The organism is Mucilaginibacter terrenus, assembly GCF_003432065.1.
In the GTDB taxonomy this organism is placed as follows: domain Bacteria; phylum Bacteroidota; class Bacteroidia; order Sphingobacteriales; family Sphingobacteriaceae; genus Mucilaginibacter; species Mucilaginibacter terrenus.
The window spans coordinates 1-57671 of record NZ_QWDE01000003.1 but is presented as its reverse complement, the minus strand read 5'-3'; the positions used below and the strand labels follow the sequence as shown (position 1 = coordinate 57671).

Annotated in this window: 57 protein-coding genes (1 of these 57 running past the window's edge); 29 read left to right on the top strand and 28 right to left on the bottom strand. The window is 43.7% G+C overall.

Going from position 1 to position 57671, the window contains the following annotated elements:
* Positions 1-2477 carry the 3' portion of an FG-GAP repeat domain-containing protein gene (locus DYU05_RS15605; RefSeq protein ID WP_117384081.1) on the top strand. Its footprint begins 853 nt before the window's first position, so only the last 2477 of its 3330 coding nucleotides appear in the window; its start codon lies beyond the left edge, outside the window; the stop codon is at positions 2475-2477.
* Position 2478: 1 nt separating this feature from the next.
* On the opposite strand, the gene DYU05_RS15600 is transcribed toward DYU05_RS15605, so the two are convergent.
* Positions 2479-3414, bottom strand: coding sequence for a hypothetical protein (locus DYU05_RS15600; RefSeq protein WP_117384080.1), 936 nt, complete (start codon positions 3412-3414; stop codon positions 2479-2481).
* A gap of 196 nt (positions 3415-3610) precedes the next feature.
* On the opposite strand from DYU05_RS15600, the gene DYU05_RS15595 reads away from it, so the two are divergent.
* Both DYU05_RS15595 and DYU05_RS15590 read left to right on the top strand, forming a co-directional pair.
* Positions 3611-4939, top strand: coding sequence for a vanadium-dependent haloperoxidase (locus tag DYU05_RS15595; protein ID WP_117384079.1), 1329 nt, complete (start codon positions 3611-3613; stop codon positions 4937-4939).
* Positions 4940-4948: 9 nt separating this feature from the next.
* Positions 4949-6985, top strand: coding sequence for a glycosyl hydrolase family 95 catalytic domain-containing protein (locus tag DYU05_RS15590; protein WP_117384078.1), 2037 nt, complete (start codon positions 4949-4951; stop codon positions 6983-6985).
* Positions 6986-7216: 231 nt separating this feature from the next.
* On the opposite strand, the gene DYU05_RS15585 is transcribed toward DYU05_RS15590, so the two are convergent.
* The 3 genes from DYU05_RS15585 to rlmF all read right to left on the bottom strand — a co-directional run bounded on the left by DYU05_RS15585 (position 7217) and on the right by rlmF (position 10022).
* Positions 7217-8041: a glycerophosphodiester phosphodiesterase family protein gene (locus DYU05_RS15585; RefSeq protein WP_117384077.1), complete on the bottom strand. Its 825-nt coding sequence runs from the start codon at positions 8039-8041 to the stop codon at positions 7217-7219.
* A gap of 160 nt (positions 8042-8201) precedes the next feature.
* Positions 8202-8939: an FkbM family methyltransferase gene (locus DYU05_RS15580; RefSeq protein WP_117384076.1), complete on the bottom strand. Its 738-nt coding sequence runs from the start codon at positions 8937-8939 to the stop codon at positions 8202-8204.
* 171 nt (positions 8940-9110) lie between these two features.
* On the bottom strand, positions 9111-10022 hold the full coding sequence (rlmF, locus tag DYU05_RS15575; RefSeq protein WP_117384075.1) for a 23S rRNA (adenine(1618)-N(6))-methyltransferase RlmF: 912 nt from the start codon (positions 10020-10022) through the stop codon (positions 9111-9113).
* 282 nt (positions 10023-10304) lie between these two features.
* Between rlmF and DYU05_RS15570 the strand changes: the two genes are divergently transcribed.
* A complete protein-coding gene (locus tag DYU05_RS15570; protein WP_205771906.1) occupies positions 10305-10979 on the top strand; it encodes an ApaLI family restriction endonuclease in 675 nt (224 codons plus the stop codon).
* Positions 10980-12197, top strand: a complete 1218-nt coding sequence (locus DYU05_RS15565; RefSeq protein ID WP_117384073.1) for a DNA-methyltransferase — start codon at positions 10980-10982, stop codon at positions 12195-12197.
* Between the two features lie 168 nt (positions 12198-12365).
* On the opposite strand, the gene treA is transcribed toward DYU05_RS15565, so the two are convergent.
* A complete protein-coding gene (gene treA, locus DYU05_RS15560; protein ID WP_117384072.1) occupies positions 12366-13940 on the bottom strand; it encodes an alpha,alpha-trehalase TreA in 1575 nt (524 codons plus the stop codon).
* 94 nt (positions 13941-14034) lie between these two features.
* On the bottom strand, positions 14035-14679 hold the full coding sequence (locus tag DYU05_RS15555) for a sphingomyelin synthase family protein (RefSeq protein ID WP_235854035.1): 645 nt from the start codon (positions 14677-14679) through the stop codon (positions 14035-14037).
* A 172-nt stretch (positions 14680-14851) separates the two neighbouring features.
* On the opposite strand from DYU05_RS15555, the gene eat reads away from it, so the two are divergent.
* The 6 genes from eat to DYU05_RS15525 all read left to right on the top strand — a co-directional run bounded on the left by eat (position 14852) and on the right by DYU05_RS15525 (position 20021).
* Positions 14852-16192 (top strand): ethanolamine permease, encoded by a 1341-nt coding sequence (gene eat / locus DYU05_RS15550; RefSeq protein WP_117384071.1) that lies wholly within the window; start codon positions 14852-14854, stop codon positions 16190-16192.
* Between the two features lie 19 nt (positions 16193-16211).
* Positions 16212-17597, top strand: a complete 1386-nt coding sequence (locus tag DYU05_RS15545) for an ethanolamine ammonia-lyase subunit EutB (RefSeq protein WP_117384070.1) — start codon at positions 16212-16214, stop codon at positions 17595-17597.
* Positions 17585-18337 carry an ethanolamine ammonia-lyase subunit EutC gene (gene eutC / locus DYU05_RS15540; RefSeq protein ID WP_117384069.1) on the top strand — a complete coding sequence of 251 codons (753 nt, stop codon included), beginning with the start codon at positions 17585-17587 and terminating at the stop codon, positions 18335-18337. Before DYU05_RS15545 ends, eutC begins: the two co-directional genes overlap by 13 nt.
* Before the next feature lie 54 nt (positions 18338-18391).
* Complete coding sequence (locus DYU05_RS15535) at positions 18392-18877, top strand: hypothetical protein (RefSeq protein WP_117384068.1); 486 nt, start codon at positions 18392-18394, stop codon at positions 18875-18877.
* A gap of 49 nt (positions 18878-18926) precedes the next feature.
* Complete coding sequence (locus DYU05_RS15530) at positions 18927-19475, top strand: Crp/Fnr family transcriptional regulator (RefSeq protein WP_235854034.1); 549 nt, start codon at positions 18927-18929, stop codon at positions 19473-19475.
* A 105-nt stretch (positions 19476-19580) separates the two neighbouring features.
* Positions 19581-20021, top strand: a complete 441-nt coding sequence (locus tag DYU05_RS15525) for a carboxymuconolactone decarboxylase family protein (RefSeq protein WP_117384066.1) — start codon at positions 19581-19583, stop codon at positions 20019-20021.
* Between the two features lie 154 nt (positions 20022-20175).
* Here DYU05_RS15525 and DYU05_RS15520 read toward each other — a convergent pair whose 3' ends face one another.
* Entirely contained in the window at positions 20176-20958 is a 783-nt protein-coding gene (locus tag DYU05_RS15520; RefSeq protein WP_117384065.1) for an alpha/beta fold hydrolase, read from the bottom strand.
* Positions 20959-21086: 128 nt separating this feature from the next.
* Here DYU05_RS15520 and DYU05_RS15515 point away from each other — a divergent pair, with 128 nt between their 5' ends.
* The 4 genes from DYU05_RS15515 (at position 21087) to DYU05_RS15500 (ending at position 24009) form a co-directional block, all read left to right on the top strand.
* Positions 21087-22292 (top strand): GAF domain-containing sensor histidine kinase, encoded by a 1206-nt coding sequence (locus tag DYU05_RS15515; RefSeq protein ID WP_117384064.1) that lies wholly within the window; start codon positions 21087-21089, stop codon positions 22290-22292.
* Between the two features lie 96 nt (positions 22293-22388).
* Complete coding sequence (locus DYU05_RS15510) at positions 22389-23300, top strand: DnaJ C-terminal domain-containing protein (RefSeq protein ID WP_117384063.1); 912 nt, start codon at positions 22389-22391, stop codon at positions 23298-23300.
* Between the two features lie 8 nt (positions 23301-23308).
* Entirely contained in the window at positions 23309-23605 is a 297-nt protein-coding gene (locus DYU05_RS15505; protein ID WP_117384062.1) for a chaperone modulator CbpM, read from the top strand.
* Positions 23606-23694: 89 nt separating this feature from the next.
* Positions 23695-24009 carry a hypothetical protein gene (locus DYU05_RS15500; RefSeq protein ID WP_117384061.1) on the top strand — a complete coding sequence of 105 codons (315 nt, stop codon included), beginning with the start codon at positions 23695-23697 and terminating at the stop codon, positions 24007-24009.
* Between the two features lie 252 nt (positions 24010-24261).
* Here the strand turns inward: DYU05_RS15500 and DYU05_RS15495 are convergent, their stop codons facing one another.
* The 5 genes from DYU05_RS15495 to kaiC form a co-directional block, all read right to left on the bottom strand.
* On the bottom strand, positions 24262-25020 hold the full coding sequence (locus tag DYU05_RS15495) for an enoyl-CoA hydratase/isomerase family protein (RefSeq protein WP_117384060.1): 759 nt from the start codon (positions 25018-25020) through the stop codon (positions 24262-24264).
* Positions 25021-25087: 67 nt separating this feature from the next.
* Entirely contained in the window at positions 25088-26761 is a 1674-nt protein-coding gene (locus tag DYU05_RS15490; RefSeq protein WP_117384059.1) for a PAS domain-containing sensor histidine kinase, read from the bottom strand.
* A gap of 2 nt (positions 26762-26763) precedes the next feature.
* Positions 26764-27090: a circadian clock KaiB family protein gene (locus tag DYU05_RS15485; protein ID WP_117384058.1), complete on the bottom strand. Its 327-nt coding sequence runs from the start codon at positions 27088-27090 to the stop codon at positions 26764-26766.
* Between the two features lie 18 nt (positions 27091-27108).
* Positions 27109-27402, bottom strand: coding sequence for a circadian clock KaiB family protein (locus DYU05_RS15480; protein ID WP_117384057.1), 294 nt, complete (start codon positions 27400-27402; stop codon positions 27109-27111).
* Between the two features lie 4 nt (positions 27403-27406).
* Positions 27407-29146: a circadian clock protein KaiC gene (gene kaiC / locus DYU05_RS15475; RefSeq protein WP_117384056.1), complete on the bottom strand. Its 1740-nt coding sequence runs from the start codon at positions 29144-29146 to the stop codon at positions 27407-27409.
* Between the two features lie 575 nt (positions 29147-29721).
* Here kaiC and DYU05_RS15470 point away from each other — a divergent pair.
* Both DYU05_RS15470 and DYU05_RS15465 read left to right on the top strand, forming a co-directional pair.
* Positions 29722-30111, top strand: coding sequence for a response regulator (locus tag DYU05_RS15470; protein ID WP_205771905.1), 390 nt, complete (start codon positions 29722-29724; stop codon positions 30109-30111).
* Positions 30112-30122: 11 nt separating this feature from the next.
* The gene (locus DYU05_RS15465) at positions 30123-30587 is read left to right on the top strand and encodes a hypothetical protein (protein WP_117384054.1); all 465 of its coding nucleotides are present in this window, start codon (positions 30123-30125) and stop codon (positions 30585-30587) included.
* On the opposite strand, the gene DYU05_RS15460 is transcribed toward DYU05_RS15465, so the two are convergent.
* Positions 30584-31018 carry a DUF983 domain-containing protein gene (locus DYU05_RS15460; RefSeq protein WP_117384053.1) on the bottom strand — a complete coding sequence of 145 codons (435 nt, stop codon included), beginning with the start codon at positions 31016-31018 and terminating at the stop codon, positions 30584-30586. The two genes, DYU05_RS15465 and DYU05_RS15460, sit on opposite strands and share 4 nt — an antisense overlap.
* Positions 31005-31889, bottom strand: coding sequence for a helix-turn-helix transcriptional regulator (locus tag DYU05_RS15455; RefSeq protein WP_117384052.1), 885 nt, complete (start codon positions 31887-31889; stop codon positions 31005-31007). Before DYU05_RS15455 ends, DYU05_RS15460 begins: the two co-directional genes overlap by 14 nt.
* Before the next feature lie 121 nt (positions 31890-32010).
* On the opposite strand from DYU05_RS15455, the gene DYU05_RS15450 reads away from it, so the two are divergent.
* Both DYU05_RS15450 and DYU05_RS15445 read left to right on the top strand, forming a co-directional pair.
* The gene (locus DYU05_RS15450; RefSeq protein WP_133300247.1) at positions 32011-32643 is read left to right on the top strand and encodes an HAD family hydrolase; all 633 of its coding nucleotides are present in this window, start codon (positions 32011-32013) and stop codon (positions 32641-32643) included.
* Positions 32644-32682: 39 nt separating this feature from the next.
* Entirely contained in the window at positions 32683-33072 is a 390-nt protein-coding gene (locus DYU05_RS15445; RefSeq protein WP_117384050.1) for a hypothetical protein, read from the top strand.
* Between the two features lie 62 nt (positions 33073-33134).
* Here the strand turns inward: DYU05_RS15445 and DYU05_RS15440 are convergent, their stop codons facing one another.
* The 3 genes from DYU05_RS15440 to DYU05_RS15430 form a co-directional block, all read right to left on the bottom strand.
* On the bottom strand, positions 33135-33614 hold the full coding sequence (locus tag DYU05_RS15440) for a ferritin-like domain-containing protein (RefSeq protein WP_117384049.1): 480 nt from the start codon (positions 33612-33614) through the stop codon (positions 33135-33137).
* Between the two features lie 165 nt (positions 33615-33779).
* Positions 33780-34556, bottom strand: a complete 777-nt coding sequence (locus DYU05_RS15435; protein ID WP_117384048.1) for a DNA-formamidopyrimidine glycosylase family protein — start codon at positions 34554-34556, stop codon at positions 33780-33782.
* Positions 34557-34608: 52 nt separating this feature from the next.
* Positions 34609-36243, bottom strand: a complete 1635-nt coding sequence (locus tag DYU05_RS15430; RefSeq protein WP_117384047.1) for a gliding motility protein RemB — start codon at positions 36241-36243, stop codon at positions 34609-34611.
* A gap of 168 nt (positions 36244-36411) precedes the next feature.
* On the opposite strand from DYU05_RS15430, the gene DYU05_RS15425 reads away from it, so the two are divergent.
* Positions 36412-39432 (top strand): glycosyltransferase family 117 protein, encoded by a 3021-nt coding sequence (locus DYU05_RS15425; RefSeq protein WP_117384046.1) that lies wholly within the window; start codon positions 36412-36414, stop codon positions 39430-39432.
* Positions 39433-39678: 246 nt separating this feature from the next.
* On the opposite strand, the gene DYU05_RS15415 is transcribed toward DYU05_RS15425, so the two are convergent.
* A complete protein-coding gene (locus DYU05_RS15415) occupies positions 39679-40173 on the bottom strand; it encodes a hypothetical protein (protein ID WP_117384044.1) in 495 nt (164 codons plus the stop codon).
* 270 nt (positions 40174-40443) lie between these two features.
* Here DYU05_RS15415 and DYU05_RS15410 point away from each other — a divergent pair, with 270 nt between their 5' ends.
* The 7 genes from DYU05_RS15410 (at position 40444) to DYU05_RS15380 (ending at position 46594) form a co-directional block, all read left to right on the top strand.
* Positions 40444-41694: a DUF2130 domain-containing protein gene (locus DYU05_RS15410; RefSeq protein WP_117384043.1), complete on the top strand. Its 1251-nt coding sequence runs from the start codon at positions 40444-40446 to the stop codon at positions 41692-41694.
* Positions 41695-41843: 149 nt separating this feature from the next.
* Positions 41844-42134, top strand: coding sequence for a hypothetical protein (locus tag DYU05_RS15405; RefSeq protein WP_117384042.1), 291 nt, complete (start codon positions 41844-41846; stop codon positions 42132-42134).
* 11 nt (positions 42135-42145) lie between these two features.
* Positions 42146-42508, top strand: coding sequence for a single-stranded DNA-binding protein (locus DYU05_RS15400; protein WP_165852091.1), 363 nt, complete (start codon positions 42146-42148; stop codon positions 42506-42508).
* Positions 42509-42622: 114 nt separating this feature from the next.
* Positions 42623-43687, top strand: a complete 1065-nt coding sequence (locus DYU05_RS15395; protein ID WP_117384040.1) for a M20 family metallo-hydrolase — start codon at positions 42623-42625, stop codon at positions 43685-43687.
* Between the two features lie 481 nt (positions 43688-44168).
* A complete protein-coding gene (gene argH, locus DYU05_RS15390) occupies positions 44169-45527 on the top strand; it encodes an argininosuccinate lyase (protein WP_117384039.1) in 1359 nt (452 codons plus the stop codon).
* A gap of 100 nt (positions 45528-45627) precedes the next feature.
* The gene (locus tag DYU05_RS15385) at positions 45628-45831 is read left to right on the top strand and encodes a YwbE family protein (protein WP_117384038.1); all 204 of its coding nucleotides are present in this window, start codon (positions 45628-45630) and stop codon (positions 45829-45831) included.
* 73 nt (positions 45832-45904) lie between these two features.
* On the top strand, positions 45905-46594 hold the full coding sequence (locus DYU05_RS15380; RefSeq protein ID WP_117384037.1) for a DUF1345 domain-containing protein: 690 nt from the start codon (positions 45905-45907) through the stop codon (positions 46592-46594).
* A gap of 56 nt (positions 46595-46650) precedes the next feature.
* On the opposite strand, the gene DYU05_RS15375 is transcribed toward DYU05_RS15380, so the two are convergent.
* The 4 genes from DYU05_RS15375 to DYU05_RS15360 all read right to left on the bottom strand — a co-directional run bounded on the left by DYU05_RS15375 (position 46651) and on the right by DYU05_RS15360 (position 50718).
* Positions 46651-47991: an MFS transporter gene (locus tag DYU05_RS15375; protein WP_117384036.1), complete on the bottom strand. Its 1341-nt coding sequence runs from the start codon at positions 47989-47991 to the stop codon at positions 46651-46653.
* 289 nt (positions 47992-48280) lie between these two features.
* Positions 48281-48997, bottom strand: coding sequence for a hypothetical protein (locus DYU05_RS15370; RefSeq protein ID WP_117384035.1), 717 nt, complete (start codon positions 48995-48997; stop codon positions 48281-48283).
* 25 nt (positions 48998-49022) lie between these two features.
* The gene (locus DYU05_RS15365) at positions 49023-50282 is read right to left on the bottom strand and encodes a Y-family DNA polymerase (RefSeq protein ID WP_117384034.1); all 1260 of its coding nucleotides are present in this window, start codon (positions 50280-50282) and stop codon (positions 49023-49025) included.
* Positions 50266-50718 carry a LexA family protein gene (locus tag DYU05_RS15360; RefSeq protein ID WP_165852090.1) on the bottom strand — a complete coding sequence of 151 codons (453 nt, stop codon included), beginning with the start codon at positions 50716-50718 and terminating at the stop codon, positions 50266-50268. The genes DYU05_RS15365 and DYU05_RS15360 overlap by 17 nt, the downstream gene beginning before the upstream one ends.
* A 94-nt stretch (positions 50719-50812) precedes the next feature.
* On the opposite strand from DYU05_RS15360, the gene DYU05_RS15355 reads away from it, so the two are divergent.
* Positions 50813-51337, top strand: coding sequence for a hypothetical protein (locus tag DYU05_RS15355; RefSeq protein ID WP_133300246.1), 525 nt, complete (start codon positions 50813-50815; stop codon positions 51335-51337).
* Between the two features lie 54 nt (positions 51338-51391).
* On the top strand, positions 51392-52009 hold the full coding sequence (locus DYU05_RS15350) for a hypothetical protein (RefSeq protein ID WP_117384031.1): 618 nt from the start codon (positions 51392-51394) through the stop codon (positions 52007-52009).
* A 76-nt stretch (positions 52010-52085) separates the two neighbouring features.
* Here the strand turns inward: DYU05_RS15350 and DYU05_RS15345 are convergent, their stop codons facing one another.
* From DYU05_RS15345 to DYU05_RS21165, 6 genes are all read right to left on the bottom strand, one after another.
* A complete protein-coding gene (locus DYU05_RS15345; protein ID WP_117384030.1) occupies positions 52086-52577 on the bottom strand; it encodes a hypothetical protein in 492 nt (163 codons plus the stop codon).
* Complete coding sequence (locus DYU05_RS15340; protein ID WP_165852089.1) at positions 52577-53023, bottom strand: lysozyme; 447 nt, start codon at positions 53021-53023, stop codon at positions 52577-52579. Before DYU05_RS15340 ends, DYU05_RS15345 begins: the two co-directional genes overlap by 1 nt.
* A 34-nt stretch (positions 53024-53057) precedes the next feature.
* A complete protein-coding gene (locus tag DYU05_RS15335; RefSeq protein WP_117384028.1) occupies positions 53058-54557 on the bottom strand; it encodes a hypothetical protein in 1500 nt (499 codons plus the stop codon).
* Positions 54558-54561: 4 nt separating this feature from the next.
* A complete protein-coding gene (locus DYU05_RS15330; protein ID WP_117384027.1) occupies positions 54562-55317 on the bottom strand; it encodes a hypothetical protein in 756 nt (251 codons plus the stop codon).
* A complete protein-coding gene (locus tag DYU05_RS15325) occupies positions 55318-55893 on the bottom strand; it encodes a DUF6712 family protein (protein ID WP_117384026.1) in 576 nt (191 codons plus the stop codon).
* Positions 55893-57671, bottom strand: a 1779-nt coding sequence (locus DYU05_RS21165; protein ID WP_205771904.1) for a hypothetical protein, incomplete at its 5' end; no start/stop codon positions are given. The genes DYU05_RS21165 and DYU05_RS15325, both read right to left, overlap by 1 nt.

Here is a 57671-nt window from a genome sequence, read left to right as displayed (position 1 = left end):
GCACCTTTAAAGAAGAGATGAAGAGCGCGTTTGGGCACGCCAGTTTATTCTCGATGGGGAATACCTTGGCAGATGTTAATAAAGACGGGCATCTGGATGTGATAAGTACCGACATGCTGCCGGAGGATATGAAGGTGCTAAAATCTACCATTAACGATGAGCCGTTAGACATTTATAACCAGGAAGTAAGTGCCGGGTATTATTACCAATATTCTAAAAACTGCCTGCAGCTAAATGTTGGCAATGGTACTAAGTTCGTAGACTTAAGCTTGTACTCGGGGGTATCTGCTACGGATTGGACATGGTCGCCGCTTGTGCAGGATTTTGATATGGACGGCCATAAGGACATGTTTTTTAGCAACGGCATAAAAAAACGTTTAAACGACATGGATTACCTTAAGTACCTGGGTGATCCCAACGTAGTAAAAGATTTTAAGACCAGTCGTTTCTTTGACAGAGAAAAGATAAACCTGATGCCCAATGGGCAGGTACATAACTACCTGTATCACGGCAGCGATAAATTGAAATTTACCGATATATCTGAAGGTAATAACATGCGCGATACTTCAATATCGTCCGGCGCAGTAGCGATAGATCTGGACAATGACGGAGACCTGGATATGGTGACCAATAATATGGATGTTCCGGCATTTATTTATCAGAACATGACTATGGAAAACGCAAAGGACAAAAAGCCAGCGTATCTTAACGTCAGCGTTCACTTTACCGAACAAAACCAGGATGGTATCGGCACCAAACTTTTCCTGCGAACCGCTAAAGGTATAGATCACCAGGAGATACAAACCAGTACCGCATACGAAAGCACACAGGGCGATAATGTCACTTTTACCTTTGCACCGGGCGACAAACCTGTTGAAATGCTTATTGTGTGGCCCAATAACAATCATCAGGTAATTAAAAGCTTTAACCTGAATAAAAAAGTAACTATCAGGTACAATACCACCTCGGTTTTTCCTCCCTCAGATATCGCTTCCGTAACAGATAGTTTTATAAAAGGTAATGCACAGTTCACCTTTAAACCGGTGAAAGCAGCCACAGTAGCTATGGTTGCCCCCTTTGAGACGCCTGATTTCAACTATTATGGCCTGATACCTCATGCTTACCTGCCACATACACCCGCTGTTGCAGTGGCAGACGTAAATAACGATGGCTACGATGATATTTATACCGGCAGTATAGCAGGAGAGGAGAAGTATATTTTAAGCGGCAATAAAACAGGCGGCTTTACTAAGGTAATGGTTGATGCCTTCAACGCACACAAAGCTTACGGCGATACTCAGGCAGAATGGACAGACGTGAACGGCGATGGCTTGCCAGACCTGGTAGTGCTTAGCGCTAACCACCCCTTTGCCGAAGCGGGCAAACGTATGCAGCCCCGTTTATACATCAACCGGGGGAACTTTAAATTTGAGTATAAGGCACTTCCGTTAGTAGAGCAGCTAGTATCAAAAATATTTGTCTACGACTTTAATGGCGATGGAAGGCAGGACCTGTTGCTTACATCTGCAGTACCTTTTTATAATTACAACATGCCCGCACAATCGGCTGTGTTGTTAAGTAAAGGAGACGGAAGCTTTACACCTGCAGGAAAGAATGACTATCCGGAACTTACACGTATCCCTTATATAACTAGTATTACAGCTGCTGACGTGGATAAGAACGGTAGCCAGGACATTGTGGTATCTTCTGAGTGGAACCCTGTTCAAATATTCTTAAATAAGAACAAAAAGCTGGTGAAGTTCTCATCTGCTTTGCTGGATGGTATGAAGGGGTGGTGGCAAAGTGCTGCTATTGCAGATATTGACGGCGATGGCAAGATGGATTTCATTGGTGGTAACTGGGGCGCCAACAGCAAGTACAATGTAACTCCAGATCACCCGGTATATGCTTACAACGATGATGTGGACGCCGATGGCAGAAATGATTTGCTTATATCTTACTTCTATAAGGAAAAGTACTATCCTTTCCGACCGAAGAACGATCTGGAACAGGAACTGCCATACTTGAAAAAAGAATTTCTAAGCTTTCAAAAAATGGCTGATAAAACCACAGATGAGGTATTTAAGGACAAGCTCACTGAGAATTCGAAACTCATTGCTAACCAGTTTAGTAGTGTTTTTATTAGCGATGTAATGCATGCTAAAACTGCTGCAGAGTTGCCCTATATGTATCAGCAGGCACCCATTCGCTCTATCACTTCTTTAGATAAAACCGGAGAAGTGTTATTAAACGGTAACTTCTGGGGCGTAGTGCCTTACGAAGGTAAGTACGATGCCCTAGGTTTGGTGACAGCGCATTACAATAAGGCTGATAAGCAGTTTTCACAGCCGGAGTATTGGGTCAATCCACTGTTTAACTTTGAGGAATGCACAGCTCCGCAAAAGATCAAAACCAGCAAGGGTGAAGCTTTTATAACGGTAACTTACGAAGGCAGAATGGTTATAATAAGCAAGTAGCTTAAAATATTGGCCAATAAACCTTTGTAACCCACTTAGCAGTGTCTTTTTCCATTAAGCGGTTGTTCATCATCACTTCGTAAGGCATTGCTGGTGATATTAATCCATGATCTTTCTGGTAACGTTTTAGCTGTGTAAAAGCATTGTTTATCGCTCCGCGACCACCTTTTGTTTCGGTCTCTAATAAGTTACCGCCAACCACCATTTTATTGATTACTGATTTTTGGTCAGGCTGTACTTCTTTATTTATTGGTACGGCAACCATTGTATGGTACTCTTTCTCGTCAACCTGATTGATATTAAGCATCGGTTTGTTGGACTCATTCGCACCTGCTGCGCTGATCTGCTTGTGCAATCCATCTATTAAGTTGTAAATAACAGCCATGTCCGGGTAGGTTGTTGTAGATGTACTTGTTGCTAGCATAGTGCCATCTTTAACCTTGCTTAGCTTAATTTTTAAGCCGTAAACATTAACATCAGTTTGGATAAACTTTTTAAAGGATTTAAGTATCTTCTCTAACTCAGTATTCTCCTTTTTAATCCTAAAATATTCTGAAATACGGGTAATAGGATTCAAACTGCTCTGCTTAGCAGCCTTCCAGGTAATGTTTGTTGCACCTTCGCCGGAAGCCTGGTAGCTCACCTTACACTTTAGCACATCATTACCAGTGTTTACGTCGCAATCAACATAGCCGGCAGCGGCATTGGTAATGGTTATCCTGTTGCCGTTAAATTCATAAACAGAGTCTCCTGCCACTACTTTTCCCGGCCACCACTTTGGCCATTGGTGCTGATCAACCAAAAAACGGGCAACGTTAACGTCCGTGGCATCAACACTTACTACCGAAGTGGCAGTTATATACTGAGGTATGATAAAATAAATACTAACGACAATAATTAACAGCGTACCAAATACCAGCAGTGCGGGTCTTTTCATAAAAGGTTTTATAAAGCCTGAACGCAGTAGCGCGTTCTTAAATGTTGTGCAAAATAAATATTAGTTTGTGTTAAATTCAAACTGTTTTTAGCAGGCAGATGTGGTAAAAAACCTATCTTAGCATACAGAAATAAAGAAAGCCAATATAAGCGCAAAGCCTCCCGAAGCAGCGTATTTTCTTAAACTGATTTAGACTATGAACCGTTTCCTGTTGATTTTTGCAGTTGCTGTATTTTGTTTTTCTTCCTGCAAAAAAGCCGATTATCAAAAGATCACTCACAATCCGGAGCTTTACCGTACTACCGTAAAAAAGCTTAATGATATAGTTCTCGAAAATAACTTTCCACCGGTAATAGCGTCCCGAAATTACGCTTACGCCAATATAGCTGCTTATGAAGTGATAGCAGCTGGCGACCCTAAACATTACAGATCACTGGCTGGCCAAATAAAGCATCTTACCACAGTACCAAAACCAGATAAGGATAAAGAAATTGATTTTCAGTTTGCTTCGCTACTCTCTTTTTGCGTAGTGGGAAATGCCGTTACTTTCCCCGAAGGAAGTATGGAAACTTACGTTGATGAGCTAAAGAAAAAAGCGGAAGATGCTGGCATGCCGTCTGATGCATTCGATAATTCGGTGGAATATTCAAACGTAGTAGCCAAGCATATTCTGGCCTGGAGCAAAAAGGACAATTATGCCCAAACCCGTAGCGCCAGCAAGTATACGGTTACCCGTAAAGACGGGCGCTGGATACCCACCCCGCCGATGTATGCTCAGGCGTTAGAACCGCATTGGGGAGAGATACGACCACTTGTGCTTGATTCTGCTGCACAGATACCCTCGCCCGAGCCGCCACCGTATAACATGGCTGATAAGAACAGCTCTTTTTATAAAGCTGTAATTGAGGTGAAAACCATGGGAGATAGCCTAACGGAGGAACAAAAGCACATGGCTGATTTTTGGGATGATAACGCATTTAAGTTGAATGTAATAGGTCACGCGTCTTTTGCCACTAAGAAATTTTCGCCCGGAGGGCACTGGATGAACATTGCAGGTATTGGTTCGCAGATAAAGAAAGCCGATTTTGGTACCACGGTAGCTGCCTACACCGAAACATCTATTGCCCTGTTTGATGCTTTTATAAACTGCTGGTATGTAAAATACAAGGCAAATAGCGTACGTCCCGAGACGGTAATAACAAGAGTGCTGGATCCAGAATGGCGGCCCTATATCCAAACACCTCCATTCCCGGAGTATATTAGTGGGCACGCTGTTATATCAGCTGCTGCAGCCGAAGTATTGACACGTACTTTTGGCGATAATATTATTTACAGCGATTCTTCAGAGTCGGAGTTTGGTATTGCACCGCGTACTTTTAAATCATTCAGGGATGCTGCGGAGGAAGCTGCTATGTCGCGTGTTTATGGCGGTATTCACTATAGAAACGCTTGTATAGTAGGCACTATGCAGGGCCGTAAAATAGGTGACCTGGTGACAGAAAAACTTAAGCTTAAGATCAAATAAGATATATAGATGAAAAGAACCCTTTTCCTGCTAACGGTTGCAATGGTTTCAATTGTAAACACGTTTGCACAAAATGTTAGTCCATGGATTATAAAGGCCGATAAGATAGATCCTGCTAATTACTACGGCATTACAGTAGCTAACGGGATGATAGGTATTGTATCATCACCGGAGCCGTTCAAGGTTAAAAACGTGGTACTCGCTGGGGCTTATGATTTATATGGACGGGGTAGGGTAAGCAACTTCCTTAATAGCTTTAACCTGCTGAACATGTACCTGGAAGTTGACGGCAGGCGGCTTGATGCAAAAATGGTAAGCAACTTTAGGCAGGAACTGGATATGCAGCATGCCGCCATGACCACTAGTTTTGACTACGGCGATAAAGCAACCATTAAGTACACCTACTACTCACTGCGGCAACTACCTTTTACGGTATTGATGGATGTTGCGGTAACCGCTAAAAAGCCCATCAACATTACTGCAGCCAGCGTTATGGAAGCTCCTGACGCGTTAAAACAGGTAGAGAATTATTATAACGAGATAGATCGTCCGCATGTTACCATTAGCCTGCTTACATCAACGGCTAAAAGCCCGACCGGTAAGCTGCAGTTGTGTGCGTCGACATCCTTCCTGTTTAACGAACCGCATGGACAGGAACCAAGAGTGATCCATGAGATGTGGGATAATAACATGCACCTGATGAAGTTTAGCCACCAGATAGGAGCAGGGCAGACTTACTCTTACGGAGTTACCGGCTCTTCAATCACATCTGCACACCATCCTGATCCGCTGAACGAAGCTGAGCGCTTGACCATATTTGCTTTGCTGGAAGGTAAAGAACGATTGATCAAGTTCCATAATAAAGCTTGGGATGAGCTATGGAAAAGTGATATTCAGATTGAGGGGGATGATCAGGCACAGCAGGACGTGCATAGTATGCTGTACCACCTGTATTCGTTCTCTCGCGAGGGAACAGCCTTGTCGCCGTCGCCGATGGGTTTGTCGGGCCTGGGCTATAATGGACATGTGTTTTGGGATACCGACCTATGGATGTTCCCTGCAATGCTGGTGCTGCATCCGGAGATTGCCAAGTCAATGGTGGAATATCGTTTTGAGCGACTGGAGAGTGCCCGTAAGAACGCCTTCTCGCATGGTTACAAGGGCGCGATGTTCCCTTGGGAGAGTGCAGACAGCGGGGTAGAGGAGACGCCCGTATGGGCATTAAGCGGTCCGTTTGAGCACCATATTAGTGCCGACGTGGCTAATGCGGCCTGGGCTTACTACTGTGTCACTCAGGATAAGCAATGGTTACGTGAAAAAGGCTGGCCTTTACTATCTGCCACTGCAGATTTTTGGGCGAGCCGGGTAGAACGCAACGGTGCTGGCCATTACGACATTAAGAACGTAGTTGCTGCTGATGAATGGGCCGAGAACATAGACAATAACGCTTTTACAAATGCTGCTGCCAAAGCAAACCTGATGAATGCTACCGCAGCTGCCGGTATATTAGGCGTAAAGGCTGATGCGGACTGGGCACATGTGGCGCAAAACATTCCTATTCTTAAGATGAGTAACGGTGTAACGCAAGAGCATGCGCAGTATAAAGGCGAAGGCATTAAACAGGCAGACGTAAACTTGCTGGCTTATCCTTTAAAAGCCATTACCGATCCTGCGCAAATTAAGAAAGACCTGGAGTACTACGAAAGCCGTGTGCCTAACGAAGGTACTCCTGCTATGACGCAAGGGGTATTCGCACTGTTATATGCAAGGCTGGGCAATGGAGAGAAAGCTTACCATTGGTTTAAGGACGCATACGAACCTAACCTTAACCCGCCATTCCGGGTTATAGCGGAGACCAAGGGCGGTACCAACCCGTACTTTGCTACAGGTGCAGGCGGCATTATACAAGCTATGCTGATGGGCTTCGGCGGACTGGATATAACACCGCAGGGCATCACACAGATCAAGAGCAAGCTACCATCCAATTGGAAATCGTTAAAGATCACCGGTGTGGGTGTAAATAAAGCTACGTATACGGTAAAGTAGTTATCTACACCTTGTGTAACTGTATCACAATAAGGTGTTACACCTGTTACAGTTTTTTGGTGCTAAAAACACTTAAATAGCTGTATGTCTTTTAGTTGACGAAAATCCATGTTACAGTTTTTGAAACCATGATACAGTTTTTTCGAAAAAAACAGACCGTGATACAGTTTTAAGTAGTCGATGTGAGACACTATTAAGGTATTGCCGCATTCAAATAAGTTCTTGCGCGTTTTAACGCAAGCCTAGTTCTTTCAGATGTGCAATAAGCGCCGCCGGGTGGTCAGTTTGCAGTCCGGTAAAACCCAGTGGTAAGGCTTTATCCCAGTGCTTGTCCTCGTCGGCACTTTGTATATCCGGCCAGGCAGGTAATTTACTTTCTGAGAGATATTTTAAAATGTCAGCATTATAGCTTTTCCAGTTCCCATCCAGCAGGTCGGGATGATATCGGTCTACAAAGGTTTTAACGGCATTTGCGTCTTTGGCGTTACCGGGCAGGCTGAGCATCAGCGGCATTGTGGGTGCAACTGTTCTCCAGTCTTTAAACTGGCTTGCACTGTTTATGTAAACAATCACCTGCTTTTCCATACCATACTTACGCAAAACCTTGTAAGTAGCTGCAGCGGATGCATCTTTAAAATCAAGGTAGATGTAAATCTTGTTTTTACACGCTTTCAGGATCTCCTCAAATGTTGGTACACGATAAATGTTGGTGTCGGTGGAGTCTTTACTGCGTATTGCCAGGTCCTTTACCTGATCTAATGTAAGGTCTTTAATGTTTCCCGGTTTACCTGTCATGCGGGTAATGCTGCCATCGTGCATGCTAACCAGGGCGCTGTCGTTTGTGGTACGCAGGTCTATCTCCACGTAATCAACGCCGTTCCTGATCGCCTCCTGGTACGCAGCTAATGTATTCTCGGGGTACTTAACGTGATCGCCGCGATGAGCAATTACGGTGAAGCGGTGCCTCGGTTTTGGTAAGGGATTTGGCTGCGCATTTGCATGTAGTGCGTTAACTAAATAGATAAGAAAAGTAACGCCGACCTTTATAGCATTCATAGCAGCCAAATTAGGTGACCATGGTTAATTGAGCTTTGAGCTACCGTTAAGTTTAATGCAAATTTAGGTTTAAGTAACGCTGCATTAAACTTGAGAAGTTGGCAGAGTAGATATGTTCTTAGCGCTTAATAAAAGGTGCGATTCTTAAGTAAATAGCGACTTATAACAGCGCGTTATTGACAAACAGCGCATCTCCCTGTATTATTTCACCATCGGGGTTTACCCAGCCCTTTGAAGTATTTACCAACCTAAAATTGCATTCCGTAAGAATCTTAAACAAGTCAAAGAAAGTGGAAGAGCCCTCGTACATTGGCTTGTAGGATATTTCGGTATATACCAGTTTAGTCCTTTTAAGTGTGTTTAATCCCGACATCAATACTAAATGTTCTACGCCCTGAACATCAATTTTAAGAAGGTCTATAACGTTTAAGTTGTTCCGGTTGGCAATCGTATCCAGTGTTTCAGTTTCAACAGTAATTAATGTAGGCTTGGTTAGGTATTGATCATTATGATATTCGTCTTTTATCTTGAGTATCGAACTTAAAACATCTGCATCCTTTGAGTAATAAAAGTCGACACTTCCAGACTTATCAGATACTGCAACACTTTCAACCACAAAACGGGACTTATCCGGAAACTTTTCGTTTAAAATTGCCTTAAGGTCGGTAAGGGGTTCAACTAAAACAGCTTTATTAATTTGGTAATAGTTAGCAACTGACTTCATGAAATTCCCCTTTGATGCACCTACGTCCATTACGTTAATAGGTTTATCGGCGGGTAAGAACGCTGTTATCACAACAGGAACCTCGGATCTATTGTAGGGTATTTTAAGCAGGCGGTAAAGTAAATACTTACCTTCCTGCTTAATTGAATTGGGGATAAATTTTTTAATGTTCATTAAACGGGGCTATAGCCTAAAGTTAAAACGTTTGCCTTATCAATCTTTAACAAAAAAGAATTGGTTTGTTCGTTCCCGGTTTTCTTGTACAATGGCATACTTTCGACCGATGCCATATATTTTGCAGGTCGCTGGTCACAAACTGTAAATGAACAGAGACAAATTATCTGTTTAAAAGCGCCACACCAATATACGGCTGGTTTTTTGCCCTTGCGACATGTTGATGGTTTTTACCTCTGCAGCACCTAAATAGTCTAGCGATTTGTAGCAGCCGGGAAGTGTAGTTTTCTGGGAGATAAGTGACGAGAACCATTTGCATGATTTAGAAAATTCCTTGCTCTCGCTCATCATCTTGTTCAGGAAGCGCGGTTCGCCACCCTCGCACCAAAGCTCGTTATTACGGCCCCCAAAATTTAAGCCGGCACCGGCATCCTGTCCAAGTTTCTCCCATTTACGCTGCGATTTTGCCTGCACCTCTTTAGAAGACGAATGGAAGGGTGGATTGCACATGGTGATGTCGAACTTTTCGCCGGGTTGTATAATGCCATCAAAAATATGAGCGTACGATGTTTGCTTGCGAATATCAATAGCCTTGTTAAGGCCGTTAGCGTCCACTATTTTTTTGGCTGATGCTGCGGCAATGTAATCGGCTTCGCTGCCAACAAAGCTCCAGCCATAAGCCTTGTGGCCGATAAGCGGGTAGATGCAATTTGCACCAACGCCAATATCCAGCACTCTAACACTATTGCCTGTTGGTATTGTGCCTTGGTTATCTTCGGCTAAAACATCGGCTATGTAGTGAATATAATCGGCGCGGCCCGGAATAGGAGGACATAAAAACCCTTCGGGAATATCCCATGAAGCAATGCCATAGCTTTGTTTCAACAACGCCTGGTTAATGGTTTTTACCGCTTCGGGATTGGTAAAGTTAACAGTAGGCTCACCTTGCTCGTTCTCGATAATAAAATTACGCAACGCAGGGAGGGCTTTAACCAGTTCTTTAAAGTCGTACCTGCCACGATGAAGGTTGCGCGGGTGCAGATTAGTTTTTTCGGTATTGTTATTTGATAGCTGATCTGCCATTATGTTTTATTATTAGCGCCGCTGCGGACAATTTAGTTTGCACGCGCTATGTTAAAGCGGTGCCCGACAAAGGTATAAACTTATTGTCAACAGCGAATTCCGCAATTTAGCAGGCCTAACACCATGCTGATGCGAGTTTACAACTCGTATCATATTTGAGTATAATTCAAAACGAAGTACTTACAACTACTATTTTCGCAGCACGTCAGGCACGAGCTTACAAGCTCGTGCCTGCAGGAGGGACATGAGTAAATTTTAGTAGTTTTGCTTAAAGGGATGATCATGATTGACGAATTAAAAAATAAGATCAAAGAGTTAGCTGAGAACTATTCGATTAACCTCAAAGAACAAATAGAGTGCAGAAAAGAAGAAATGAAAAATGATGATAACTCTCATTATTTGATTTACAGAGTGCTAGGTATAACAACTGAGGAAGGTCAGTTGATCGATATTTATCAAAATACTGGGCGATTTCTTTATAAATATGCAGGGTCGTTTTTAGAGGAAGCAGCTACTTTGTGTTTTAATTTTAAATTCCCTAAAGGAATTAAGACTAAAGTTCAAAACACAATGGGACAACGTCCAAAGACATTTGAAATAGACGTTCTAAATAATAATGACGCATTAGAGATAAAATGGCGAGATGCAACAACAGATGGTGATCATATAACTAAAGAACATACTAGGGTACAAGTAATTAAGAGTCATGGATATAAGCCAATTAGAGTAATGTTTTATTATCCACAACGCGGACAAGCGATAAAAATTCAAGAAACATTGAAAACTTTATACGCTGGTGTTGATGGGGAATATTATGGTGGTGAGGAAGCATGGAAATACTTGCAAGATTACACAGGAGTTGACTTGAAAGCTATTTTAACCGAAATTGCAAATGAAAGGGTGCCTATTGTTAGTATTGAACTAGATAAAGTTGCAACAGAAATAAAAGCAGACTAAATGACAATCAAAAAAAACAGTCTAGTTCAAGGAAACTGCATTTATAAATTAAGGGATATAAAAGCTAATCAAGTTGACTTAGTTTACTTCGATCCACCTTTTTTTACACAGAAGAAGCATTCTTTGTCAAACAGAGAGACATCAAAAGTTTACGAGTTTTTCGATAAGTTTGAATCAATAGAAGACTACCTACTACTAATGGAAAGTACTTTGGTAGAGTGTAAAAGAGTTTTAAAAAATACAGGTAGTATCTTTTTACATTGTGATAAAACGGCATCACATTATCTTAGACTGGTCTTGGATAAGGTTTTTGGGCGAAATCAATTCCAAAGTGAAATTGTCTGGTCGTATAAGCGTTGGTCTAACGCAAAAAAGGGATTGTTGAATTCTCATCAAATCATTTTTTTTTATTCTAAAACTGCAGACTTCAAATTCAACGTTCATTACACAAATTATTCTTTGACCACTAATCTCGATCAAATCTTACACGAAAGAGAGAGGGATGATAATGGTAAATCTATTTATAAGAAGGATGAAAGCGGTAAGCCTGTTATTGGAAAAGAAAAGCGAGGAGTTCCATTAAGTGATGTTTGGGAAATTCCGTATTTAAATCCAAAAGCAAAAGAAAGAACTGGGTATCCTACTCAAAAGCCTGTCTTGTTATTGCAACAGGTAATCAATATTGTGACAGATGAAGGCGACTTAGTTTTAGACCCATTTTGCGGAAGCGGAACTACGTGTGTGGCAGCTAAGTCCTTAAAACGAGACTATATAGGCATTGATATATCAAATGATGCAATTCATTTAGCACAATCACGCTTAGAAGAAATGATTATCACAGAATCTAACTTATTAAATAAGGGAACTGGTGAATACTCTGAGAAGACGAAAAGAGAATTAGCAATTCTTCAAAACGTGAATGCTTTTCCTGTACAGAGAAATTCAGGTATAGATGGATTTCTCAAAGATTATATTGACGGTATGCCTGTTCCGGTGAAAATTCAAGGCGAATATGAGACTCTCGAAGATGCAATTGAGAAGTTAGAAAAAACATCAATTGGAAAGAATTATTTAATGAAAATTGTAATTCAGACCCGTGAAGGGGAAATGAGCCGACTTTTTGATTTCGAAACCAATGTAAAGATAATTCCGTCAATGGAACTTCAGGTAAAAAGAATGATTGAAATTTCAAAAAATGGTTCAAGGATGTTGGTATAGGATTATTACAACACAATAATTCCATACTGGTGCGAGCTTGCAATATCATCGAATCTATAATGGTTATTTAATTAGCTACTTATATCTATTGTACCAGCCACATTTAGCAATCTTCGAACTTACACCGTCAGTGCAACAAGTTCACCATTAAAAACTGTTCGCCTCCCCTCACTCCCCCTTTTTTTCCTCAAAATCGTACCTGTTCATCAGCTTTAGCAATACGCCGTTGGTCCAGCCGAAGCCGTCCTGAAGTGGGTATTCGCCGCCGCCTGCTGTAAGGCTGGTATCAACCACGTTGTATTTTTCCAGCAGTTTGCCGGTTTGTTTAAACACACGTACGTTCAGGTTCATCCAGCGGGTGGCAATGTCTTTAGCAAGCGCATGATAGTTGTAGTTCTCCAGCCCGTCTATAGCCATGTACTGTAATGGCGCCCAGCCGTTAGGGGCATCCCATTGCTGGCCGCTAAAGTTTAGGGTAGTTACCAGTCCGCCGGGTTTTAAAAAGTTTGCTTTTAGTCCGTCGGCTATTTGCTTCGCTTGTGCCTGAGTGGCAATCTTAAACTCCAGCGGGAAAACCGCAGCCAGGGTAGGTATGGTGCTTAGCGTGTTGGTGGTCCAGTTATAGTCGCCAAACCAACCGGCTTTTGCATCCCAGCAGTACTTTAGTATCGCCTTTTTGCGGGCAAGTGCCTTTGCAGTGTACAGCCTGTACAGGGCACCGTTACCTTTTACCTGGTAAGCGCGGGCAATGGTAAGCTCCATATTGTACATGAGGCAGTTAAGGTCTACTGGTACCAGGTCGGTTGTGTGTATAGTGCTCAGCTTGGCCGATCCATCAAACCAACGGCTGCTAAAGTCCCAGCCGGACGCGGCGGCAGCGCGGATGTGGTGGTAAAATACCGGGAGTGGCTGTTTGGTCTCTTTTGATGCGTCTACGTCCTTCATGTACGATTCTTCGCGCGGCTCGTCGCTTTCGTCCCAGTAACGGTTAAGCAATGTACCGTCCGGCATGCGCACCGCGCGGTGAACGGCTTGTCCTTTAGCCAGTGCGGCACCCCCCTGCATCCAATAGTTATATTCTTTTACCAGCTGCGGCTGATATTTGGCGAATACTTTATTTCCCTGGCTTTTGGCGAGAAGACTTACCATCATGGGGAAGAACGGCGGCTGCGAGCGGGTGAGGTAGTAGGCCCGATTGCCGTTGGGGATAAAACCGTAGGTATCTATCAGGTAGGCAAAATTTTCTATCATGTTGCTTATCACCTTCTCGTGGTGGCTTTGCTGCAGCCCCAGCATGGTAAAGTACGAATCCCAATAGTATACCTCGCGGAAACGGCCGCCGGGTACAATGTATGGGTTGGGCAAGGCAGCCAGCGACGAAAACTTTTTACCTGCGTCGGGCTGGCGCTGCAGTACCTGCCACAGGGTATCAATATGTTTGCGGATGCCTTCTTCTACGTTGGTTTGAAAGGCGTGGGTAGCAGAAGCAGGCGGGGTGAAGTTGGCCAAAATAAATTCCCGGAGGTCGAATCCGCCTTTTCCCTTTTGCTCGTTGTACGATTTCATGATCTGCGATGGCTCGAACTTAGGCGTGCAATCCACAAAGGTTTTATTATCCGGAAAGATGTCTGAAGATTGTACCGCCTCAAACAAGCCCGGAAACTGTTGCCGCGGGGTTTGCTGCTGGGCGTTAACTTGCGCGGCAAAGAACAGCGCAGCAATAAGTAATAGCTTTTTTATCATGAAAGTAGCCGTTTGTGTAAGCAGGTTACAGATTTATATGGCTATAAATTTAAGCTTTAAACACTATAATGGATAATAGTGCTATTGTAAATTTTTAAACCTCATCCGGCTTGAGGAAGTGTGTAGTTACCAGGAAAATAGCATACACAAATATTGGCGCGGCAAGCACGTCTATAGTGTAATGGATGTGCTGGATAAGCAGCAGCACCATTACGGCGATAAGGCCGGCAAAGGCGATTATCTTATCAGTGCGTTTACGGAGGCACAGGAATATCAGCACCATGGTAGAGGTGTGCCCGCTGAAGAAAAGGTCCTTTGTTATTACTTTATTACCATAAAATATCCCGGTGATCGGGTCGATAAGGTGCACTATGCCTTTAGGGGGATTTAGCGCGAAGACGGTAATAGTAATCAGGCGGGCGAGGTTAACAAAAATCAGCGTCCACGAATACTGAATGTAGATATGCGGGTTGTATAAGGCCCTGTATAAAATAAGGGCGCCCATTCCCCATATAATAGCAAAGATGAAGTATGATACATTGTACGCGGGCAGGTAATCGAGCAACCAGTCGTTAAGTACCGTACCGTCCCTTTTTTCGATATAATTGAAGAATACCGGCATAAGCGCCAGTATAATAATGGTGATTATAGATGACAGCAGGAGCTTCGGCCGCGTTACCGGTGATTGAATGGCTTCAACCCATCTTTCTTTTATGCTCGGCTTTTGTTGTTGGGGCACTATTTGTCTGTAACTAATCAGGGGTGCAAAGTTAAAAAATCGTACAGTATTAAGTAATGGTTATTTAAATATTAGATTACGATAACATCGGCTATAAAATGGTCATAACGTTTAAACGCCCTTATCGAAAATCAAACTTAATAGCTATCTTAAAGGCACTAAACTGCCGGTATTGGAAAACACACATTCAAAACAGCTTAAGCGGGTACTTAAGCCCGTGCACTTATGGGCTATTGCCACGGGGCTGGTTATCTCCGGCGAGTATTTCGGCTGGAACCTGGGCTGGGAGGTATCCGGTACTATTGGCTTTCTTATAGCAACCCTGGTGGTTACGGTGATGTACGTTACCTTCATCTTCAGCTATACCGAACTTACAACTTCAATACCTCACGCAGGCGGCGCGTTTGCCTACGCTTACAGGGCTATGGGGCCATTCGGCGGATTAATAGCTGGCTATGCGACCCTTGTTGATTTTCTTTTTGCTACACCTGCCATTGCGTTTTCGCTGGGGAGTTATGTGCACTTTTTGCATCCGGCTGTCGGCGTACTTCAGGCCGCTATAGCGTTTAATGTTGCTTTTATAGTGCTCAATATATTGGGGGTGAAGGAGTCGGCCGTGTTCTCTGTATTTATAACCATCCTCGCCGTAGGCGAGTTGTTGCTTTTTATGGGTGTGGTTGGCCCGCATTTTAAAATGGATAATTATTTAAGCAATCCAATGCCTTTTGGATGGAGCGGGGTATTTGCTGCGCTGCCCTTTGCGGTATGGTTTTACCTGGCAATAGAAGGTGTTGCTATGGTTGCCGAAGAAGTGAAGGACCCTAAGCGCAACATCCCGCGCGGCTACATATACGCGCTTGCTACGCTTGTATTTTTAGCTTTAGGTGTGATGATACTTACGGGCGGCGTTACCGACTGGCGCAGGCTAAGCAAACTGGACTACCCGCTGCCGGAAGCCATCAGCATTGTATTAGGCAAAGGCAGCGGGCTTACCAAAGTTTTTGCCAGCATTGGTCTGTTTGGTCTGGTGGCATCTATACACGGCACTATACTGGCATCTTCAAGGCAGGTTTTTGCCATGGCACGCAGCGGCTACCTGCCCCGCGGTTTAGCAGCCGTGAACAGTAAATTTAAAACGCCGCACTGGGCAATATTAGCAGGCGGTGTTATCAGCTTTATTGCGTTATATACCGGTACCACCGGGCAAATAATCATACTTTCGGTACTGGGTGCAATTGTAATGTACATGATGAGTATGATCAGCCTTTTTATCCTCCGTAAAAAAGAACCTGCGCTTGAGCGGCCTTTTGCTGCAATATGCTATCCGACCTTTCCGGCCACAGCGCTGGTTATTTCTGCAGTTTGCATGGTAGCTATTATGTATTATTCTTTTTTCATCGGTCTTTTATTCTTTGCCGGTCTTGCTGTTGCTATAGGTTTATTCATGCTTACCGGCAAGCATAAGGCGAGAATTATAGATGATGATATGTTAAACACACCCATCTATAACTAACAACAAACAAATTACCGGGATGTATCGGCACACCATATCAGGACGGGTTTACAGCTTTGGTAGCTTAAGGGAACTGCTGGCAAAAGCATCCCCGTACCGTACCGGCGATGTTCTGGCCGGACTTGCAGCGCAGAGTTACGAAGAACGTGTTGCAGCGCAGATAACCCTGGCAGATGTTCCGCTGGGAGATTTCCTGCACGAAATGGTGATCCCTTACGAGGATGATGAGGTAACCCGGCTGATAGTAGACAACCACGATGCGGAAGCTTTTAAGCTGATAAGCCACTTAACAGTTGGCGGCTTGCGCGATTGGCTGCTGCTGATCGAAACGGACACACTTACACTCGCCGGCATTGCAGATGCGCTCACGCCGGAAATGGTAGCAGCCGTAAGTAAGATCATGCGTAATCAGGACTTAATAGCCGTTGCCCGTAAATGCATAGTGGTTACCCGTTTTAACAACACCATAGGCCTGCACGGCCATTTCGCAACCCGCTTGCAGCCCAACCACCCAACGGATGACCCGCGTGGCATTGCTGCCAGCCTGTTAGACGGCCTGCTGCTGGGTAGCGGCGATGCCTGTATTGGCATAAACCCGGCAACGGATAGTCCTGCGGCGGTTTTAAAGATATTGGAACTGGTGGACCGCCTGCGGCAGCAATTTAGTATACCCACACAATCCTGCGTTTTAAGTCATGTAACTACCACTTTGCAATTGGCCAATAGCGGTGCACCTGTCGATCTTTGCTTTCAATCCATCGCAGGAACACAAAAAGCCAATGCATCGTTCGGTATCTCTCTGGCCTTGCTTCGTGAAGCTCATGAAGCCACGCTGGCGCTTAAACGTGGTGCTGTTGGCAATAATGTAATGTACTTTGAGACAGGGCAGGGTAGCGCCTTATCTGCCGGTGCGCACCACGGTGTAGACCAGCAAACCTGCGAAGCCAGGGCGTATGCAGTAGCCAAAAAGTTTCAACCGCTGCTGGTGAATTCGGTGGTGGGTTTTATTGGGCCGGAGTATTTGTACGATGGTAAACAGATAACCCGCGCGGCGTTGGAAGACCACTTTTGCGGCAAGTTATTGGGCCTGCCAATGGGTGTTGATATTTGTTATACCAACCACGCTGAGGCCGACCAGGACGATATGGACAACTTGCTTACCTTACTGGGTGTTGCAGGCTGCAACTTTATAATGGGCATCCCAGGGAGTGATGATATTATGCTTAACTATCAGTCCACCTCATTTCATGATGCCCTGTACCTGCGGCAGGTGCTGGGGTTACGGCCTGCGCCGGAGTTTGAAGAATGGTTGATACAACAGGGGATTACAGATGATAAAGGCAGGCCCTCTACCCGCGGCAGGAAGGAGTTTTTAAACAGATTGGAGGTGCCATGGCTGACTTAAACGAACTGTTAAGTAATCAAGATGAGCCTTTGAAACACTTAACACAAGCACGAATAGGCTTGGGAATGGTTGGTGCCGGTATACCAACACAGCAGTACCTGCGCTTTAAGCTGGCACACGCGCATGCCCGCGACGCGGTTTACTCGGCATTGGAAACGGACAGGTTGTATGATAAACTGCTGGTGTTCAACCTGCCTGTATTGCCGCTGCAGAGCCAGGCAGCCGACCGCGAGCAATACCTGCAACGTCCGGATCTTGGCCGCCTGCCTGATGAAGCATCCATGAACCGGCTGGCAGATCAGGTGATCAATGCAGGCATTGTATTGATTATTGCCGACGGACTATCGGCGGCTGCCGTCAACCAGCATGCCGTTCCGTTGCTCTCGCTTCTTATCCCCAAACTTATTGCTGTTGGACACAAAATAGCGCCGGTGTGCTTGGCTGAACAGGCCAGGGTAGCTATTGCAGACACTATTGCTGCAGAACTGGGTGCAACGTTGTCCGTAATTTTAATAGGCGAACGGCCGGGCTTAAGCGCTGCGGACAGCATGGGCGCTTACCTTACGTATCAACCAAAACGCGGTCTTACAGATGATGCCCGTAATTGTGTATCAAACATTCGACCGAAGGGCTTGCCCATTGCGGTTGCTGCTGAAAAACTCTTTTACCTGATACAGGAAGCGTATCGGCTCAAGCTATCCGGCGTAGAGCTTAAGGACAACCAGGGGCTGCTTAGATAAAGCATTAGGAAAGCTCCCTTTTTTTCCGTATCTTGGTCTTACATCAACCTTACCATGCCTGCTAACACAAACTTCGGTAATTCGCCCGCCACGTCCTTCAGACTACTTGTTATTATACACCTCGCGCTGCTTGCAGGACAGGTACTATTTGCGGCGGTGTGTGTGCTTATCACTCCTAAGATTATCATCAATGTGCGTGATACGCAGAGCCCCTTTGTGTACCTGGCGCCGGCACTTGCAGTGGTTGGTGTTCTCATGAGCAATTTTCTGTATACCTCTATGCTGAAGAACATAAGCGATAAAAAAGGCCTTGGTCCAAAGCTGAGCATCTATCAAAGCGCGCACATCGTGAGGTGCGCCTTGCTGGAAGGGCCTTCCTTATTTGCAATAGTTGTGTTCTTCTTAACAGGCGAGTTATATTATCTCATTATATCTGTTTTTATTATGGGCTATTTCATCTATTTGCGGCCCACTAAAGAAAAAGTAGCGGAGGCCGCCTCTCTTACTTATGAGGAGAAAGCGGAATTTAACCAGGCTTAACTTCCCTAAGGGTTGAAACCTTTACATGTACCCCGAACTGATTGCCCATATGAAACGCTACATTAAGCTCACCCCTGAAGAGGAGGTGCTGACATGCAGCAGACTGGAGCTGAAAAAGTTTAAGAAGAAGGAGATCATACTTGAGCCGGGCAGGCACTGCCAGGGCAATTACTTTGTGCTGAGCGGATTGCTGAGGCAATACTATGTGAACACGAAACTGAACGAGCAGATAGTACAGTTCGCGCTGGAAAGCTGGTGGATAGCCGACCAGGAAAGCCTGTTAAACAAAACGCCTGCAGCTACCTATATTCAAACCATAGAGGCATCCGAAGTGCTGCTTTTGCCCGAACGCAACCGGGAGTTGCTGTTTAAGCAGGTGCCTGCTTTAGAAACATATTTCAGGCTGATGATGCAAAAGTCGTTTGTGGCTGCACAGCGAAGAATAGGGTTCATTTTTAATCAAACCGATGAAGAACGTTACCGGTATTTTTCTGATCTGTTTCCTGCTTTTATACAACGGATACCGCAATACATGCTGGCATCGTACCTCGGCTTTACGCCGCAGTTCTTAAGCAGGCTCAGAGCAAAGAAGATCTGAACCTGCTCATGAAATTATCAACTAACCGGCTGTTTTCTTAAACTCAGTTCATTTTTCGAGGGGTGTTTGATGCGCAACTTTGTCTTAACAAAAAACATTAAGACAATGGAAAGATTAAAAATGGACAAGGTGGAACCGGCAGGATACCGGGCGCTTATAATGCTGGAAAAATATATAGAAAGTACCCCAATAAGCCGTAAACACCGCGAGTTGATAAAGATCCGCGCGTCACAAATTAATGGGTGCGCTTTCTGTATAGACATGCACACCCGTGATGCCCGCAAAGAAGGCGAGACCGAGCAGCGCATCTACGCGCTTAATGCCTGGAGAGACACCCCGTTCTTCGACGAGCAGGAGCAGGCTATCCTGGCTATCACCGAACAGGTGACGCTAATCAGCAACCACGTTAAAGATGAAGTTTACAACAAAGCGGCAGAGGTGCTGGGCGAAAGTTATCTTGCCCAGGTGATCATGGCGGTTATTATCATCAACAGCTGGAACCGCTTAGCCATTACCACCGGACTACAGCCGCAGCTGGCCGTTTAACACTGTCGCTTTTAGTGCATTTATTCTGCAAAAACAATGAAGGTGCAAAACTCAGTTGTAATTAAATTACTCCAGCGTTTTGCACCTTTACGTTTATAATCTAGTGTGGAAAGTGAAGATTTCTGAAGGTATTATTGAGCTATATTACTGAATATTAATGCTCTAAAAAATCAAGTATAAGATCGGCTGTTATCTTTGGTAACGGGCTGTCGGGATTGGCTGTCATCACCTCGCCGATGTAGGTGCCATGGTCGCTCGGCAGTATAACCAGCCGCGAATTTGGAATAAGGCGGTGCATGGCAACAGTGTGTTCGGCTGTCATCACATCCTTGTCACCTGCCAAAAGCAGGGTGGGCGCTTGTATACTTAGAAGGTATTCATCCGGCCAGTCGGCAAAGTTCCGCATGCGGTTAGCATCCTTATCATGCATGTTAAGTAAAGCCTCCTGGCTGGGGTTTATAGCTAAAAATGCTTCCTGCAGTTGTAAGGGCATGTAGTCGAGACTGGCGTTCTTCATGAAATCCCAAAACCAGGAGTGCATCCCATCCCTTTTGTAAAACGCCGATGCAACTACAATTTTGTTAACCACTTCCGGGTGTCGTATAGCTACTTGCAAAACAGTATTGCCACCGTTGCTAAATCCAAAAAGGTCTGCTTTGTTTATGGAAAGTTCTTTAAGCAATCCGGCAACATCATCAGCGTCCTGCTCGAATGTTTCCGGTGCATTACGGTCACTTGTGTGGCCGTGAGCTTGTAATTCCACAGCTATAATTTGCCTTTTTTGTGCCAGCAACGGCAGTATTCGCCCAAATGTGGTGTAAATGGTTGACCCGCCGCCGTGTACCAACACAAGCGGTCTTTCGCCGCTGCCATGTATCTCGTAGTACATGTTGATACCGTTTACAGGCTTATACCCCGAACTGAATGTTTTATCCATTGGTTTTAAAAAATTGAAGCACTTGCTTTTAAATCAAATTAAAGCACTTTATTTATATTTTCGACGAAAAAACTTGAACCATAAACAACTAAAATACGTATTTAGTGAGCACACAATTTTAAACCAAAATGCCTACCACGCCGATCCCAAGCAACGAAATGGACAGGATTATAAGCCTGTCCGACTATGATCTTGATTATACCAGCTTTCAGGATACCTTTAAAGACCTCGCCACTTTGGCGGCAAAAGTTGCAGGAACATCAATTTCACTGGTCAACTTAATTGATTCTTTTACACAATGGACAGTAACTAATCACGGGCTCGATATTGATCAGATGCCACGCGAGGATTCGGTTTGCCAGTATACTATAGCCGTGCCCGAAGGTCAGTTTGAGGTGCCGGATCTTAAGGCTGATGAGCGTTTTAACGATAAATTTTATGTAACAGACGGCCCTTTGCTGAGGTACTACTTCGGTATTCCTTTAAAAACAAGTGATGGCCATAACCTGGGTGCACTTTGCGTTCTGGACAGGGATCTTAAAACTCTATCGCCGGAAAAGATAGAGTTACTTAAGATAATTGCCGGCGAAATTGTGAGCCGCTTAAATGCCCATAAGGTTATTTCGGGGCTTAAAAGCAAACTGCACGAGGCTAACGAAACCAAAAAGAAAGTTGCGCACGATATTCGTGGCCCACTGGGTGGTATAATCGGGCTTGCCCAGGTAATAAGTGAACAGGGCCAGGAAAACGAGATAGACGAAGTGCTGGAGTTTATCAACTTGATACAGCGCAGCGGCCGATCTCTGCTGGAACTCGCAGACGAGATACTGAGCACAGACCTGCCGAAGGCTGCTACATTGCAAGCTGATCAGTTTAACCTGCTGGTATTTAAAGAAAAGTTAGAGAAACTCTACACTCCACAAGCGATAACCAAAAACATCGACTTTGTAATTAACACATCGGTAAACTCATCTACCATACCCTTCAGCAAAAACAAACTGTTGCAGATAACAGGTAACATGATATCCAACGCGATGAAGTTTACTCCTGCAAACGGGAAAATTACGGTCGATCTCAGCCTTAAAATAGAGGAAACAAAGAACCTTTTGCAGATTAACGTAACGGATACAGGCGTAGGCCTCACCCAGGAAGGTATTGATAAGATATTGAGCGGGAAGGCGACTTCAACTGATGGGACAGGCGGTGAGCAGGGTTATGGCTTCGGTTTAGCTTTGGTAAAGCACCTTGTCGATTCGTTAAAGGGTACTATGCATATTTATTCTCAGCCGGGCCAGGGTGCCAATTTCGAAGTGGTGTTACCGCAGGATAAGTAGTATAAGATAGTGTGAGTAAGTGTTTTCATCAGATTAATATAGCGGGTGAAAACTTACTGCGCATTCTGAGGTTAGTATTTTATAATTTTCACTGCCATGGCGTTTATTGATTATTATAAAGTTTTAGGTGTAGAAAAAAATGCATCCGAAGAGGATATTAAGAAAGCCTACCGTAAACTTGCGCGTAAAAACCACCCCGATCTAAATCCGGATAACCCGGAGGCTAACAAACTTTTTCAGCAACTAAACGAAGCTAACGAGGTACTCAGCGATCCTGAAAAGCGTAAGAAATACGACAAGTATGGCGAAAACTGGCAGCACGGCGAAGCTTACGAGCAAGCGCAGCAGCAGGCCGGCCAGCGCAGAAGTTCCGGAGGCGGGTACGGAAGTACCGCAGGAAATGATTATGGAGGGTTTGATTTTAGCGGGGGAGATGGCGGTGACTTCTCGGACTTCTTCCAATCTATGTTTGGCGGAGCCGGCGGGCGGCGGCAAGCGGCTTATAGAGGGCAGGATCTTAATGCAGAGTTACACCTCAACATGCGGGACGTGCTTGAATCTCAAAAACAAACCTTGACGGTAAACGGAAAAAACATCAGGCTGACCATTCCTGCCGGAATAGAGAATGGCCAAACCATAAAAATTGCAGGACATGGTGGCCCGGGTGCGAACGGCGCACCTGCAGGTGACCTTTATATCACTTTCTCGATAGCAGATGACCCCGATTTTAAACGTGTTGGTGCCGACCTTTACCGCACCATTGACATTAATCTTTATAAAGCGGTGCTGGGTGGAGAAATCACGGCAGATACCTTGACAGGTAAGGTTAAATTGAAAGTTGCTGCAGGTACGCAAAACGGCACTAAAGTAAAGTTGAAGGGAAAAGGTATGCCTGTTTACAAGAAGGATGGAGTATACGGCGACCTGTATCTGACCTATAATATAAAGATACCAACCAACCTTACCGACCAGCAAAGAAAACTGTTTGAGGAGCTATCACAATCATAATTACTGTTATGGAAACAAGAGATTTGATAAGCATACAAGATTTCTGTGTGTATAACAAAGTTGAATACACCTTTATAGATCACCTTAAGGATGCAGGTTTAATTGAGGTGACTTTAGTAGACCAAACCGCGTTTATACCAACTGTGCAAATTCAGCGGGTTGAACGGTTGGTGAGGCTGCATACTCAACTGGACATTAATCCCCAGGGTGTAGTGGCTATTGATAGTCTGCTTGAAAAATTAGATTTAATGCAGCAAGAAATTTCACTGTTACGCAGTAAGTTACGCCTTTACGAGGAAGTTTAAGGCGTCTTTTGGCATGTTTTTTTAAACCCTTGCGTTAGTAATTAGTCATACTTACAAACGAACAAGAATTAGTAACTAAAATTTCAGTCATGAAACTAATTAAATTTTCGATCATCGCACTGGTGCTAACTGTTTCGGCACAATTTGCAAAAGCTCAGGTGAGGGTGGGTGCGAGTATCCATATTGGTAATGATTACCCGATTTACGAGCCCGCTTATTATCCTGCACCAGTTTACGAACGCCCGGTATACTACGCGCGTCCAGCTTATCGCAGGGTTTATTACCGTCCGGCTTACCGCAGGGTTTATTATCGTCCGGCTTACCGCAGGGGCTTTTATGGACCAGGCTACTTCCGCGGACACCCTGGTAGGGGTCGTGGTCACGCCTATGGCAGGAGGTGGTAATTTGTTACCGGTGTTCAAAAGTGTTCAGCTTTTTTTGACTAACACGCTTTTGAACAGTTAAAAGATCATTAAACATACCTCAATAAAAAACGGCCCTGATCGCATGATCAGGGCCGTTTTTTGCATAAATATCATTTATAAACCTTCAGAAATCACACTGTTTTTATGTGCTAAATAAAAATAAATTTGGAAGGTGTTGTTTTAGTACAGGTGTAAACGGGTATGTTCATTGATGATCGTTTTTACCAATTTCTACTTCTTTAAAAAGCTGTTAAGAGCCGCTTGTGTAAACTCCGATAGCACCAGTTCTCCGCTTATTGCAGCCCGTTCTGTTAGTAATGCATCCCAGTCTTCTGTGCCTTCCCACAATATCTTTTTTAACCCCGTGAGCGCATCAGGGTGGTACGATGCCAGTTTTTGTGCCAGCTCCAGTACCGCCTGGTCCAGCGTAGGAATGTCCTCATATAGTTCGTTGTACAAACCTTTCTGCATAGCCCATTCAGCCGACTGAAAATCACTGGCGCGGATGGTTAACTGCGAGAAAGCCTGCAAGCCAATTTTACGCTGTACAGCAGGTGATATAACAAACGGGCCTATGCCTATTGCCAATTCGCTCAGCTTTATTGCGGCAGCTTCCGTAGCCAGGCAATAATCTGCTGCAGCAGCCAGCCCTACTCCGCCGCCAACTGCTTTGCCCTGTACACGCGCAATTACTATTTTAGAAGATTTACGGCAGGCATTAATAACATTGGAAAAGCCCGAAAAAAATCTGGCACCGGCTTGTTTATCTTTTATCTGCAGCAACTCGTCGAAACTGGCACCTGCGCAAAAAGTGCGGCCGCCTTCACTTTTCAGTACTATCACCCGCGCATCTTTGCTTGCGGCGGCTGTGTTTATAGCATCAGTGAGCTGGCTTAACAAAGCCGATGGCAACGAATTTTGCGCAGGATGGTAGAAACTTGCAGTTGCAATTCCGTTGTTAACAGTTAATGATACTTGTCCTTCTGTCATTATAATTGTACGAAGTTAAGCTTCTTCGCTTTTTGGCAATATCCGAAAAAAGGTGGTATAAGCAAACTTATTGCTTTGGAACAGAAACGATGGGCAACTCAAAGTAAAATGTTGCGCCCTGGTTTGGTTCGCTCTCTACACTTATAATGCCACCATGATTGGAGATTATTTCTTTTGAGATATAGAGGCCCATACCCAACCCGCTGGTCATGTTCTTTTTGTCTTCAACCCGATAGAATCGTTCAAAGATGCGGTCTTTTTGGTCTGCCGAGAGGCCAATACCTTTATCTTTAACAGATACGCGTACCATGCCCTGGTGCCTGCTGGTATTTACTGTAATATGCTTGTTAACGTGAGAATACTTTACGGCATTGTTCAACAGGTTCATTAAAACCTGCTCCAGTCGTTCCTGATTACCTTGGATGATATAATCCTCGCTTATCTCCGTCTGGAAGTCATAGGTGCTGTAAATGTGCTTCGCGTTCTCTACACATTGGGCTACCATATTATTTATACTAACAGATGTTTTGGCATATTCCAGCTTCCCTGCTTTTATCTTGCTTACGTCGAGTAAATCGCTTACCAGCGTTTGAAGCTTGTTCACGGCAACCGTAGCTTTTGATAAATGGTTTTTTACAATTGCCGGCAACTCATCTTTTTTGTAGCCGCTAATCAATTGCAGGTACCCTTTAAGGCTGGTAAGTGGGGTTTTAAGTTCATGGCTGGCAATACCTATAAACTCGTCCTTACGCTCCATTTCCTGTTTCTGGTCGTCAATATCAGTAGCGGTACCTACCCAATAAATAATCTCTCCTTCATCGTTCCTTAGCGGGTTGGCCCTGTTCAGGTGCCAACGGTAAACGCCATCATGCCTGCGGTACCTGTTCTCATGCTCGTAAGGTACCCCGGTTTGCAGCGAAAAATCAAACCTTGCCAGCACAGCTGCAAGATCATCAGGATGTATAACAGCTTTCCAGCCAAAATCGCCGGCAGTTTCAAAGTTGGTGCCTGTATATTTATACCATTGCTGATTATAGGAGTTTACGCTACCGTCAGGCAGGTTTGTCCACGTCATCTGCGTTATGTTGTTGGTAAGTACCTTAAAGTGTTCGCGGCTTATTAGCAGATCGTGGGTGCGTTCCTTTACCGTACTTTCCAGCGAGTCGTTCAGTTTTTCAGTTGCTGCACGTGCTTCCTCTAATTCATCATTTCGCTGTTTAAGCTGGTGCTCCGTATTCTTAAGTATAGTCAGATCTGTAATGATGAGACTTAATGCCGGGCCAGTGTCCAGCTCAATATTGTTACAGCTAAAAAGGCAGTGCATATCCTTACCGCGGTTATCTTTAAGGATAATTTCCTCCCGGCAATCTTCTTTCCAGCTACTCTCAAGTACCTGGGTAAGCTTCTCTTTAGATTCCTCAGGTACAAAAGATAGCAACTCCAAACCCATCGTTTTTTCAAGCGGCACGCTTATCATTTCCGCAAAACGAGTGTTGCAATATAGTATAATACCTTCGCGGCTTACCGTAACCGCGCCTTCGCTCATCTTCTCAATAAATACGCGATAGGTTTGATCTGCTGTTTTAAGCGTATACAGCTGGTGGCCTTCATCGTCTTTAATAACCAGCGCATCCACCTGGCCAGACCGGATAGCATTAATGGTGTCATTAGCTTCTTCCAATTGCTGGCGCAGCTCCTCAATTTCGCTTAACAAGCTAATATTTTGATCTGTTGACTGCATAACTAGCTTATCTCCGGCAGGCCTAAGCCTTTTAAAACTCTGTTGGTATTGCTCATATCACCAATGAGGCGCCTAACGGTGCCGGGTGCTTTTTTCACAAGCAAAGGTAACGCTATTATATCTTCATCAACAGCAAGCTCGGGCTGCTGATGCACATCTATTATCTCTAACTGGTAGTTATTTTGGAGGTGCTTTTCGCAAATGGCGGTTAGATTTTCTACAGCGCGAATAGAGTTTGGCGATGCACCAATAATAAACAGCCGTAAAACGTAGGTAGGATTGTCCTTATCGTACGGGGTATTCTCTAAAAACTCGTCCAGACCGGCCATAATGTACTAATGATACAATTAAGCCGGCCTAATGTTTAATCCTACAAGTACCTTTTCTTCGTTACTAAGGTCACCTATTATCTTTCTGATCGGCTCGGGTACCTTTCTTACCAGGGTTGGTATAGCCAGTATTTGGTCTCCTTCAGCCAGTTGCGGCTGCTCTAAAAGGTCAATCACTTCAATGCGGTACTGATCTTTTAAATGCTCTTCGCAATACTTTTTAAGGTTAGTTAACGCAGTAACAGATTTTGGGGTCTTTCCGGCTACATAAAGCCTTAATTCCCATTTTTTATCAACTTGTGGTTCTTCCATGTTGTTATTTTTGCTCAGGGCTTTTCCCTTCAGCACTGTCACCTCTTCTTAGCCTTGTTAGTTCTTCGCGGTTTTTTTCAATAATCTCTTTCTTCAATGCTTCTTCCAGGTAAACCTTATTCAGTTCTTCTTCAACAGACTCGTACTCGGTATTGAGGCTGGCTATTTTAGCTTCTAATACCTTTCGTTTGCGTAATATCTCCCGGTCCTTACGGCCCATAGCCTGCGAATGAATAGCTTCACCGGTTTGCTCCAGCAGCATTTGCTGCGCGCGTGCCGAACCTGTGAGCACGCCATCCGGCCCCAGGTAAACGTCTATAAGGTTTAGGCCTTTATCAGTTATAACAAATTCGCGTACCTGGTTAGAATGCTTCATCCCGCGTGATTTCATTACATATAAACCACGGTTGCGCTCCCCGTTAAATTCTATATCACGTACCAGCAACCAGGCATCTACAAGCGACGATACGCCTTCGTCGGTTTGTTCATTAACTATAGTGTTTAAGGACAGTGCAGTGAACATTACCGATATCTGTTCGTCCTGCAAAAAGTCTATCAACCTTACCAGCATGTTTTTAACTTCGCTTACAGAGCCTATATTAATAAAATTGGTTATAGGATCTATTATCACCACTTCGGGCTTTAGCTTCTTGATTGTCTTGTGCATAGCAACCAAATGCATCTCCAGCCCATACAAGTTTGGCCGCGATGCGTTAAAATGCAGCATACCGCTTTCGACGTGCTTTTGCAGGTCTATACCTATAGATTGCAGGTTACGTATGATCTGGTTAGGCGACTCTTCCATGGCAAAGTAAATGCATGTTTCGCCGCGCTGGCAGGCTGCGTTAGCAAATGACCCTGCTATACTGGTTTTACCAGTGCCTGCTGTACCGGATACCAGCGTACTGCCTCCCCTGTAAAAACCTTTTCCGCCAAGCATTTCATCCAGCGCCGGAATGCCCGTTGACAACCGTTCTGTAGATACCTGCTTAGATAAGGTTAACGAGGTAACCGGCAGTACAGATATGCCCTCTTCATCTATTAAAAACGGATATTCATTGGTGCCGTGTACCGTACCACGATATTTAATGATCCGTAACCGCCGGGTAGAAATTTGGTTAATAACCCTATGATCCAGCAGTATAACGCAATCACTTACATACTCTTCCAGCCCCTGGCGGGTAAGTGCGGCACCCTCACCGCGTTCGCCGGTGATAATAGCGGTAACCCCTTTATCTTTAAGCCAGGTGAACAGCCGGCGTATTTCTGCGCGCAATACGCCCTGGTTAGTAAGTCCCGAAAAAAGGTTTTCCAATGTATCCAGCACTACGCGTTTTGCACCAATGCTGTCAATAGCGTAACCCAGGCGGATAAATAATCCTTCAAGGTCATATTCTCCCGTTTCCTCTATTTCGCCCCGGTCAATATGTACATGGTCTATGCGCAGCATTTTTTCGTCCTGCAGCTTCTTTAAGTCGAACCCAAGCGAGGCAACGTTCATAGCTAATTCGTCACTTTTTTCTTCGAAGGCTACAAACACACCGGGCTCATTAAACTGCACAGCGCCTCTAACTATAAATTCTATGGACATTAACGTTTTACCACAGCCGGCCTGTCCGCATATTAGTGTGGGCCTGCCTGTAGGTAAACCGCCTTCGGTTATCTCGTCCAATCCTGTTATACCGGTGAGTGATTTGGGTAATGTAGGATAAGACCTTGTTGTTGTATTTCTTTTATCACTCATTTTATTGAGGGGTTAATCAGATAGTTTTTCATAAAAGTATAAAAATTTACCTGAAGTATACTTCGGCAAAAGCCAACTTATGCCACTAAGCGGCCATCGGCAACCGAATTTTAAATCTTGTAAACCACTATATTTTATAAATGTTTGATAATTAGCTCAATGTATGGTTACAGTTAAAAAACCAACCATTTTGGATAATTTATTTATCTGTAAACTATTACTCAAAAGTTGTCACTTGTGTAATTTCCGGTGATGATGTATTTATTATAGAACGGTTTCTGGTACCATGGTTTAAATTGCACGTGTATTTACGCGTTTAATTTGACCACATTAAAGCTGCTGACTCGCTTAGAAATTTTGATAGACAGGTTTAGAGCTTCCCCGATTTGGGGCTGGTATTATACACTGGTTTGTAAGTTAACCTGCCCGAAAGTGCACCAAATGAAGTGATTACATTATCTATAACGAAAGGCTTGCTTTTTGATATTGTTTAAAAAGGCAAGGCTGTTTAAAAACTAGAGAATTGTTCTGATATTAGTTAAACCAGAGTAAACTTAGCCGGTCAAAATTACATAATGAAGCAAAAGAAGATAATGATAGCGGATGATGATCCGGGGATTGTGGATGCTGTGGAAATGCTGCTAGAATTTGAAGGATATAAAGTTACCAGCACGTTAGATGGGGCAGCGGTGCTCAACCTGAAAGATGACTTGCCTGATCTGCTCCTGTTGGATATTTGGATGAGCGGAGAAGACGGGCGGGAAATATGCAGGCAGTTGAAAAGCAGGGATGAAACTAGGAATATGCCTGTACTTATGATTTCAGCCAGCCGTGGTATAAAAGAATCTGCTTTTGCCGCCGGTGCTGACGATTTTCTGGCTAAGCCTTTTGAGATGAATGACCTGCTGCAAAAAATAGAGGCGCTTACCGGCAACTCCACTTTAAGTACTAACTTGGCAGTATAAAAATTTCCGGGATGTTTCCATGTGTAAATATTGCTGATTACGCGCAGGTAAGCGCGTTGCTGAATTGCCTCACTGCAGATTGCAAACCACAATGGGGTAAAATGACTTCGCAACAAATGGTGGAACATTTGATAGACCAGCTGGAGTACACCAATGGAAGGAAAACGCCTACCCTGGATGTACCCGAAGCCGACGCGGCAGTAGCCAAGCAGCAGTGGATCTTTACACCTTTACGTATCCCCAAAGGTTTGGTGTTAGTACCATCTCTTGGAGAATACTTTTATGCTGACCTGGCAGCTGCGAAAAAACAGCTGCTGACAGAACTCACAGATTTTCACCACCATTTTAGCACACCAGGCATAACCGAAATACACGGCGGCTTTGGCGCTATGAACTATGCCGAATGGATAAACTGGCATAGCAAGCATTTCACCCATCACTTTGCGCAGTTTGGCTTAGTTAACGACGAAGATTAATGCTGCTGCGGGTTCTCCGGCTTGTCGGCACTTCTCCATGGTTCGAAATTGAGGCCTGGTGTAAGCCAGTATAATAAGGCAACCCTTGAATAGCGGTAGTTAAAGGGGGACAGCAAAAAGATAATGCCTAAAAGCAGGCTTACGTACAGCCAGGGAGAGTTTGACCCGGTAAGGATGTAAGTGCCCACTGCAACAGTAACCATTTCGGCCACGTTAAATGCATAGCTTACAAACATGGCCACATACCAATATCCCGGCTCCCGCTCATAATGCAAACCGCAATGAGAGCAGGTTTCATGCATTTTTTGGCCAGACAAGCTATAGGTGGGACTGGCGAAGATATCACCTCTGCGGCACCTTGGGCATTTAGCTTTTATAAAAGCACTTAGAACCGGTTCCGGCTTTGCGGGAGTATTATTAATGGTTGCCATGATTGATGGTGTTTTTTCTGAATTCGTCCGGTGTTACACCGGCATATTTTTTAAAGAATTTTGTGAAGTAAGAGTTATCGGCAAAATTTAGCTGATTTGCAATGGCCGTGATATTCAGTTCCAGGTTAATCAGCAGGCGCTTTGCTTCCAGTATCACACGGTTGCGTATTACCTCACCGGCCGATATTCCGAGTATGTCATTACACAGTGCGTTTAAGTGATTGGGTGTGATATACAATAGCGCGGCATAGTCTTTCGGTAGCTTTAAGGTAGCGTAGTTCTGATCTATTAATTTTCGAAAACTTTGCAGCAGTGTGTAGTTATATCCCGGAGCAGGTAAGTTGTCTTGTTGCTGGCTTTGGCGGGCAACAAGTATAAACAACTGCATCATAAGGGCTCTTACCATATCTTTTCCCATCCTGTTCCCAGCTGCAGTTTCGATGATCAGTTGCTCAAAGATCCGTTCTACAGCAGGTTGTTGTTCCGCAGGAATGTTTATTACTTCATCATCAACGTTTCCGCTGAAGAACGGCAGGCTATCCAGGTAATCGGGTCGCAGTAAAAACGATTGAAAAAACAACGCCGAAAAGTTGATAATGTAACCGTCTACAGCACCTTTAAAGCTCCAGCTATGCACCTGTCCCGGCACCATAAAGTATATCTGGAAGGGCTGTACTGAAAAGGTTTTAAAATCTATAGCATGTGTACCGCCGCCCTTTGTGAATAACACCACGTGATAAAAGCTGTGCTTGTGCGCAAGGCTCAGGTTATGATGTTTTTCGAGATAAGGCGCAAACCGGCTGATAAGCAGATCATCCTGCTGCTGATCAGACAGGGTGCAAATATCAACAACCGGGAAGCCTTTCTTCATAAAACAAAGATACCTATCATTTACCTTCTTCTATGGTAGCTTATCTTGTATTTATGGTATTTTTTACTGATTGCAATAATTTAGCGGATATCACACAATCTTGTTTAAATTCACCACTATTATGCAGAAACCTGATAGCTTAATTTTTGACATGGACGGCACCCTTTGGGATGCCGTGGATACCTACGCTCACTCGTGGAACGTGATGTTTGAAGAACTTGGTATAGATAAAACTATTAACCGTGAGCAACTTGCCGGTATGGTGGGCTGGGAAGGCAAAAAGGTGATAGAAGTAATGATGCCTGAGTTTGAGCCGGAAAAGAGGCTGGAGATATATGCACAGGTAAACGAAAAACGGAAAATACTTATTCCGCAGATGGGTGGTATTCTTTATGATGGTGTTATAGAAGGGCTGGAGGCACTTGCTGAAAAGTACCAGTTATTTATACTAAGCAACTGTGCTAAAGGGGTTATCCGCCAGTTTATTGACTGGAGCGGCATTGACCAGCATATAACTGATGAGATTGCATATGGCATCAACTACATGCCAAAAAACCACAATATAAAGTTGCTGGTTGATAAATATGATCTAAAAAACCCATACTATGTGGGCGATACAGCCGGCGACGGTGAGCAGAGCCGCATTGCAGGGATACCTTACGTATTTGTAAGTTATGGCTTCGGCGAAACGGACGATTACGATCTTAAGTTTGACGACTTTCCATCGCTAACCAATTATTTTGTAAACTTATAGGGATACACCTTGTTAGCATAACAACTAAAGACAGAATATATGAAAGGCCGTGTAATTACAATAATAGTAGTGGTGTTAGTAGCGGTACTTGCTGTAGTAGGATACTACCGGTACTACTTTGTGTTTGGCGAAGGCGTTAAAGCCGGCACCATGAATTATTTTGTAAAGAAAGGCTACCTGTTTAAAACTTACGAAGGCCGCCTGATACAAACGGGCATACGTACGCAAACACAAGGGAACATCCAATCAAACGAGTTCATGTTTTCGGTAACGGACGAAAAAGTTGCTGATAAACTTAACCACAGTGCCGGCGCTATGCTGGAACTGCACTATAAAGAATATAACCATACCCTGCCCTGGAGAGGAGTAAGCGTTTTTGTGGTAGACAGTGTAATGTCGGCTACTCCGGTTAGTACGCCAACGCCATAATATATTAAAAAGTAAAGCCGGGCATTAATGCCCGGCTTTACTTTTTAATATCAATTAAGTGGTTATGCCTCTTGTTCTTTAACAGAATCGCGCAGTGCCTTGATTGCGTCGTGAGCTATCTTAAGCCCGTCCATGTGGCTGGTAAGCAGTGTTAAAACTTTTTCGTCTTCCCAAATAAGTTCTTTATCATCCAGTGCTTTACGGTACGAGCTTTTGGCTACGTCTTCGCCGTATTCACAATCAGAAAGTACAGAATAGTTGTCCTTTTTGGTAAAGGCAGCTTTAACATCTATCCAGGTGTGGTAAAACTTACCTGAAAGGGTTGTGCCATCTGTAGGGGCGCCGCCTAATTGGTGAACGTAGTCGTTCAATTCATTAACATACCCTCTGCTTTGATCAGCATAACCTGCAAAAACAGATTTAAGACTTGCGTCTTCGGTGCCTTCGGCCGCTTTCTGGTATCCTGTGATACGGTCATTATTGGTTTTGATCAGATCATTAAGAGCTGAAATTTGGTGTTGGATATGCTGTAGAGTTCCCATGGTAGTGAAAATATATGTGTTGACAATTAATACTACATGGTAAACGCAATAGCTATGCCCGATAGTGAACTCGGGTTGATTTAACCGAGAAAAAGTAAATTAAGCATGAAAGATGGCGTATCAGGTTAACTAAAGCTAAGTTGATGTAGGCTTTTAAGTACAAGATTACTGATAAAGCTCCTGTTCGTCGGTGTAGTACGTTTTTCGGGTAGCTTCTTTTATATGAATGGGCTTACCGGTGGGGCTTTCTTTCTTTTTAGGATTATGGATGTTCAGAAAATCACGCACCTCCCCATGAATAATGTCGGGGTTTGAATGAATGATCTGCTTTTCGGCATTTTTAAGCACACTGCGTATGGATGCTGCAAGATCTTTTACTTTAGCATCAGGTATTTTATTAGACGGGGAAAAAGGAGATATACGCGCATCCCACAAAATTTCATCTGCATAGGCATTACCAATACCGCGAATAATCTTTTGATCTAAGAGTACCGTCTTGACGATGGTTTTTGTTTTACCCAATTTCTCCTTCAGGTACTTGTAACCGGCAGCTTCATCCATTGCATCGGGTGCTGTTTTCTCTTCTGGGTTTAGGGTAGGGGTTGCCGCCTTTTGAAAATCGGTAAGCACAAGGCCGCTTCCATCGGTAAATTGCAGTTCCAGTATCGGGTACTTGTTTGCGTTTTCGCCTTCAAACAAAAACAGCTTGCCGTGCAACATAAGGTGCAATGCTAAAACATCTCCGCCCGAAAACTTAAAATGAAGTTCCTTGCCTTCCCGGTAGACTTTGTTCAACTTGTGGCTGGCAAGTGCAGAGTGCAACTCCTTTTCACTTACGTTTAGCTTTTGTGAAACGTGAACGATAACGTTTTTAACTATCTTCCCGGAGAGTTTTTTCTCAAGATTGTGGCTGAAGGCTTGCAGGTCTGGAAGTTCGGGCATGGCGCTATTTTACAAGATTAACACTTACAAAAGTCTTTAGTTCAGCGAAACGTTAAAAGTCGTGATAAAGGTTTCTGAAGGTGCTCCTCAAACCAAAAGTTAACAATACGTTCTTGTTATTACCCAACGCATTTTTTTCATTACGGTAAAGGCCACCAAGCTCAAAACGCAAGTTGTATTTTGGGTTAATAAGCAATGATACTGTGCCTTCAGCATAGTACAAATCAGTTGTTAATCCCTGCCCAACATTGCCGCTCGGGTTAGTTACCGCGAACGGGAAATTTACATCTTTGCCATTGTTCTCGCCATTTGCATCCAAGCCATACTTAGCGTAATTAAGCTGTCCCTGGAAGTCCACCCGTCCTAAGGAGTAATTCAGTATGCCAACCAGTTCTTTAAAGTTAGCGCCCAGTGGATGTGCAAGTGGTTCGCCATAGAAGGTATAGCTGCTTAGTGAATAAGAGCTGCTGTAAGTATATGGCTTTACCCGGTTGTATTCTAAAAGGTAGCTCAGGTTTTTAATCCCGCCAACGTCGCCGCCACGAATACCTGCCTGTAAACCATAGGTTTTATTTGCCTTTGTATTTTGCCCGTTAACATTATCCAGCAATGCCTGACCGTAAATGGCATTCTTATCAATGAATTTATATTTCACGGTATAACCTACCAGTGAGTTGGTAGGCACGTTCCTTTTATTACTGCTCGTGAAGAACAACGGATTGATGAAGTTAGGGGAGAAGCCAACACGGTTGCCCTGATCATCAGCTTCAGGCATTACTACCGCGTGGAACAAGCCCATTGATACACTGTTGGTGATATTCCAATCAAAATAATGATACAGGGCATACTTGCGGCGATTGCTGCCCAGGTCATCAAACTTGGTTGCTTTAATGTCTTGCAGATAGGTCCACATCATCATGTAGCGCACGGGGCCTAAATCGGCAGTTACACGCAAAAGCGGGTAATTTGCCGAGTAATCAGACAGCAGGAGGGAACGGTAACCATCGCCAATAAAGGTTTTATCCTGTCCTAGCGTGATGTTGAGGTAATTGGTTGGTGAGTACGATAAAACAGCGGTGGCGTATGACCAGTCCTTTTGTGTTTTACCAAAGCTACGGTCATAAGCCTGTCCCGGTACCATGCCGGTGCGGTTAACGTAGTTGCTGTAGTAATTGGCAAACACGCCCTGATTTTCGTAGCCGCTTGTATAAAAAGAGAATTTTGTTCCGATGGTACCGCCAACCTGAAAACCGCGGGTGTTTATGCCCAATTGAGTTTTAAGCCCAAAGCCGATTGGTTTAAAGTTTGAGCCGAGGCTTTTATCTTTAAAGTCCTTTCCACCAATGTTCTCTGTAAGCAAGTCGGCATAAAAAGTATAATCTTTAGTATTAACTTCTAACAAGTGCTCGTTAAAAAGCTTCCGCGAAACCCAACTGGTTCTGCTGCTATCAACCCCAACGCTCATTAATTCATTGTATCTGCCGGTAAGCGAACTATCAATTAAAAAGGGGCGCAAAGAGGTATGCAGCTTGTTGCTTTTAGAATATACCTGTCCATTAAACTTCTGGTAAAACTGATATGACTGTGGTAGGTATACCGATTGCGCTTTAGAGCTAGTTGCGAAGCTTATAAGCAACACGGCTATCATAAAAAATCTGCCGGGCGCCTTTGGTAAGTATTTTTGCATACGCAACAAAATAAAGCTAATTTATTGTAACATTGAAATAAGGTGATTAATAACAAGCACCTTTTAACAGTTAATTTGTGTTAAATTGATGGCCCGCATCATGCGGTAATCAAAACAAGTTATAAAAATTACTGATATTTGCGCCGCTCATCAGCACCTCATCATTTCATGCAGTATAATAAGATCAATAACCTTTTAGGATGGCTTTGCTTTGTTATAGCCTTAATCACCTACACATTAACACTAGAGCCATCAGTTAGTTTTTGGGACTGTGGCGAGTTTATTTCCTGCGCGTTCCGCCTGCAGGTATCTCACCAGCCGGGTTATCCAATGTTTGCCATGCTGGGCAAGGTGTTTTCGTTGCTATCCTTCGGCGACAATTCTAAAGTACCTTTCTATACCAATATGATGTCGGCAATTGCCAGCGCTGCAACGGTAATGTTCCTTTTTTGGACTATCACCGCCATGGCCAAAAAGTTACTTGCAGGAAGGGAGAATGAATTTGGCGACGCTTACACCATTGCCATTATGGGTAGCGGTTTGGTGGGTGCTTTGGCATTTGCATTTACAGACACATTTTGGTTCTCTGCTGTAGAAACCATCGTTTTCGCGCTTTCTTCGCTGTGTATAGCTGTGGTTTTCTGGGCAATATTGAAATGGGAAGCCCATGCAGACGAGCCCGGTGCCGATAGGTGGATCATTTTTATCGCTTATGTAATCGGCTTATCCATAGGTATTCACTTGCTTAACCTGCTTACCATACCAGCAATTGCTTTGGTATATTACTTCCGCAGGTATAAAAATATAAATACTAAAAGTGCCATCCTGGCTTTTCTGATAGGGGTTGTTATACTTGGCTTGGTGCAATACGGTATACGCGGCTATACAGTTAAATTTGCCGCTTACTTCGACTTTTTCTTTGTGAATTCGTTAGGGATGGGGTTTGGTGTTGGGGCCATTTTCTTCCTGGTATTGCTGGTAGCAGCACTTGTATTCAGCATACAATACAGCATCCGTAAGCGTAAACCGGTACTCAATCTAATTTTACTTTGTGTAGCTTTCATTTATTTTGGCTACGGTTGTTTTGCTTACATCCCTATTCGCGCAGCAGCTAATCCTAACCTGAACAACTCGCACCCGGATAACCCTTTTATTATGTACGGTTATCTCAATCGTATCCAGTACGGAGAGAACCCGCTGCTTACAGGGCCATACTTTGATGCTCAGGTGATTGATCAAAAAGAGGGAAACACTATTTACCGTAAAGGCGAAACTAAGTACGAAGTTGCCGGTAAGCGCCCGAACTATGTTTACGACCATACCACAATATTCCCCCGCATGTACAGCACCGATGCAAACGACGTGGGGTTTTACCGTGGCTGGTTGCAGATGGCCGATGACCAGAAACCAACCTTTAAGGATAACCTTGCGTGGATGGCCAGCTGGCAGGTTTACCAGATGTATTTCAGGTATTTCTTGTGGAACTTTGTCGGCCGCTATAACGACCAGGACGGACAAACCAGCACTGAAGCTATTGACGGTAACTGGACCACCGGCTTGCTTGATGGTGGAAGGCATCTGCCTAAATCTGTTGTTGAGGATCCAAGCTACACCCCGCTTTACGGTATTCCGTTCGTACTGGGCATTGTTGGTTTGATATACCACGTTAACCGCAAAAAACGTGACGCGCTGGTAATAGCTTTACTGTGGTTCTTTACAGGATTAGCTGTCGTATTGTATGTTAATCAGCCAAGTGTACAGCCCCGTGAGCGCGATTACTCATACGTAGGCTCCTTCTATGCATTCGCAGTTTGGATAGGCCTGTCAGTGATTGCCATTGCTGACCTGATTAAAAAGAAGGTAAATGCGCGTACTTCCGCATTGGTTGCTACTGTTATTTGCCTGCTGATAGCACCTGTGCTGATGGGCTTTAAAGAGTGGCGCGGTCATGACCGGTCTACTAAACTTACCCCTCATGACATGGCGTACAACTACCTGATGTCCTGCCCGCCTAATGCTATACTGTTTACCTATGGCGACAATGATACCTATTCGTTGTGGTATGACCAGGAAGTTGAAGGTATACGGCCTGATGTTAGAATAGTGAACCTAAGCCTGTTCACCGGCGACTGGTACATCCGCCAGATGCAAAAGCCAATGAATCAAAGTGCGCCGCTACCCATCACCATGCCTTACGATAAGTACAAAGAGGGTGTGCGCGACGTAATTTATTATAGCGACAGCAAAATAGCGGGTTACACACCAATAAAGGACATATTCGAGTTCCTGACATCAGATGACAGGAACATGCAGGGGCAAAGCCAGGGTGGAGATTACGTTAACTACTTGCCAACTAAGAACTTCAGCCTGAGCATTAATCCTGACGATGTGCTAAAAAATAAAGTAATAACACCTGACCAGCGCGGGATGCTCGCCGATACGATGAAGTGGAAGTACACGTCAAATTACGTCACCAAGGAGAACCTGGCCATATTTGATATGCTTGCACACAATGACTGGAAACGGCCGATATGCTTTACTACCACAATGGGCAGCGAAAACCTAATTGGCTTACAGCCATATCTTTACAAAGAAGGTTTCACCTATAGGTTGCTACCATTGAAAGCAGATACTGCAAATCATGATCAGTTGAGCAAAACCAACACTATGGTGATGTATAACAACATGATGACTAAATTTAAGTATGGTAATTTTAAGACAGCCAAGTACTTAGATCATGAGTCGCGTAATATGTTTTACCCGGTGCTGCTTACAACATTCCTTGACCTGGCGCGAGGGCTGGAGAAGGAAGGCCGCGGCGATTTAGCTATTAAAGTATTGCATAAGTGCGATGATGAACTGCCAAACCTGTATCCTTACATTGATATTGCCAAGCGTAAAATGTACATGGTCGAGCTAGCTTACAGGCTGGGGGACATTAGCTTAGCTAAAAAAATCACTAATGACATCAACAGCTTCCTGACAGACCAGCTGGACTATAATGCCTACAATATGACGGCAGATGCCAATAAGGTAGATCAGCGTGATGTGTATATTGGTTTACAGGCTCTTAACGGTTTGGTAGAGGCTAGTACACGCGCTCACCAGGATGCTGTAGCCAAAAAATTATCTGCCGAATTGAAGGATTACGAGACTAAATTCGCTTCTGTACTTAGCTCTATACAATAACTAACAACAAGACTTTGTCACCTGGTTTAAATACCGGGTGATGAAGTTTTAGTGACAAGATGCTGTCACTGCTATTTCCATGTAGACGTAATTGTGGGGTTTTGCCGCGAGCAAAAACCTTCAAAAACCACATTTTTCTAAAGCAGGGTTTAAATTCGCGAATATGCATATACGATGCGGCGCAAAAAAGGCTGCAAATCGCAATAGCGCATAAAAATTGAAACGAATTATTCGCTGTTTGTACTGCTACGCGTTAACGTAGTGATGCCCGTTTAAAAACTCTTTCATTTGGTGAGGCAGGGGATAGTTTCCGGTCATTCGGCGGATAAGTACCACCTCACCGACATGGTAGGCCAGGTGGGTAGATATTTCCTGCAGTAACTTTACTTTGCTGGTAAATTGCTCTTCCCCGGGGTTAAGTTTTTTAGCTTGTTTTTTTACCTGGTCAAGCAGGTCATACAATAACACCACGGTTTTATCCAGTTCTTTTTGGCTGTTTGCTTGCTCTTCATCAATCCAGGTCTCCAACTCGTCAGCCTCAACGGTGTGAGTAGGGTCTTTAAGAACTTTAATCTGGTGAGTGTGCCAGGCTATCAGGTGATTGATGATCTGCCATATGGTAGCAGGCATTTTAGCTTTGTGCAGTTCCCTGCCGCTTTCAACCGCAATCAACCCGTCAAATGCCTTGTAGGTATCAAAAGCATCCTTAAAAAGCTCTTCAAATAATATCTGCTGTATCATATATTAAAGTATCTGGATAGATGTTTCTGACAACCAGGGGCGACAAATCTAGCGTTACTATTCTAATTTGTTTGTAAACATTAACAAATAAAAACCTTGTATATGGCCGGTAATTCTTATTTCTGCGTTTCCCTGCTTGTTAACGTGCTGTGCTGCAATAATGTTTTACTGTATAAATGTCAGGCTATCACGCCAACGCTGGCGTAAGCGTCAAAGTAATAATTCGTAAATTCACACCAAATCCTGAAATTCGTACCACTAAAATTAATTATGGCAACAGAAGTAAAGTGCCCAAGCTGCGGGCATGGGTTCCCGATAGAGGAGGTGATGGCAGAAGAATACAAGCAGCAGTTGCGTTTACAAATGGCCGACTTTAAAAAGCAAAAGGAGGACGAGTACCGCCGCAAGGAAGATGAGTTTGCCAGCCGCGAAAAACAACAGCAGTTACTGTTTGAACAACGTATAACGGAAGAAAAAAAACAATTGCAGGCTTCATTGGAAGAGAACCTGCGCAAGAACATAGCGACCGACTTTGAGAACAAGATAACCATGCTCCAGAACTCGGTTAATGCCAGTGCCGAAAAGTTAAAGGAATCACGCCAGAAAGAACTGGAGTACATGCAGCGGGAGGAAGTACTGAAGCAAAAAGAACAGGAACTGGAACTTGCCCTGCAGCGCAAACTTGCAGAACAGCGTGCCGAACTTGCCGAGCAAATACGCAAACAGGAGATTGAGCGATACGCCATTAAAGATACCGAGCACCAGCTGAAGGTGAAAGAGATGGAAAAGCAGCTGGAAGACCAGAAGCGGCTGGTTGATGAAATGAAGCGCCGTGCCGAACAGGGATCCATGCAGTTGCAGGGCGAGGCGCAGGAACTAATACTGGAAGAGCTGTTGCGCCAGTGCTTTCCGTTTGATGTGATAAGTGAGGTGGGTAAAGGCGTTCGGGGTGCCGATTGTGTGCAAACCGTACGTAATCAGTTCGGGCAGGAGTGCGGCAGGATCATTTATGAAAGTAAACGTACCACTGCGTTTGGCGGAGACTGGATAGACAAGCTGAAGAAGGACATGCGCGCCATGAATGTGGATGTTGCCGTAATAGTTACCCAATGCTACCCCAAAGGTATGGAGTGTTTTGGCGAGCGCGACGGCGTTTGGATATGCAGCTTTGACGAAGTTAAAGCCGTTTCATACATCCTTCGGGATGGCGTGGTAAAGCTGGCTAACATGGCTAAGGCACAGCATAATAAGGGCGACAAAATGCACCTGCTATATGATTACCTTACCAGCAGCGAGTTTTCTGAACAATGGAAAGCCATACGCGAAGGTTACATGGGCATGCGCCTGTCCATACAAAAAGAGCGTGACGCTATGGAAAAGATGTGGAAAGCTCGTGAAAAGCAACTGGAAAAGGTATTGCTTAACGCAGCGCATATAAAAGGGTCAATTGAGGGTATTGCCGGCAGCGACATGATACATCTTAGTTTAGGCGATGAAGAGGACCCTCTTCTGCTTGACTAAATTGCTGAAAAGGTAATTACCATTTATTGTAGTCGTGGCGTAATTACTGTAATTAATAATTAAATGGGTATTAATACAGCCCACCGAGGCGTATTAATACCCATTCGTCCAATATCCTTTTAAGCAACTTTGGAGTAAACACTACTTCTATGAAAGCTGTCTTAAACCGATCGTTGGTTAGGCATTTGGTACTGCAGGGTTACAAATACTGCCTTTCTAAAACAATTAACATTCAAAAACAAAACGCTTCAGTACAAATAACGCTTACCCCAACGCGTTCGCGGCCCACTACCCGGCTGCTCCCCCCAGGGTACGATACCTATTTTAGCATCATGCACGAGCCGCTTCAAATGGCCGACGGTATAGATGATACCGAAGTGTTAATAAACCTGCATGATACAGATATAGAGCGCTATCGCGGTAGCGTAAGTTTCATTTAATGCCCATCGTTATGGTTAACACTGCAGTACAGGAAAACGGAGCACCTAAACGTACGATGCTGAGCAATACCGGGGTTAATAAGGCGATACTGCTGGGTGAGGTATATAAGGAGCCTTATAAACAGAGGAAGAGCGGCGAGGAACAACTTTACTTTACGCTGGTTACGCATGAAAATGTAAAACGCGGCGATGGTAATATTCCACACCACGAGTACCACACCATACACATACCAGAGGCTTTGAAAAACATTAGGTTGCAACAGGGGCAAACAGTTTACGTGGAGGGCAAACTGCATACCATCTCGTTTGTAGATGACCAGCAGGTAAAACGCTATAATGTAGAAATTAGTGTCAGCAGGATAGAGGCTATTTAGCGGCCGATGGTGTGTTTTAACGGTATAATTTAACACTAAGCTAAACCGGGTTAATTTGCTACCTGCCATAAAATAGGTAATTTTGCCAGGCACCGCAACGTGTGCAAAACATCTATGGCCGATATAACCACTTTGCAGCAGCAGGCAATAACGCTGCTTCAGCAACTCATATCTATACCCTCGTTTAGTAAAGAGGAAGACCGCACAGCTGATCTTATTGAGGAGGTACTACAGCAGCATGGTGTTCAAACTCATCGTAAGCTCAACAATATATGGGCCTGGAACAAGCATTTTGATGCAGCCAAGCCAACCATACTGCTTAACTCTCATCACGATACCGTAAAGCCCAACTCAGGCTACACCCGCGACCCTTACGACGCAAAAACTGAAGAGGGAAAGCTATATGGCTTGGGCAGTAATGATGCAGGCGGTTGCCTGGTATCGCTCATCGCGGTATTCCTGTACTATTACGAGCAGGAAGGGCTTAAATACAACTTTTGCCTGGCAACAACTGCCGAGGAGGAAATATCAGGTGTTAACGGATTGGAACTGATTATTCCCGAACTTGGTAAGCTGGAGTTTGGCATAGTAGGCGAACCCACACTGATGGACCTTGCTATTGCCGAACGTGGACTAATGGTGCTGGATTGCACAGCCTATGGCAAAGCCGGACACGCTGCCCGCGAAGAAGGCGAGAATGCTATATATAAAGCCTTGGCGGATATCGAGTGGTTCCGTAACTTTAGGTTTCCTAAGGAGTCGGAAGTTTTTGGTCCGATAAAGATGTCGGTCACCATTATCAATGCAGGGTCTCAGCACAACGTAGTGCCGGCCACCTGCACCTTTACTGTAGATGTACGCGTTACCGATGCCTACCGTAATGAAGAAGTGCTGGAGATCATCCGTCAGCATGTGCAATGCGATGTAAAGCCACGCTCCATCAGGCTTAAGCCATCTTCAATAGACAAGAACCACCCGTTTGTACAAGCAGGTGTAGCTCTGGGCCGCAAAACTTACGGCTCACCAACCACATCTGATCAGTCGCTGCTGGATATTCCTTCAATCAAGGTCGGTCCCGGCGATAGCGCCCGCTCGCACATGGCAGATGAGTTTATATATGTTCATGAAATAGGTGAAGGAATTGCGTTGTATATAAAGATGCTTTCAAAGATTGTTTGATCTGAGCAGTTTAATTACGGTATTGGTCACTGGGTTGTTCTTAATTTAAAGTAGGTGCTGACTTGACTGTTTGTCTGCTCATTGCCGCAGAGGCTACTTCTTTTCTCTTGAAAGAAAAGAAGCAAAAGTTCAAGACGAAAAAAACCTTCATCCCTCAGGCCTTTACCCCGGCCCGGTTTTTCGTCGTTCCCTGCGCTTTATACGGATGATTGTGGTGATGAATGTACTTAAATGTTGCAGAGCCTGACGAGCCCATCGAAGTCCGAATATTGCGGCCTTAGAACAGGCGGGTGGCACAAGCAACGGGTAAGCACTACCTTGCACAGCCTGTTGTACAGCCGCGAGTTTTTTCTTTGTTACTTTCTTTTTTGCGGAAAAAAAGAAAGTAAAAGCACAAGCCAAACGATCACTACTGACTTTGATAATGAGCCTTCAAATAACATAGTTCTTACCACATTCCATTTAATTCTATATTTGCACCATGAGCAAGCTTTGGCAAAAAACCACCAACGTTAATCAACTGGTAGAAACCTTTACCGTCGGTCGCGACCGCGAACTCGATCGTGAAATGGCCGCTTTTGATGTGCTGGGTTCACTTGCTCATACCGCCATGCTGGAGAGCATAGGCCTGATGAGTGCGGATGATCTGGCCTTGGTGCAAAAAGAGCTCAAAGAAATTTATGCCGATATCCAAAACAACAACTTCACCATTGAGGATGGGATAGAGGACGTACACTCGCAGGTAGAAATGCTGCTTACTCGTCGCATAGGTGATGCTGGTAAGAAAATCCATAGTGGCCGATCCCGTAACGACCAGGTTTTGGTAGACCTTAAACTCTTCTTCCGCAGCAGGATAAAAGAAGTGGTAGAAGCAACAGATACATTATTTCGCCAGCTTATCATCCTGAGCGAAAAGCACAAGGATGTATTGCTTCCCGGCTACACGCATTTGCAGGTAGCTATGCCATCCTCATTTGGTTTGTGGTTTGGCGCTTATGCCGAAAGCCTTGCCGACGATCTGGAGATGATGCTTGCCGCATGGAAGATCACCAATAAAAACCCGTTGGGTTCTGCCGCGGGATATGGCTCGTCGTTCCCGCTGAACAGGACGCTTACTACAGAGCTTTTAGGCTTTGAGCGGCTAAACCACAACGTAGTTTACGCGCAGATGGGTAGGGGTAAAACGGAGCGCATTATAGCGCAGGCGCTATCATCTATAGCGGCTACGCTGGCTAAAATGGCTATGGACCAGTGCTTATACCTGAGCCAGAACTTTACGTTTGTAAGCTACCCGGAGCACCTGACCACGGGCAGCAGCATCATGCCACATAAAAAGAATCCGGATGTGTGGGAAATTATGCGCGGCAAGTGCAACCGCCTGCAAGCTTTGCCAAATGATGTAGCGTTAATGACCACCAACCTGCCATCGGGCTACCACCGTGAGTTGCAGCTGCTGAAAGAACTATTGTTCCCCGCCTTTACTGACCTGCTCAGCTGCCTGGAGATGGCCACTTTTATGCTGCAGAACATCAGCGTTAATAAGAATATCCTGGACGATCCTAAGTATGCTTACCTGTTCAGCGTAGAAGAGGTAAATAAGGCGGTACTGAACGGTGTTCCCTTTCGCGACGCCTACAAGCAAATAGGGCTGGATATTGAACAAGGAAATTTCGACCCTGAAAAAGCTGTCAACCATACTCATGAAGGAAGCATAGGTAACCTGCAGAACGACCAGATTACCGCGGCAATGAACGAGGTAATCAGCGGCTTTGGTTTTGCTAAGGTTGACGATGCGATTGCAAAGTTGGTCAGTGAGTCAGGAAGTCCGAAAGTCGGATAAGTCAGAAAGTCCGAAAGACTAAATGTAAACCGGACTTCCAGCAAAAAAAAACATCTCCCGGACTTCCCGTCTTATCGGACTTCCGGACTAAAATATCATTATGCACGGACGTAACAGAGCAGACATTTATCCCGGACTGGAGGTCGACATCATCCTCAAAAAAGATCAGCGCAGCGGGAAGCTGACACGCGGCGTGGTAAAAGACCTGCTCACCAGCGCCACGTATCATTCCCGCGGCATTAAGGTGCGGTTGGAAGACGGACAAGTGGGCCGTGTAGCCAACATTGTGGAAGAAGATTTTTAATCTTAACAAACATAGTCTTAACTTCAAATAAGTTCCCGACCTTTCCCTCGTCTATAGACCATAGACTTATCAGATGAAACCCGTTTCCGACCCCAAAAAATACGTTATGCTGCGCCTGGATGCGCATTATCGTTTATACCTGTCCTTACTTATTGGTGCTATTGCATTCCTGCTTGCCAGGCATATACCATCGGTTCCGGCAGTTACCCTCATTGTTTGGATCTCAATAGCATTAAGCATCATTGTACTCGACTGGATAGTGATCCTGTGGGCGCACCCTAAAGATATTCGTAAGCTGGTAAGTATAGATGACAGTAGTCGTTATTTCATCTTCCTGTTTGTAATGTGTGCCTCGCTTGTAAGCCTGGTAGCCATATACCTTTTACTGAAGTCGACCAAAGGCCAGTCGGAAGAGACGGTAGGTGCTTACATCTTTTTGGCCATGGGCGCCGTTGTGGTATCCTGGTGGCTGGTGCACACCGTATATACAATGCGGTATGCGCATCTGTACTATTCTACAGAGGACGGCAAAAAAACGCTTGCTGGCGGATTAGACTTCCCCGGTGATATCAAAGAGCCTGACTACCTCGACTTTGTATATTTTTCCTTCGTCATAGGCATGACGTTCCAGGTGTCAGACGTGGAGATCAGTTCCCGCCGCTTACGCAGGCTGGTATGGGCGCACGGGCTCATATCTTTTGCCTTCAACACTGCCATTGTGGCGTTGAGCATTAATGTGATATCGGGGTTGATCTCCAAGTAAAAACCTCGCGTAACCCTGCCCTGAAGGGTCGGCATTTCTGTAACATTATTTGAGCTTTATAGCCCCTCTCCTTCAGGAGAGGGGTTGGGGTGAGGCTCTTCTTCTATCTTAGAATGTTTATGCGTGTCGCGCATGGTAATGTACACGATCAGCGAGACAAATATGCACACTGTAACATACCAGTAAAACCATTCGGGGTGGCCCCATACCTTAAGCTGCAAAGCCAAGTATTCCGCCGAACCACCAAATGCCGAAACCGCTATGGCATAGGGTAGTCCTACACCCAGTGCACGCACATGCGCCGGAAATAGCTCCGCCTTAACTACAGCATTTATAGAGGTATAATTGCTTACAATCAGCAGTGCCAGCATGATCAGCCAAAAGGCAGTCCATTCGTCTTTGGTATGGCTTAACGCCATCATGATGGGCACGGTGGTGAGTGTCCCTAAAATACCAAAGGCATTAAGCAGCGGCTTGCGGCCGATCCTGTCAGACAGCATGCCAAACACCGGCTGTAGCAGCATAAATATAAAGAGGGTAATGGTTGATATAAGCGTAGCGGTGTTCTTGCTGAAACCACTGGTATTCACCAGGAACTTTTGCATGTAAGTGGTGAACGTATAAAAGGCAATGGTGCCACCAAGCGTTAGCCCAATAACGGTTAACACCGCGCGAGGGTGCTGCAGTAATGCCTTAATGGTACCGCGGTCGCGCTTTTCTTTGTTCTCTTTATTGGTAAAAGTCGCAGGCTCGTGCAGGCTGCGGCGCAGGTACATGGTTATTATGGCCAGCGCCGCTCCAATGCCAAAAGGTATGCGCCAGCCCCAGGTATGCAGCTGTTCTTCTGTCATGAAAACGCGCTGCAGCAATACCAGCACACCAAGCGCCAGCAACTGCCCCATAATAAGTGTTACATACTGAAAGCTGGAGTAAAAGCCACGATGCTTTTTGTCCGCCATTTCGCTCAGGTAAGTGGCACTTGTGCCATATTCGCCACCGACACTTAGCCCCTGTATTACACGGGCAAGTACAAGCAGTAAGGGTGCTGCAATACCAATGGTGTTGAAGTCAGGAGTTATGGCAATAATAAGCGATCCTGCACTCATGAGCAGTACACTCCAGGTAAGCGCGGCTTTACGGCCTTTTTTATCGGCGAAGGTGCCCATCAGCCAACCACCTATTGGCCGCATCAGGAAACCGATCGCGAATATGCCGGCTGTATTAAGCAACTTGGCCGTTTGGCTGCTCGATGGGAAAAAGGCATCTGCAAAATAAAGTGAGAACGCCGAATACACATACCAGTCGTACCACTCCACAAGGTTACCCAGCGATCCGCCCACAATGGAACGTATACGTGCCGCGGTAGTAAGGTGCTGGTGAGGAATTGAGGTGTTCATAATGGCTTACTGGGTGGCAAGGTATAAACATTTTACCGGTTTATAAACTTGTAACGGCGGCAGTTATACGCTCGTTTTCTTCAGATAAACAGCACAAATAAATTGATAAACACTGATGTACACCGAGATATAAATTAAAAATTAAACCTTTTATTTGATAACTTTATATTACAAATCCAATAGTTTAGGCAAAAAAAAGTGCCTCTATTTCGTTTAAAGGCACTTTTTATTTTAGTAAAAACCGGATTTTTTCCCTTTTTGCTATATTTTTTTCCCTTTTTATATTGGGCTATTTTATATCAAGTAACCGTTGCACTACATCCGTTCCAGTTGAAGATAACAGGTCGTGTATTAATGGCTTAACCGGGTCAAACAATGAATCGGCTACCAACGTACCACTGTATGTAGCAACCACTCCGGCAGCCCTTTGATGCCATTTTTTCTTACCTAAGATGTAATCAGTTTTTAACGAACTAAACTCTTCTTTAAGTTCATCAATGTGATTGTAAACAACCTCTTGACCTGCTTTCAATGTTTCAAGGCTGTCAAGAATAGAATCTATCTTAGTATTTAATGACGCTATTTCAGTTAGTTGAAAACTATCAGCAGAAAATCTAAAACCAGACTTTTCAGCTAACGTATAAAGTTGATATTTAATTGAATCAAGTAAGGGTTGATATTCAATTATTACAGATATAAACTCAATGTCAAGATTCTTGCTTTTTGTAATAGCCTCTAATTGTGATTTTGATTTTGCGATTTCAGAGCTTTCAATCTCCAATATGTGATTGAGTAAAGTTGATACGAATATGAAGCCATCGCTACTGCTAAACTTACTCCATTCATCTTGGATGTGGCTCAAAGTATCTTTCTCATTACCTCTGTAGCCTTTGTATATTCCTTGGAGAATAGATTTGGAAAGATAGAACTCGATGAAGTCGTTTGCCCTACGTTTAATGACATCCTCAAATCTGAAATTAGGAACAGGAATTTTTATATAATCCATAGTAAGTTTTAAATAGCTATGCAATCTACTTAATTGTTATAATATCCTGTAACCGGGTGGTGTACTTAGGGCTTAGATGCTCCTGTTTCATTTTCCATTCTCTGGCAAACCCTTGTTGCGCTGACCTTACGGTATCCCGACCATTTAAACGATTAATCCGGTCTACCTTCTTAATGATTTCAATTTCCTTATTACGGGTATCAGCTAAGAACAGGTTCTGCGTACCATCTGTATTATTGCGAAGGTCAGTAAGCATCACACCAACACGTTTGTACAGGTATCCTTTCCGGTAGATAGCTTTTAAACCTTCTACGGCTCTCTTAATCAGGTAAGGTGTATAGTCAGTGGGTACATCACACACGGTTGATATTTCAGGAAAGTACTGAGCATCTGTTTTAGAAAAATTGTTAGTGCCTAACCAAACAGTTAATCCTCCGGCTACAAACTTCTGTTTACGTAGCTTTTCAGCAACCCGTGCAGTGTAGTTTGCCAGTGCTTCACTTATGGGTTCAAACTCGGTTTGATAGATACCAAAGCTTTTTTGGGATGCAATATTTTGTTTGGCAGGTTGTACCAGTTCCAACGGTATACAGCTTAAACCCTGCAACTCATATACCGTACGTTGGAGTACTACACTAAATTGCCGTTTAGCCCAATCTTCGTCTACCATTGATAAGTCATAAGCGTTGAATACACCTACTGAGTTTAGGCGTTTGCCTATTCGGTGACCAACACCCCAAACATCTGTTACATCTGTGTTTCTAAGGGCATCCAGACGTTTTTCTTCGGTGTCAATGATGTACACCCCAACATCCCGGTACTTCTTCTTAGCAATTCTGTTTGCAACTTTGGCAAGTGTCTTAGTTGCGCCTATACCAATGGATACGGGTACACCAGACCAGTGTGAAATTTTATCCCTCGCATCCTTCACATAGGTGAACAAGTCACGGTACTTAAAGCCCTTACAAGACACGAACGATTCATCTATGCTGTAGTCTTCAACATCGTGAAAAAAATCCCGGATAATAGATTTAATACGGGCTGACATATCACCGTAAAGAGTGTAGTTACTGCTGTAGCCAATGATGTTATGTTTCTGCATCAGCTTCTTCACCTCAAAGATGGGTATAGCCATTGTAATACCTAAAGCTTTTGCTTCTTCCGACCGGGCTATAATTGCACCGTCATTATTAGAGAACACCACAACTGGTAACCCGTTTATTGAGGGGTCAAAGTTCCGTTCACACGAAGCGTAAAAATTGTTGCAATCAATAATGCCAATCATTGCTTCGGTTTTTCACGTTTTGGATAACAAAGGTGATAACACCCCAAATTCTAAAGTCAGTTAGTTCTTGAATTATGATAGGTGGGTAATCAGGATTAGCGGACAGTAACCGTATACCTTGTAGTTTGTCAATGTGAAGGATTTTGGCGTTAAACTCACCATCAATAGCACATACCACTAAATCTTTATGTTCCGGCTTTTCGCTCTTATCGATAACAGCTATGTCACCGTCATAGATATATACATCTTTAAGGGATTGCCCGGTAACCCTGCCTAAGAACGTACTGGCAGCATTGGATATGCAGATGTCATCAAGTGACAAACATTCTTCTAAGTAGTCATCTGCCGGGGATGGAAACCCCGCCTGTATGTTAGATAGGAACAACGGTAGTTCCGTGTCTGATTGCTTAAATCTATAAACCTGAATATTAGCCACACTTTTCACAACATCAAAAATGCTAATACTGTTAGCACAAATTCAAGTGTGTGAAAAAATATTTATGTTTATCTTTGAGAACCAAACCGTTATTATGAAAAAAATTGCCCTCCTTTTAGCATTGATTGCTTCTTCAACGTCTTATGCCCAAACTTTGATTAATAAAAAAGACGATTTCACTGGTAAGCTGATAAAAGGTGCGACTGTCAACTTCGTCGCAGCTAATAATGTGAACTTTATGGAATCACTGACATTTATGCAGAACGATGATAAAGTACTTGTTGGCTTATTAATGAATATGCCAAGCGGTGAGTTTGGCGCTTATCAGGGTTTGGACGTAAACAATATGTCAATTCTTATTAAAATGCCTTCTGATAGTATCATCAGGTTTAATCCCGATGGTAACTCAAAAATTGTAAATAGTGGTTCATCCAGTATGCTGCTAATAAGTTCGGAAATTACCCCTGCACAACTAAACTACTTTGCAAACAATCAAATAGCTGCACTACGGTTAGCATTAAGAAAAGATGATTTTGGTATTGACCTAACTGTTAAGGACAAACAAAAGAAGCAGATTCAGAAAGCTGCTGCTTTTATGGTAAGTGAAGAAAAAAACTAATTAATTGTACAATGAAAAGAGGGTCAGCCCCAAGAAAATAATAATAATAATAATATGACAAGTCGCTTTTTCATTACAGCACTGCTACTCATTGTAGCGAAACCATCGTTTTCTCAAAGCGTAAACTTGTTACAACAATTCGATAAGATACCTTTGGGTGGTCAGAAATACGAGCTTATAGGGTATATGTCGAATCACGAAAGCTTTGGAATGGAAGAAAAGGAATATGAATTTATATATAAAGGGCATTCCAGTAAATCTTACGCTAACGACACTGTACGAGTAGTTTTGGATTTTCAAGAAGGGGTGCTGTACCGTAAGGTTTTGAAATTTAAATATCCAATAAGCCAAATGGATTATGCAAAAAGTCAATATCTAAAAACTCAAAATTACCTGAGAGCAAACAATAAATGGTTAACGGTTTATACTGGAACAATTTCAAATGAAGCGTTTGGCGGAGACATAGGTGAATCTGTAACTTTCAATTTAACTAAGTCTATCAAGAAAACAAATCATAAAGAAGCAATCTTTGAAGCCACTTTAGATTTCAAGTATAATGAGTACTCTAAGGTGACTACCGCAACCGTAATAGGGTATGAAGTCTGTGTAGAAAGTGTTGACCTTACTAAAACATCGTTAGATGCGCAAAAGGGTTACACTGCAACTCAATAAATTATATTTCCCCTATTTCTTACTTTTAATGGCATCTAGTACGGTTAATGCAATGGTTGCTATTAAGCGTATGATATTACTTAGTTTCATCTTTGGTCTCCTTATCTTCTTTGTCTAATTTTTTACCCGGCATCAGGTTGCCGATTTGTTTACTAAGCACACCCCAAATTGAAGTGCCTGTAATTATCTCAATGTTCTCAATGATACTCTTTAACTCTTTTAGGGATACAATACCAGAATAGAATAGCATCACCTTAATTGCATCATTGGTGATACCGTGCTGAACTGCATAGGTACAGACTACACCAAAGGTGTAAGCAATCATCTTTTCTACGCTGAGACCTATCTTAGCTGCTGTTACCGGGACACCAGTTTTTAGAGATTTCCAGATACCTGTAATCAAATCAGCACACAATAAGAAAACAGTAAGACCTATCAATTCATAGGTAGGTGCAAGGTAAATGCAGAAAGTCCAAACAATCATTTTCCAGACGTTTGATACCATAAACTTAAACAAGGCTGTGTAAGACAATTGTAGGTTATTAAATATTGTAAGTAGGGTTTTCATTAGGCTTTGAAGTATAGTTTAGCTTCGTCAGCACGCCTTTTCGTAAGAGTGCTATTTACCTTGTCCCCGGCTTTGTTCCACATAGCAAATGCTGCTGTAATCCTTTCTGGTGATTCCCCGGCATTTATCCGTTTAACCAAAGTGGACTTGCTGAATCCGGCTTTACCAATGTTGTAAGCCAAAGACACCAAAGCATTAAACTGATTTTGGTTAAGAGGTACTTTTATAGCTGCTGAAATTGCTTTTTCAAAGTCAGCTACAACGGCAGTGAACATATCATCACACTGTTTTAAGCTGATAACATCGCCTAACTTAACTTTTCTGCCATCAGGATAATAAGTCAAACCGCAACCAATGGTAGGAACACCTACTACATCTTTATAAGCTTTAAGCTTTACACCTTCTTTCAGGTAAATAAAATCCCGTCCTGCACTATCTATTTTCACATAGATAAATAGTATGTACAAGACGGTAATTACCTTAAAACATAGCTGTCCAGATACGGGCTGTAGAACCGTTTACTGATGACATATTGATGGTTGCGGGTGCAGTCGTTTGCGCTAAGATTGTACCGTACAATTTTGTATTATTCGGCAGGTTGGCGTTTGATATTGCAGCATTAAGCAGAGTTGGGGCGCAAGCAATCGTTGGTGCTGTCGTTGTGCTTGAAGCGCAAAATAGCATACCTAAGAAATACATTCCCGGTGCTGCATTATACGGGGCTGTAAAATAGATATTCACGAAAGTGTTAGCACTGTTTGACCACAATGTTGGCACGTTACCTGTAGTTGCTACCTTAGTAAGTACACCACCAGAATAAGAGTATAATGAAATTGAGTTCTCATTATTTGCCGTGTAAACACCTTGCCCACTTTGGTAAAAAGTAACACCGTACAATGTAGTTGCAGATGTTACAGGTGTTAAAGCTAACGTCTTAAACTGCTGTGTAACTACCGTCATTGTAGTAGTCATTTCATAAACGTTTGCACCAAAGGATTGAACTTTGTTTGGTGAAGTCATCAGATTTAAAGCCTTTTGAGTTTCAGTATTAAGGTCAGTGTTCAACGGTAAGAATCTACCATCAAATAAAGTGTCACCAGATGCTACACCGTAACCTGCCAAAGTGGTTGAACCGCTTGCCGGGGTGTAACCCAAAGCAGTAGTAACTTGTGATTTTGTTACACCAGTTAAGAACTTTGAATCAGAAGTAGTCTTATCATAGTAGTTATTAAAATCAACGGTATACCCTGTAAGATATTTAGCATCTGACTGTGATTTGGTATACACATTTGATAAGTCCGGGGTGTAACCAGTTCCCAAATACTTAGCATCACTTTGTGCTTTGGTGTAGTAGTTAGTCAAACCAGAAACAGGTGTATAGCCTAAAGCCACGGTAACATCAGTTGACGTTAACCCGGTTAAGTAATTACCTTTAAATTGATAGCGGGTATCTGCTGCTGACTTATTGTAGTAATCACTGAGGTCAACGGTATACCCGGTTAGGTACTTAGCGTCTGACTGACTTTTAGTGTAATAACCTGACAGGTCAACGGCAAATCCGGTTAGGTACTTAGCATCTGATTGAACCTTCGTATAGTAACCTGATAGGTCAACTGAATACCCGCTTAAAGGCACGTAGCCCAAAGCATCAATAACATCGTTAGATGTTACACCAGTCAGGTAATCACCTTTGATTTGAAATTTGGTATCAGCTTGTGCTTTGGTGTAAGCATCAACCGAACCAGAACCCCCGGCTGCTTTAATGACCAAATCTTCATCAGCAATGCCATCTTTGAACCAGTATTCAACTATGATTCCATCAATCAGAATACCTACGGTTTTACCCATACGTAAAGCACCCGGCACTGTAGCTAAGGCTTCTTCAATCGAAGCATAAGCAGGTAAGCCACCGCCGTAAAACCAGTCAACATTGCCCGGATTAGTTAACTTAATCCCTATCGGTCTTTCTTCACCTATCATTTTTTTATCTCACTCTTATCTTGTGTTTATGGCTTGTACTATAGGGGACAGCTTGTTCATAGTAGTACAGATTATAAACGGTATTATCTTTGGCTGTTAACGTACCATTACGCACGTATAAAGCCGTTAAATCTAAATTTGATGCACTGGTATCATTTACTAATTCAAGGCTGTACAGGTCATCTAATGCAATAACAAAAGGGTTGCCTAAGCCAGTGTCTAAAGTTGCTTCTGTAGCCTGTGTTGACGTTAACCCGCTTAAACTGGTTGGTACACCGTTAACAGCACCGTAGTACATTACTGGTTTAGCCACTGACAGGTTATCATCAATTGGAGTGATGCAGTTATCACTTGCCCGGAACTGGTTGAAAGTAATTACGAATACAGCCCCGGCAACCCTGTCACCGTTCGCATCAGTAAACTTCTGAATACTGGTATCCGGGCTAATCTCATAATCAACATTAACCTGATTTTCGAAGTAAGTTAACAGGTCATCAGCTATCAGGTTGCAGTCACTGTAAATTTCAAATTCAGAAGCAGGTACATTAGGGTCAAACAAGTCACCAATGATGATTTCAAATTGGTGGCTAATGTTATCTCCGCTGATACGCTGCGTTACATAATCAATGTGGGCAACCGGGTAAACTATCTTATAATAGGCTGCAAAATCAGCTTCGTTACTGGTAAGTACCGTATTGATTTGCTTGTGCTGCTTTAAGTACTTTTCAAGTAATTTGATATACTGGTTAATGGTAATCACTTAGTAAATTATTCTTCGGTAGTACCCGGTTTTATAAGCCGAAGCCCTGTAAGCTTCTTCTTCATTAAAACTGTTATCCGGTATCGAAATCCCGGTAATTGCAAAAGTTGTATCTGTTGAGCAGGGTGCTTCTGTTTCCGGGTCTTCGTCTGTTTCCAGATGTTCAATCAGAAACCGTTTATACCCCTCTAATTTGGTGGTGTAATTGGATTTAAGACTCTCCAAGTCCCGACCGTCACCTGTCTTAGCATTATCATCAGTAATGTTTTGAACGCCCTTATTGGTTAGCTTGTAGTGAAGCGGACTGATGCTATAAAGTAAGCTGCCATATACCATTACAGGTTTAATCACGTCAAACAGTAAAGTATCTTCATCTGAGTACGTGTAACCACTGATTGTAGCACCCGACACCAGTACGTTTGATAGCCGTTTGTAGGTGGCTTTACCTAATACCTGCTGTAGTTCCAGTTCCTGGAACTCAGTGATGCATTGACTTAATATCTTTTCGTCAACATTGGTCTGTACGATTGAACTATCTTTCAGTTCCTGTACGCTGATAAACTGTATCTTCTTCATTACTGCACACCGCCCTTTCTTATCACTCTTACTTTTGACCACTGGTGACGGCACTGGTTTTCTGCTTTGCCTGTAGCGGGGTCGGTATACCATCCACCACAATGAGCATAGACATCATAGCCAAAGATTGAAGACATCGTTTGAATGTCAGCACGGCTATAAAGACGGTCGTTATTGATAAGCTTTACACAAAAACCCCGGCTTGTATCAATCAAGGGTTCACCATATCCCGGACGTACCTTATACTCATACATTACCTGCACTTCGTTGCCCTGTTTTGGGGCTTCTACAGGCTTAATGTTGACTTTGCTATCCGTGATGTCAGATTTGATTATTTTAGCTTCTGTAAGCTTATTTAGCCTTTTTGTAAGGTCATCTACTGATATTAAAGTATCCAGTTTAGACTTAATATCTGCTTTAATTTGTTCTAATGATTTACCATCAATCTTTTCAGTTATCAGGTAATTGTCAATCTGGTCATCAGCAAATTTTGAGAACTCATTTTCTACAAAGTCAAAATCAGCTTTATGAGTTCCTAAGTCTTTTACCAGTTCAAAATCTGCATCTGTAAGCATCTTACCAGTAGCCGAAAATCTATTCTGATTAAATGCCGGGGCTTGTACCGGGGCTGCTGCCGTTAACAGTTTAGCACCTTCGCCGTTAGGCAAAACAGGCTTACCATCAATCGCTCGGAGTTCATCTATAGTGAGTACCTTTTCACGGGTTGCGCTCTCTAATGAAGCTGAAAACAGCGTTGTTTTGTCTTTAAATTCTATTGCAGGTAGCCCGGCATCAGCAAACAATTTATTAAGCCCGGATTCAATCACATTACGGGTGTTCTTAACCCACGTCTGTTTAAAAATCTCAAATTGAATTTCGAGTTCTGCACCGTTACCGCCTAAGCTGCCTTCGGTTTCAACACCAAATAATAAACGGGTTGCTGAATGGGATTGCAGGATAGCATTCTCAATTTTCTTAACTACTTCAATCAGTTTGGTAGCGTAATCATCACCTGCGATTGTATTTATTTCAGGTGCTTTACCATCTGCGTTATTCCAAGATAAAAGGTACTTTAAGCCGTCAACACCCTTGTAGGTTTCCGCAAACTTTCTTTCAAAAGCTTTAGCATCTTCTGCCGTTGGAACACCTTTAAAAAAGTTGATGATATGCGCCGGGCTGAAACCGTCTTCAATGTTGTTTTTGTTAAAGTTGTTAATCAGGATGTCAGTTACCATTGCGGTAATTGCGCCTGAATAATCTACGTTCGGGTAAACAGTTGATACAGATGGTACGTAGCCTGAATAAAAGAAAACCTTTGATTTGCGGTCTTCGTTCTTGCCCTTAACCCAACGGTCATAGGTCAGTAGGTTCTTTTTGGCTTGCCAGTCATCACACACCCAAAACTTAGTTTTAGATTTGTTGCTTCTTAGTTGGTTAGCCGGGATATGGTTAAAATATAATGGCTTATTGTTTAATAGGTCATACTGTACTTCAATTGCGAAGTAGTTGAACACTACATAATCGTAAACCAACTTTTGTATCAGTTCTTCGGCAGTGTCTACCGGGTTCAGGTCAGCTTTAAACGCCTTCGTGTCACCTTTGGTAACGATACCGTCACCCATTAAAAAGTTTACCTTCTTAGAGACTATACTGGAGATTCTGATGAACGAGACCACCTGATTCCGGGGCAAGCTGACCACCAATTCCGGGGCAAACTGACCAGGGGATTCCGGGACAAACTGACCACCCTCAACGTGTAGCAAATGCTGTAGAAGCAA

Coding starts and splice junctions, on each gene's coding strand:
- DYU05_RS15585 (WP_117384077.1), bottom strand. CDS start 8,041: ATGAATGCTATAAAGGTCGGCGTTACTTTTCTTATCTATTTAGTTAAC.
- DYU05_RS15580 (WP_117384076.1), bottom strand. CDS start 8,939: ATGAACATTAAAAAATTTATCCCCAATTCAATTAAGCAGGAAGGTAAG.
- DYU05_RS15530 (WP_235854034.1), top strand. CDS start 18,927: ATGAAACGCTACATTAAGCTCACCCCTGAAGAGGAGGTGCTGACATGC.
- DYU05_RS15480 (WP_117384057.1), bottom strand. CDS start 27,402: ATGGAAGAACCACAAGTTGATAAAAAATGGGAATTAAGGCTTTATGTA.
- DYU05_RS15500 (WP_117384061.1), top strand. CDS start 23,695: ATGAAACTAATTAAATTTTCGATCATCGCACTGGTGCTAACTGTTTCG.
- DYU05_RS15355 (WP_133300246.1), top strand. CDS start 50,813: ATGAAAAAAATTGCCCTCCTTTTAGCATTGATTGCTTCTTCAACGTCT.
- rlmF (WP_117384075.1), bottom strand. CDS start 10,022: ATGGCAGATCAGCTATCAAATAACAATACCGAAAAAACTAATCTGCAC.
- DYU05_RS15490 (WP_117384059.1), bottom strand. CDS start 26,761: ATGCAGTCAACAGATCAAAATATTAGCTTGTTAAGCGAAATTGAGGAG.
- DYU05_RS15435 (WP_117384048.1), bottom strand. CDS start 34,556: ATGCCCGAACTTCCAGACCTGCAAGCCTTCAGCCACAATCTTGAGAAA.
- DYU05_RS15515 (WP_117384064.1), top strand. CDS start 21,087: ATGCCTACCACGCCGATCCCAAGCAACGAAATGGACAGGATTATAAGC.
- DYU05_RS15345 (WP_117384030.1), bottom strand. CDS start 52,577: ATGAAAACCCTACTTACAATATTTAATAACCTACAATTGTCTTACACA.
- DYU05_RS15565 (WP_117384073.1), top strand. CDS start 10,980: ATGACAATCAAAAAAAACAGTCTAGTTCAAGGAAACTGCATTTATAAA.
- kaiC (WP_117384056.1), bottom strand. CDS start 29,146: ATGAGTGATAAAAGAAATACAACAACAAGGTCTTATCCTACATTACCC.
- DYU05_RS15570 (WP_205771906.1), top strand. CDS start 10,305: ATGATTGACGAATTAAAAAATAAGATCAAAGAGTTAGCTGAGAACTAT.
- DYU05_RS15590 (WP_117384078.1), top strand. CDS start 4,949: ATGAAAAGAACCCTTTTCCTGCTAACGGTTGCAATGGTTTCAATTGTA.
- DYU05_RS15440 (WP_117384049.1), bottom strand. CDS start 33,614: ATGGGAACTCTACAGCATATCCAACACCAAATTTCAGCTCTTAATGAT.
- DYU05_RS15325 (WP_117384026.1), bottom strand. CDS start 55,893: ATGAAGAAGATACAGTTTATCAGCGTACAGGAACTGAAAGATAGTTCA.
- DYU05_RS15410 (WP_117384043.1), top strand. CDS start 40,444: ATGGCAACAGAAGTAAAGTGCCCAAGCTGCGGGCATGGGTTCCCGATA.
- DYU05_RS15385 (WP_117384038.1), top strand. CDS start 45,628: ATGCACGGACGTAACAGAGCAGACATTTATCCCGGACTGGAGGTCGAC.
- DYU05_RS15350 (WP_117384031.1), top strand. CDS start 51,392: ATGACAAGTCGCTTTTTCATTACAGCACTGCTACTCATTGTAGCGAAA.
- argH (WP_117384039.1), top strand. CDS start 44,169: ATGAGCAAGCTTTGGCAAAAAACCACCAACGTTAATCAACTGGTAGAA.
- DYU05_RS15370 (WP_117384035.1), bottom strand. CDS start 48,997: ATGGATTATATAAAAATTCCTGTTCCTAATTTCAGATTTGAGGATGTC.
- DYU05_RS15505 (WP_117384062.1), top strand. CDS start 23,309: ATGGAAACAAGAGATTTGATAAGCATACAAGATTTCTGTGTGTATAAC.
- DYU05_RS15485 (WP_117384058.1), bottom strand. CDS start 27,090: ATGGCCGGTCTGGACGAGTTTTTAGAGAATACCCCGTACGATAAGGAC.
- DYU05_RS15335 (WP_117384028.1), bottom strand. CDS start 54,557: ATGATAGGTGAAGAAAGACCGATAGGGATTAAGTTAACTAATCCGGGC.
- eutC (WP_117384069.1), top strand. CDS start 17,585: ATGGCTGACTTAAACGAACTGTTAAGTAATCAAGATGAGCCTTTGAAA.
- DYU05_RS15525 (WP_117384066.1), top strand. CDS start 19,581: ATGGAAAGATTAAAAATGGACAAGGTGGAACCGGCAGGATACCGGGCG.
- DYU05_RS15450 (WP_133300247.1), top strand. CDS start 32,011: ATGCAGAAACCTGATAGCTTAATTTTTGACATGGACGGCACCCTTTGG.
- DYU05_RS15380 (WP_117384037.1), top strand. CDS start 45,905: ATGAAACCCGTTTCCGACCCCAAAAAATACGTTATGCTGCGCCTGGAT.
- DYU05_RS15400 (WP_165852091.1), top strand. CDS start 42,146: ATGGTTAACACTGCAGTACAGGAAAACGGAGCACCTAAACGTACGATG.
- DYU05_RS15375 (WP_117384036.1), bottom strand. CDS start 47,991: ATGAACACCTCAATTCCTCACCAGCACCTTACTACCGCGGCACGTATA.
- DYU05_RS15510 (WP_117384063.1), top strand. CDS start 22,389: ATGGCGTTTATTGATTATTATAAAGTTTTAGGTGTAGAAAAAAATGCA.
- DYU05_RS15520 (WP_117384065.1), bottom strand. CDS start 20,958: ATGGATAAAACATTCAGTTCGGGGTATAAGCCTGTAAACGGTATCAAC.
- DYU05_RS15405 (WP_117384042.1), top strand. CDS start 41,844: ATGAAAGCTGTCTTAAACCGATCGTTGGTTAGGCATTTGGTACTGCAG.
- DYU05_RS15365 (WP_117384034.1), bottom strand. CDS start 50,282: ATGATTGGCATTATTGATTGCAACAATTTTTACGCTTCGTGTGAACGG.
- DYU05_RS15395 (WP_117384040.1), top strand. CDS start 42,623: ATGGCCGATATAACCACTTTGCAGCAGCAGGCAATAACGCTGCTTCAG.
- DYU05_RS15465 (WP_117384054.1), top strand. CDS start 30,123: ATGTTTCCATGTGTAAATATTGCTGATTACGCGCAGGTAAGCGCGTTG.
- DYU05_RS15595 (WP_117384079.1), top strand. CDS start 3,611: ATGAACCGTTTCCTGTTGATTTTTGCAGTTGCTGTATTTTGTTTTTCT.
- DYU05_RS15495 (WP_117384060.1), bottom strand. CDS start 25,020: ATGACAGAAGGACAAGTATCATTAACTGTTAACAACGGAATTGCAACT.
- treA (WP_117384072.1), bottom strand. CDS start 13,940: ATGATAAAAAAGCTATTACTTATTGCTGCGCTGTTCTTTGCCGCGCAA.
- DYU05_RS15455 (WP_117384052.1), bottom strand. CDS start 31,889: ATGAAGAAAGGCTTCCCGGTTGTTGATATTTGCACCCTGTCTGATCAG.
- DYU05_RS15430 (WP_117384047.1), bottom strand. CDS start 36,243: ATGCAAAAATACTTACCAAAGGCGCCCGGCAGATTTTTTATGATAGCC.
- DYU05_RS15600 (WP_117384080.1), bottom strand. CDS start 3,414: ATGAAAAGACCCGCACTGCTGGTATTTGGTACGCTGTTAATTATTGTC.
- DYU05_RS15445 (WP_117384050.1), top strand. CDS start 32,683: ATGAAAGGCCGTGTAATTACAATAATAGTAGTGGTGTTAGTAGCGGTA.
- DYU05_RS15415 (WP_117384044.1), bottom strand. CDS start 40,173: ATGATACAGCAGATATTATTTGAAGAGCTTTTTAAGGATGCTTTTGAT.
- DYU05_RS15425 (WP_117384046.1), top strand. CDS start 36,412: ATGCAGTATAATAAGATCAATAACCTTTTAGGATGGCTTTGCTTTGTT.
- DYU05_RS15545 (WP_117384070.1), top strand. CDS start 16,212: ATGTATCGGCACACCATATCAGGACGGGTTTACAGCTTTGGTAGCTTA.
- DYU05_RS15460 (WP_117384053.1), bottom strand. CDS start 31,018: ATGGCAACCATTAATAATACTCCCGCAAAGCCGGAACCGGTTCTAAGT.
- DYU05_RS15470 (WP_205771905.1), top strand. CDS start 29,722: ATGAAGCAAAAGAAGATAATGATAGCGGATGATGATCCGGGGATTGTG.
- DYU05_RS15535 (WP_117384068.1), top strand. CDS start 18,392: ATGCCTGCTAACACAAACTTCGGTAATTCGCCCGCCACGTCCTTCAGA.